The 57,671-nt window shown below is 38.2% G+C and carries 55 protein-coding genes, 4 tRNA genes, 4 pseudogenes and 2 other annotated features (2 of these 65 running past the window's edge); of the genes and pseudogenes, 12 read left to right on the plus strand and 51 right to left on the minus strand.

Annotated elements, in window-relative coordinates:
- Positions 1-235: the 3' end of a DEAD/DEAH box helicase gene (locus tag PDT38_RS11450; protein ID WP_270801576.1), read on the plus strand. The gene continues 1,211 nt to the left of window position 1, outside the view; the window shows 235 of its 1,446 coding nt (coding positions 1,212-1,446); its start codon lies off the left edge, out of view; it ends in the stop codon at positions 233-235.
- Positions 236-542: 307 nt separating this feature from the next.
- Here the strand turns inward: PDT38_RS11450 and PDT38_RS11455 are convergent, their stop codons facing one another.
- Entirely contained in the window at positions 543-686 is a 144-nt protein-coding gene (locus PDT38_RS11455) for a hypothetical protein (protein WP_270801578.1), read from the minus strand.
- Between the two features lie 215 nt (positions 687-901).
- Positions 902-1,132: a binding site (T-box leader), on the plus strand.
- 38 nt (positions 1,133-1,170) lie between these two features.
- Positions 1,171-1,403, plus strand: a binding site (T-box leader).
- A 47-nt stretch (positions 1,404-1,450) separates the two neighbouring features.
- On the opposite strand from PDT38_RS11455, the gene thrS reads away from it, so the two are divergent.
- The gene (gene thrS, locus PDT38_RS11460; protein WP_270801579.1) at positions 1,451-2,662 is read left to right on the plus strand and encodes a threonine--tRNA ligase; all 1,212 of its coding nucleotides are present in this window, start codon (positions 1,451-1,453) and stop codon (positions 2,660-2,662) included.
- A 316-nt stretch (positions 2,663-2,978) separates the two neighbouring features.
- Here thrS and PDT38_RS11465 read toward each other — a convergent pair.
- A pseudogene (locus PDT38_RS11465) lies at positions 2,979-3,266 on the minus strand (23S rRNA (pseudouridine(1915)-N(3))-methyltransferase RlmH); the annotation flags it as partial.
- A 202-nt stretch (positions 3,267-3,468) separates the two neighbouring features.
- On the minus strand, positions 3,469-3,783 hold the full coding sequence (locus PDT38_RS19455) for a YecA family protein (RefSeq protein ID WP_394356254.1): 315 nt from the start codon (positions 3,781-3,783) through the stop codon (positions 3,469-3,471).
- Positions 3,784-3,792: 9 nt separating this feature from the next.
- Between PDT38_RS19455 and PDT38_RS11470 the strand changes: the two are divergent.
- Positions 3,793-3,897: pseudogene (locus PDT38_RS11470) on the plus strand (helix-turn-helix domain-containing protein); the annotation flags it as partial.
- A 78-nt stretch (positions 3,898-3,975) separates the two neighbouring features.
- On the opposite strand, the pseudogene PDT38_RS11475 reads toward PDT38_RS11470, so the two are convergent.
- The 25 genes and pseudogenes from PDT38_RS11475 to dnaB form a co-directional block, all read right to left on the minus strand.
- Positions 3,976-5,312 (minus strand): annotated as a pseudogene (locus PDT38_RS11475) (IS3 family transposase).
- Positions 5,313-5,391: 79 nt separating this feature from the next.
- Complete coding sequence (locus PDT38_RS11480; protein ID WP_270801580.1) at positions 5,392-6,111, minus strand: cupin-like domain-containing protein; 720 nt, start codon at positions 6,109-6,111, stop codon at positions 5,392-5,394.
- A gap of 17 nt (positions 6,112-6,128) precedes the next feature.
- Complete coding sequence (locus PDT38_RS11485) at positions 6,129-7,757, minus strand: ABC-F family ATP-binding cassette domain-containing protein (protein WP_270801582.1); 1,629 nt, start codon at positions 7,755-7,757, stop codon at positions 6,129-6,131.
- 24 nt (positions 7,758-7,781) lie between these two features.
- On the minus strand, positions 7,782-8,975 hold the full coding sequence (locus tag PDT38_RS11490; RefSeq protein ID WP_270801583.1) for an MFS transporter: 1,194 nt from the start codon (positions 8,973-8,975) through the stop codon (positions 7,782-7,784).
- A gap of 15 nt (positions 8,976-8,990) precedes the next feature.
- Positions 8,991-10,310 (minus strand): ABC transporter substrate-binding protein, encoded by a 1,320-nt coding sequence (locus PDT38_RS11495; RefSeq protein WP_270801586.1) that lies wholly within the window; start codon positions 10,308-10,310, stop codon positions 8,991-8,993.
- Positions 10,307-11,308, minus strand: coding sequence for a ThiF family adenylyltransferase (locus tag PDT38_RS11500; protein ID WP_270801589.1), 1,002 nt, complete (start codon positions 11,306-11,308; stop codon positions 10,307-10,309). Before PDT38_RS11500 ends, PDT38_RS11495 begins: the two co-directional genes overlap by 4 nt.
- A gap of 421 nt (positions 11,309-11,729) precedes the next feature.
- Positions 11,730-12,985 (minus strand): annotated as a pseudogene (locus PDT38_RS11505) (IS3 family transposase).
- Positions 12,986-13,037: 52 nt separating this feature from the next.
- A complete protein-coding gene (locus PDT38_RS11510; protein ID WP_270801591.1) occupies positions 13,038-13,277 on the minus strand; it encodes a hypothetical protein in 240 nt (79 codons plus the stop codon).
- 63 nt (positions 13,278-13,340) lie between these two features.
- Positions 13,341-13,820, minus strand: a complete 480-nt coding sequence (gene rlmH, locus PDT38_RS11515; protein ID WP_270801593.1) for a 23S rRNA (pseudouridine(1915)-N(3))-methyltransferase RlmH — start codon at positions 13,818-13,820, stop codon at positions 13,341-13,343.
- Positions 13,821-13,900: 80 nt separating this feature from the next.
- On the minus strand, positions 13,901-14,059 hold the full coding sequence (locus PDT38_RS11520; protein WP_270801594.1) for a CxxH/CxxC protein: 159 nt from the start codon (positions 14,057-14,059) through the stop codon (positions 13,901-13,903).
- 142 nt (positions 14,060-14,201) lie between these two features.
- Entirely contained in the window at positions 14,202-14,708 is a 507-nt protein-coding gene (locus PDT38_RS11525; RefSeq protein ID WP_270801596.1) for a hypothetical protein, read from the minus strand.
- A 316-nt stretch (positions 14,709-15,024) separates the two neighbouring features.
- Positions 15,025-15,528 carry a GNAT family N-acetyltransferase gene (locus tag PDT38_RS11530; RefSeq protein ID WP_270801598.1) on the minus strand — a complete coding sequence of 168 codons (504 nt, stop codon included), beginning with the start codon at positions 15,526-15,528 and terminating at the stop codon, positions 15,025-15,027.
- A gap of 22 nt (positions 15,529-15,550) precedes the next feature.
- Positions 15,551-16,018, minus strand: coding sequence for a hypothetical protein (locus PDT38_RS11535; RefSeq protein ID WP_270801601.1), 468 nt, complete (start codon positions 16,016-16,018; stop codon positions 15,551-15,553).
- 358 nt (positions 16,019-16,376) lie between these two features.
- Complete coding sequence (locus PDT38_RS11540) at positions 16,377-17,594, minus strand: S1C family serine protease (RefSeq protein WP_270801603.1); 1,218 nt, start codon at positions 17,592-17,594, stop codon at positions 16,377-16,379.
- A 78-nt stretch (positions 17,595-17,672) separates the two neighbouring features.
- A complete protein-coding gene (locus tag PDT38_RS11545; protein ID WP_270801604.1) occupies positions 17,673-18,467 on the minus strand; it encodes an MBL fold metallo-hydrolase in 795 nt (264 codons plus the stop codon).
- A gap of 6 nt (positions 18,468-18,473) precedes the next feature.
- A complete protein-coding gene (locus PDT38_RS11550) occupies positions 18,474-19,322 on the minus strand; it encodes a two-component system regulatory protein YycI (protein WP_270801605.1) in 849 nt (282 codons plus the stop codon).
- Positions 19,309-20,685, minus strand: a complete 1,377-nt coding sequence (locus tag PDT38_RS11555; RefSeq protein WP_270801607.1) for a YycH family regulatory protein — start codon at positions 20,683-20,685, stop codon at positions 19,309-19,311. Before PDT38_RS11555 ends, PDT38_RS11550 begins: the two co-directional genes overlap by 14 nt.
- The gene (walK, locus tag PDT38_RS11560; protein ID WP_270801608.1) at positions 20,675-22,519 is read right to left on the minus strand and encodes a cell wall metabolism sensor histidine kinase WalK; all 1,845 of its coding nucleotides are present in this window, start codon (positions 22,517-22,519) and stop codon (positions 20,675-20,677) included. The genes PDT38_RS11555 and walK overlap by 11 nt, the downstream gene beginning before the upstream one ends.
- Positions 22,520-22,526: 7 nt before the next feature.
- Positions 22,527-23,234: a response regulator YycF gene (yycF, locus tag PDT38_RS11565; RefSeq protein ID WP_270801610.1), complete on the minus strand. Its 708-nt coding sequence runs from the start codon at positions 23,232-23,234 to the stop codon at positions 22,527-22,529.
- A 403-nt stretch (positions 23,235-23,637) separates the two neighbouring features.
- A tRNA-Phe gene (locus PDT38_RS11570) sits at positions 23,638-23,710 on the minus strand.
- A gap of 17 nt (positions 23,711-23,727) precedes the next feature.
- A tRNA-Asp gene (locus PDT38_RS11575) sits at positions 23,728-23,804 on the minus strand.
- An 83-nt stretch (positions 23,805-23,887) separates the two neighbouring features.
- Positions 23,888-23,959, minus strand: a tRNA-Glu gene (locus PDT38_RS11580).
- A gap of 6 nt (positions 23,960-23,965) precedes the next feature.
- Positions 23,966-24,041, minus strand: a tRNA-Lys gene (locus tag PDT38_RS11585).
- 211 nt (positions 24,042-24,252) lie between these two features.
- Positions 24,253-25,545 carry an adenylosuccinate synthase gene (locus PDT38_RS11590; protein WP_270801612.1) on the minus strand — a complete coding sequence of 431 codons (1,293 nt, stop codon included), beginning with the start codon at positions 25,543-25,545 and terminating at the stop codon, positions 24,253-24,255.
- A 227-nt stretch (positions 25,546-25,772) separates the two neighbouring features.
- On the minus strand, positions 25,773-27,137 hold the full coding sequence (gene dnaB / locus PDT38_RS11595; RefSeq protein ID WP_270801613.1) for a replicative DNA helicase: 1,365 nt from the start codon (positions 27,135-27,137) through the stop codon (positions 25,773-25,775).
- Positions 27,138-27,489: 352 nt separating this feature from the next.
- Between dnaB and PDT38_RS11600 the strand changes: the two genes are divergently transcribed.
- The 7 genes from PDT38_RS11600 to PDT38_RS11630 all read left to right on the plus strand — a co-directional run bounded on the left by PDT38_RS11600 (position 27,490) and on the right by PDT38_RS11630 (position 34,300).
- A complete protein-coding gene (locus PDT38_RS11600) occupies positions 27,490-27,978 on the plus strand; it encodes a hypothetical protein (RefSeq protein ID WP_270801615.1) in 489 nt (162 codons plus the stop codon).
- Between the two features lie 184 nt (positions 27,979-28,162).
- On the plus strand, positions 28,163-29,353 hold the full coding sequence (locus tag PDT38_RS11605; protein ID WP_394356267.1) for a CynX/NimT family MFS transporter: 1,191 nt from the start codon (positions 28,163-28,165) through the stop codon (positions 29,351-29,353).
- A gap of 126 nt (positions 29,354-29,479) precedes the next feature.
- On the plus strand, positions 29,480-30,679 hold the full coding sequence (gene nagA / locus PDT38_RS11610; RefSeq protein WP_270801619.1) for an N-acetylglucosamine-6-phosphate deacetylase: 1,200 nt from the start codon (positions 29,480-29,482) through the stop codon (positions 30,677-30,679).
- Between the two features lie 2 nt (positions 30,680-30,681).
- On the plus strand, positions 30,682-31,428 hold the full coding sequence (nagB, locus tag PDT38_RS11615) for a glucosamine-6-phosphate deaminase (RefSeq protein ID WP_270801620.1): 747 nt from the start codon (positions 30,682-30,684) through the stop codon (positions 31,426-31,428).
- Positions 31,425-32,156, plus strand: coding sequence for a GntR family transcriptional regulator (locus PDT38_RS11620; RefSeq protein WP_270801621.1), 732 nt, complete (start codon positions 31,425-31,427; stop codon positions 32,154-32,156). Before nagB ends, PDT38_RS11620 begins: the two co-directional genes overlap by 4 nt.
- Before the next feature lie 213 nt (positions 32,157-32,369).
- Positions 32,370-33,746: an N-acetylglucosamine-specific PTS transporter subunit IIBC gene (gene nagE, locus PDT38_RS11625; RefSeq protein WP_270801622.1), complete on the plus strand. Its 1,377-nt coding sequence runs from the start codon at positions 32,370-32,372 to the stop codon at positions 33,744-33,746.
- A gap of 350 nt (positions 33,747-34,096) precedes the next feature.
- Positions 34,097-34,300, plus strand: a complete 204-nt coding sequence (locus PDT38_RS11630) for a hypothetical protein (protein WP_270801623.1) — start codon at positions 34,097-34,099, stop codon at positions 34,298-34,300.
- A gap of 446 nt (positions 34,301-34,746) precedes the next feature.
- Here PDT38_RS11630 and rplI read toward each other — a convergent pair whose 3' ends face one another.
- The 7 genes from rplI to PDT38_RS11665 form a co-directional block, all read right to left on the minus strand.
- A complete protein-coding gene (rplI, locus tag PDT38_RS11635; RefSeq protein ID WP_270801625.1) occupies positions 34,747-35,196 on the minus strand; it encodes a 50S ribosomal protein L9 in 450 nt (149 codons plus the stop codon).
- Positions 35,193-37,175, minus strand: a complete 1,983-nt coding sequence (locus PDT38_RS11640; protein ID WP_270801627.1) for a DHH family phosphoesterase — start codon at positions 37,173-37,175, stop codon at positions 35,193-35,195. Before PDT38_RS11640 ends, rplI begins: the two co-directional genes overlap by 4 nt.
- Positions 37,176-37,216: 41 nt before the next feature.
- Positions 37,217-38,146 (minus strand): YybS family protein, encoded by a 930-nt coding sequence (locus PDT38_RS11645; protein ID WP_270801629.1) that lies wholly within the window; start codon positions 38,144-38,146, stop codon positions 37,217-37,219.
- Positions 38,147-38,674: 528 nt separating this feature from the next.
- Positions 38,675-39,094 carry a universal stress protein gene (locus PDT38_RS11650; protein WP_270801631.1) on the minus strand — a complete coding sequence of 140 codons (420 nt, stop codon included), beginning with the start codon at positions 39,092-39,094 and terminating at the stop codon, positions 38,675-38,677.
- Positions 39,095-39,124: 30 nt separating this feature from the next.
- Positions 39,125-40,552 (minus strand): SulP family inorganic anion transporter, encoded by a 1,428-nt coding sequence (locus PDT38_RS11655; protein ID WP_270801632.1) that lies wholly within the window; start codon positions 40,550-40,552, stop codon positions 39,125-39,127.
- A gap of 453 nt (positions 40,553-41,005) precedes the next feature.
- On the minus strand, positions 41,006-41,425 hold the full coding sequence (locus PDT38_RS11660) for a universal stress protein (RefSeq protein ID WP_270801634.1): 420 nt from the start codon (positions 41,423-41,425) through the stop codon (positions 41,006-41,008).
- Positions 41,426-41,443: 18 nt separating this feature from the next.
- Positions 41,444-42,916: a SulP family inorganic anion transporter gene (locus PDT38_RS11665; RefSeq protein WP_270801635.1), complete on the minus strand. Its 1,473-nt coding sequence runs from the start codon at positions 42,914-42,916 to the stop codon at positions 41,444-41,446.
- Positions 42,917-43,118: 202 nt separating this feature from the next.
- Between PDT38_RS11665 and PDT38_RS11670 the strand changes: the two genes are divergently transcribed.
- On the plus strand, positions 43,119-43,670 hold the full coding sequence (locus PDT38_RS11670) for a recombinase family protein (RefSeq protein ID WP_270801757.1): 552 nt from the start codon (positions 43,119-43,121) through the stop codon (positions 43,668-43,670).
- A gap of 50 nt (positions 43,671-43,720) precedes the next feature.
- On the opposite strand, the gene rpsR is transcribed toward PDT38_RS11670, so the two are convergent.
- The 6 genes from rpsR to PDT38_RS11700 all read right to left on the minus strand — a co-directional run bounded on the left by rpsR (position 43,721) and on the right by PDT38_RS11700 (position 47,549).
- The gene (gene rpsR / locus PDT38_RS11675; RefSeq protein WP_172299102.1) at positions 43,721-43,960 is read right to left on the minus strand and encodes a 30S ribosomal protein S18; all 240 of its coding nucleotides are present in this window, start codon (positions 43,958-43,960) and stop codon (positions 43,721-43,723) included.
- A gap of 44 nt (positions 43,961-44,004) precedes the next feature.
- On the minus strand, positions 44,005-44,517 hold the full coding sequence (gene ssbA, locus PDT38_RS11680) for a single-stranded DNA-binding protein SsbA (protein ID WP_172299104.1): 513 nt from the start codon (positions 44,515-44,517) through the stop codon (positions 44,005-44,007).
- Positions 44,518-44,561: 44 nt separating this feature from the next.
- Positions 44,562-44,849: a 30S ribosomal protein S6 gene (gene rpsF / locus PDT38_RS11685; protein WP_270801637.1), complete on the minus strand. Its 288-nt coding sequence runs from the start codon at positions 44,847-44,849 to the stop codon at positions 44,562-44,564.
- A 110-nt stretch (positions 44,850-44,959) separates the two neighbouring features.
- Entirely contained in the window at positions 44,960-46,060 is a 1,101-nt protein-coding gene (gene ychF / locus PDT38_RS11690; protein WP_270801639.1) for a redox-regulated ATPase YchF, read from the minus strand.
- A 179-nt stretch (positions 46,061-46,239) separates the two neighbouring features.
- Complete coding sequence (locus PDT38_RS11695) at positions 46,240-46,446, minus strand: DUF951 domain-containing protein (protein WP_270801760.1); 207 nt, start codon at positions 46,444-46,446, stop codon at positions 46,240-46,242.
- Between the two features lie 89 nt (positions 46,447-46,535).
- The gene (locus PDT38_RS11700; RefSeq protein WP_270801641.1) at positions 46,536-47,549 is read right to left on the minus strand and encodes a YkvI family membrane protein; all 1,014 of its coding nucleotides are present in this window, start codon (positions 47,547-47,549) and stop codon (positions 46,536-46,538) included.
- A gap of 307 nt (positions 47,550-47,856) precedes the next feature.
- Between PDT38_RS11700 and yyaC the strand changes: the two genes are divergently transcribed.
- Positions 47,857-48,483: a spore protease YyaC gene (gene yyaC, locus PDT38_RS11705; RefSeq protein WP_270801643.1), complete on the plus strand. Its 627-nt coding sequence runs from the start codon at positions 47,857-47,859 to the stop codon at positions 48,481-48,483.
- A 22-nt stretch (positions 48,484-48,505) separates the two neighbouring features.
- Here yyaC and PDT38_RS11710 read toward each other — a convergent pair whose 3' ends face one another.
- The 10 genes from PDT38_RS11710 to spoIIIJ form a co-directional block, all read right to left on the minus strand.
- Positions 48,506-49,354: a ParB/RepB/Spo0J family partition protein gene (locus PDT38_RS11710; protein ID WP_270801644.1), complete on the minus strand. Its 849-nt coding sequence runs from the start codon at positions 49,352-49,354 to the stop codon at positions 48,506-48,508.
- Positions 49,347-50,108, minus strand: a complete 762-nt coding sequence (gene soj / locus PDT38_RS11715; RefSeq protein WP_270801646.1) for a sporulation initiation inhibitor protein Soj — start codon at positions 50,106-50,108, stop codon at positions 49,347-49,349. The genes PDT38_RS11710 and soj overlap by 8 nt, the downstream gene beginning before the upstream one ends.
- Before the next feature lie 211 nt (positions 50,109-50,319).
- Positions 50,320-50,766 carry a carboxymuconolactone decarboxylase family protein gene (locus PDT38_RS11720; RefSeq protein ID WP_270801648.1) on the minus strand — a complete coding sequence of 149 codons (447 nt, stop codon included), beginning with the start codon at positions 50,764-50,766 and terminating at the stop codon, positions 50,320-50,322.
- Between the two features lie 61 nt (positions 50,767-50,827).
- The gene (locus PDT38_RS11725) at positions 50,828-51,685 is read right to left on the minus strand and encodes an RNA polymerase sigma-70 factor (protein WP_270801650.1); all 858 of its coding nucleotides are present in this window, start codon (positions 51,683-51,685) and stop codon (positions 50,828-50,830) included.
- Positions 51,686-51,731: 46 nt separating this feature from the next.
- Positions 51,732-52,583, minus strand: coding sequence for a nucleoid occlusion protein (gene noc, locus PDT38_RS11730; RefSeq protein WP_270801652.1), 852 nt, complete (start codon positions 52,581-52,583; stop codon positions 51,732-51,734).
- A gap of 97 nt (positions 52,584-52,680) precedes the next feature.
- Positions 52,681-53,400, minus strand: a complete 720-nt coding sequence (gene rsmG, locus PDT38_RS11735; protein ID WP_270801653.1) for a 16S rRNA (guanine(527)-N(7))-methyltransferase RsmG — start codon at positions 53,398-53,400, stop codon at positions 52,681-52,683.
- A gap of 13 nt (positions 53,401-53,413) precedes the next feature.
- Positions 53,414-55,300: a tRNA uridine-5-carboxymethylaminomethyl(34) synthesis enzyme MnmG gene (gene mnmG / locus PDT38_RS11740; RefSeq protein ID WP_270801655.1), complete on the minus strand. Its 1,887-nt coding sequence runs from the start codon at positions 55,298-55,300 to the stop codon at positions 53,414-53,416.
- 14 nt (positions 55,301-55,314) lie between these two features.
- A complete protein-coding gene (gene mnmE / locus PDT38_RS11745; protein ID WP_270801656.1) occupies positions 55,315-56,694 on the minus strand; it encodes a tRNA uridine-5-carboxymethylaminomethyl(34) synthesis GTPase MnmE in 1,380 nt (459 codons plus the stop codon).
- A 270-nt stretch (positions 56,695-56,964) separates the two neighbouring features.
- On the minus strand, positions 56,965-57,588 hold the full coding sequence (jag, locus tag PDT38_RS11750) for an RNA-binding cell elongation regulator Jag/EloR (RefSeq protein ID WP_270801658.1): 624 nt from the start codon (positions 57,586-57,588) through the stop codon (positions 56,965-56,967).
- On the minus strand, positions 57,585-57,671 hold the final stretch of the coding sequence (gene spoIIIJ / locus PDT38_RS11755; protein WP_270801764.1) for a YidC family membrane integrase SpoIIIJ. Its footprint extends 711 nt past the window's final position; 87 of the gene's 798 nt are visible here — the last part of the coding sequence; the start codon falls outside the window, past its right edge; its stop codon occupies positions 57,585-57,587. The genes jag and spoIIIJ overlap by 4 nt, the downstream gene beginning before the upstream one ends.

A 57,671-nucleotide genomic window follows, 5' to 3' on the forward strand; every position in this document is an offset into this window, starting at 1 on the left:
TATTATGAAACTCCATTTCAACGGTGGTAAAAAGAAGAAAATTCGTGCTGTAGATTTTGTTGGAACGATTGCAAAAATTCCTGAAGTCACAGCAGAGGATATCGGCATTATAACCATCCATGATCAAATGTCCTATGTCGATATTCTGAATGGCAAGGGCTCACTAGTTTTACAAGCCCTGGAGAATGCGACTATCAAAGGAAAGAAATTAAAAGTGAGCAAAGCCATTAAATAAAAAAGCACAAGCGCCTCGGCCCTGACAGGCAAATGTACCAAAGAAAAAAAGGGTCTTTCCGGAGGGGCCGTTCCTGTTGGTACGGACCCTCGCGCGCTGGAGCCGGATTAGAACCGCCACCTATTTCTGAACCACAGATTTTTATACTTTTTAAAACCTTAAATCTCACTCACTTTAAAATTGAGAGGGAAATGCTTGCTTCCATTAGGATTAAATCTCGTTCTTGATAGGGACATTATTTTGATATTCAGCAATTGGATTTTTCCCTTCTTGAAGTGCTTTCACCACAAGCATTTTGTCTTTTGGGTTAAATCTTATTCCTTTTTTCAATCTCTCTATTATACTTTTCAGGATTGTCTTCCTTTAACTTTGATAATCTTAATTGCTCATTTCGTTTGATTTCTTCAGAACTCATTGCTTTGTAGCCGTTAAACAATTCTTTATATCCCATTTTGTTCCCTCCTTCTTAGTTTGTGTTTTGATTATTACGCAAACGTAATAAAGGAGAAACTCAAAAGATGTTTGACCTTGTTTTAGGTATCCAAGTAATTTAGTTGGGTTTAAACTTATCAATTCCATCTTAAAATAACGCACCCGTTTTAATAAGCTACTTGACCTTTTCCAATATGTACATTAAAATTGGGAGCAATAATAAATTACAAATCTAATTAAGCTGTGAAAAGGATATGAATTATTCTTCGTTTTCTTACCAGAGAACAGGGTCGTTGGCTGTAAGCCCTGAAGAAAACTGAATGGTTTACCACCTTGGAGCTATTATAGGGAAATGTATTTTCAAAGTATCTATAATCGGGAAATCCGTTATCTTTTTGAGCATAAAGATTCATATTGTGTGTTTTATGGAATCAGGGTGGAACCACGACCGCACTCGTCCCTATTGTTGGGAGGAGTGCGGTCTTTTTTATATAAATTTAAATAGTTAGGCGTTGAAAAGGACATGAATCATTCTTCATTTTCTTACCAGAGAACAGGGTCGTTGGCTGAGAGCCCTGAAGAAAACTGAATGGTTTACCACCTTGGAGCTATTGTAGGGAAATGTATTAATCAAAGTATCTATAATCGGGAAATCCGTTATCTTTCTGAGCATAAAGCATTCATATTGTGTGTTTTATGGAATCAGGGTGGAACCACGACCGCATTCGTCCCTATTGTTGGGAGGAGTGCGGTCTTTTTTATATAAAATTAGGAGGAAATAAAATGTCTAATCAATTAGAAGCAGAAAAAAGAAATCATAGAAAGTTAGGTAAAGAATTAGAACTATTCACTTCAATGGAAGAAGCCCCAGGAATGCCCTTTTTCTTACCGAATGGAATGGTGATTCGGAATGAACTTGAGAATCTTTGGAGAAAGAAGCATCAAAAAGCAAACTATCAGGAAATTAAAACACCAATTATGATGAAACAGGAACTTTGGGAACAATCAGGTCATTGGCATCACTATCAAGATAATATGTACTTCTCCAATGTGGATGAACAAAATTATGCTATTAAACCTATGAGCTGTCCTGGAGCTATATTAATTTTTAATAGCAAACGAAGAAGTTATCGGGAATTACCAATTCGTTTCGGAGAACTTGGATTAGTCCACCGTCATGAACTTTCAGGGTCTATTAATGGACTGTTAAGAGTCCGTTCCTTTACACAAGACGATGCACATTTATTTGTTCGGATAGACCAGATTGAATCTGAAATTGATAAGGTATTAACTTTAATTGATGAATTCTATGCTCACTTTGGTTTTGAATATAAGGTAGAGCTTTCTACTCGACCCGAAGATTACATGGGTTCTAAAGAAATCTGGAATAAAGCTGAATTAGCTTTAGAATCTGTTTTGAAAAGTAAAGGGTTTGATTACCAAAGCAACCATGGTGATGGAGCGTTTTATGGTCCCAAAATTGATTTTCATATTTTGGATTCACTCGGACGAAGTTGGCAATGTGGAACTGTTCAACTCGATTTCCAAATGCCTAAAAAGTTTGATTGCACATATGTGGGCGAAGATGGAAAACTTCATCGTCCTGTCATGATTCATAGAGCGATTTATGGTTCAGTTGAGCGTTTTATGGCAATATTAATTGAACATTATGCTGGTGATTTCCCGCTATGGTTATCTCCTGTTCAGGCAAAAATAATACCTATTTCAGATTCTCACGTAGACTATGCGGTAGAGGTTAAATCACAATTGGAATTAGCAGGATTACGGGTAGAAATTGATGGCAGGTCTGAGAAGATGGGCTTTAAGATTAGAGATGCAGAAAAGCAAAAAATACCTTACATGATTGTTATTGGGGATAAAGAGATGGAGAGCCAATCCCTGGCGTTAAGAAAACGGAAAGAGGGAAGCCTTGGTGTGTTGAGCATACAAGAAACAATTGAACGGTTCATTAAAGAAATTAACCATATTAGATAAACTACATTCAAAGCTCGAAAGGATTATATTCCTTTTGGGCTTTCCCATAAAAACATCTCAAATATTGGAATACCTTGTTGAACTAACCTGCTTCATTGAACAAGAATTTTTATACTTTCATATTGTTTTACGGTTACTACATTCCTTGATATGTCCAGCAAAAATGGATTTAAAAAGTTCATTGACCAAATCGCTTGGGAAACAGAATTTGGATGACTGATAATTCAGACGAATCGGCTGCAGCCGATCCGTTTTCTTTTCCTTTTAAGGTTAGACTCCTTAATTATACCAAACGATATTTTTGTTTTGTTTACCATCACTTATGATACGGTTCCCCCCGATTAATCCGAAACGCCCGATAAACCTGCTCCACCAAAATCAGCCTCATCAGTTGATGTGGAAACGTCATTCGTGAAAAGGACAGCTTTTCATCTGCACGCTTCAGGACAGCGTCGCTTAAGCGGAGCGAGCCGCCAATGACAAAGCAGGCCTTGCTCTTTCCATATATGGACAGTCTATCTATATGATCAGCTAATTTCTCTGAGCTTTTCATTTTTCCTTCGATCGCAGGGGGATGACACGGGGAGTAACTGCTCAGCATTCGGTATTATCACTATAACCCAACAGACAAAGATTCCTTTTTTTTACACAAACATCCCCAGATTCACCCTTCTAAGGAACATTTAGCCGAATTCGAATGTGCTCTAGGCATTCATGATTGAAATCAAAACCCCCATACAAATAGTCAGACTGTTTTCTCGATAAGAACTTCATTGGCTATGGTTCACCACACCTCATTTTCCATATCATGATGAATTCAAGTAACACTTCTTATATTTTTTTCCGCTTCCGCATGGACAAGGATCATTACGGCCGATCGCTTTTCGACTTTTGAAATCCATCACATTGGATTGGGGATGAACTGAGGGTGATTCCATCATTGATTCTCTTCTTTGAGAAATTTCCTTTGGTGTGTGACTTTTCAACATCCACTTCCTAGAATGATTCAATAACTCTGTTAGGTAATAGGCGAGATCATGAATGAATTCAATATCGGGAAATTCAAATCGATGTTGAAAATACTTTACCGTGTCATTCAAACTAGCATTATTGAAGATCATGATATTTAACTGTTAAGAAAATACGGGCATAACATCTCGCAGGCCGCTCAGGAGCTTGGTATCAGCAGACAAAGCTTCCAATACCGGCAGAAGAAATTTACTCTTCACCATTAATTTCGCACAGCAATCCTGTCCATAAAAAAAGAGCTGCAATCCTTGAAGTGACCCCATAAAGTTAGACACGTTTTTTTATTAGGCTGCTTGGGCATGAGTACGGTACTGAACCGGGCTCATGCCTTTTAATTTTGCCTTGATTCGCTTGTGATTATAGTAATAAATATAATTCTTTAATTCTTGTTTAAAATGCTCCATACTTTCAAATTCTTTTAAATAAAGTAATTCAGACTTTAATAATCTCCATGACTGCGTTATCCAAGCAGTTCCCCTTACGGGACATACTTTGAATAATTCCATGTTCTTTTAATGCAAATTGATACTGCTTCATCTGATAGTGCCAGCCTTGATCAGAATGGAGGAGGAGGGGGGTCCCCTTCGTTTAAGCGCTTAAAAGCTTTGTCCAACATTTTAGAAACAAGTGGATAAACAGGACGCTTTTCTATGTTGTAGGCTATAATTTCTCCGTTATATAAATCAAGAATTGGGGATAAATATAGTTTCTCTCCAAGTAAATGAAACTCGGTCACATCCGTTACCCATTTCTCATTTGGTTTAGAAGCAGTAAAGTCACGTTCTAAAATATTAGGCGCAACTTTGCCTACTTGCCCTCGATAGGAGCGATACTTTTTCATACGCACCAAACTTTTTAACCCCATATTCTTCATCAAGCGCTGAACTGTTTTATGATTTATCTTTACTCCTCGATTATGTAATTCCATTGTGATGCGACGATATCCATATCGTTCTTGATGTTCCTCAAAAATTTGCTTAATCAATTCTTTTTCTTCCGCATACTTATCTGGACGATTTAGTTGTTTTATCCAGTAATAATAGGTACTGCGTGCAATACCAGCCACCTTCACTAGATCGATGACTTTAAATTCATGCCTTAATTCATATATTACTTGCGCTTTGTCTTGTTCTGTAATTTTTCCTTTTCTTGAATTAAGGGCCTTCAACTTTTTTAAATAAGCATTCTCCATGCGTAAACGCTCAATTTCAGCTCGTAACGCTTCTTCTGATCCTTCTGATGGTTGATTCTTTTTAGGTTCTTTTTTCATGGATGGACGCCCCTTTTTCTTTGGTTTTAGGGCGTCAACCCCTTCTGCTTCAAAGGAACGGCTCCATTGGAGTATCGTAGAGGGAGAAGGTATATTGAAAATAGCAGCAGTCTCATTTATTGACGTCCCATTATCTTGCATATAATGAAGTATGTCTAGTTTATACTCTAAAGAGTGATTTGTGTACCCTTTATTAAAAGCTTCCTCACCATGATTCTTGTATTGATTAACCCAATTCCAGAATAGACCACGACTAAGGCCGAGCCTTTCTGCCATTATATTTCCTCCTTCTATTCCATTTAAATATGCTTTTACAGCTTGAATTTTAAATTCAGATGAATATTTAACCAAAAGAAAAGCACCTCCAAATTTTAGACTGTGTCTAAAATTTGGGGTGCAGTTCATCCTATGCAGCTCTTCTTTAGACCACTCAGCCCTGTTGAACGAGCTGTTCCTGTTTAAACCAAAAATTTTCACTGACCGCCAATGTATATTCTGTATTCACAACCTGATGCCACCAATTTCGAGGTGCATAAATAATTTCTCCCGGTTTTTGCGAAAACGCAATTGGTGTTGCCTGCTTAATAAGCGGTTTGTTTTCCATATCCTTTTGGTCAAACACATTTATATTGCCATCATATAGATATGGCGTATCATCAGGAGGAAAAAACGCCCAATTCTTTCGGCCAAAAATAACAGCATTCCAAGCGTGTGTGCTGTTGAAATCCTGATGAAGCGGCGTCCCGGTTTTTTCTGAACCAAGGAAAAACCATTTAAAGTTTTGGCCCGTTTCATTATCGACTCTTACCGTGTCTCTGGTAAAGTATTCAGGCGATGAATAAACGAGATCCAGGTCCTCTTGATTCAGGGCCGTAAAATTCCAATCGCAATACCATCTGTCCTCATTATCATGAATATGATCGATGTAATTGGATAGTCTGACCTGCTTAAAGTTTTTTACTCCTTCTATATCCGATTTCCGAATGGTGACAACCCGATCTCCATAGGTTTCTTTAATAAAATCCAGCGTCCAGTCTTTACACTCCCAATCGTTCATCGCGCCTAATAAAATGAAAGGTTTTTTGTCAGCATATTCACTTAAAAATCTCTCATATGAAAAATCTTCGATTCTTAATCTGTCAATAACCATTCAAAACTCCCCTTTATTTACCGGCGTAATCCACCGTCTTTTTTCTCCTTCGCATAGCTGTACGGACCAACATATTCGGTGACTTTCCTATCTTCTATCCATAATATCTTATTGAATTTCTCCAATAAGTGACGATCATGGGACACACAGATGATAGTGCCTTTAAACTCCTTTAAACTGTTATCCAAAACATCTTGTGATTCAATATCGAGATGGTTGGTCGGCTCGTCTAAAATGAGGACATTCAACTTTTTTTCCATTAAGATGGAAAGCTTCAGCCTGATCCTCTCTCCACCTGACAATACTGATAATTTTTTAAACACTGACGAGCCGTAAAATCCATACTTAGCAAGCGTATTCCTGGCCGCACCTTCTTCATATTTTAAGCTGTCTTTAAAGAACTGGACGATAGTTTGATCAGAGTCTCCTACATAGCTTTTTTGATCTATATACCCTACTTTTATATTCTCACCGAGTTTGATGCTTCCTTCTTTGAGTTTCTTCTCTCCGATAATGCATTTGATAAGAGTTGTTTTGCCGACTCCGTTTCTCCCGACAATTCCGATTCTATCCTTGTGCTTCACATTCAAATTGATACTCTCATATAATATTGTACTTCCTTGGGCAATCACCCCTTTTTCGATGTTCACAATGTCCTTTGATCCGACACCAGCTTCTTTAAATGTGCTCTTCAGCTTCTGTTCTGTTTTGACCGGCTTTTGAATGATTTCTATCCGTTTTAATGCTTTTTCCATATTATTCGCCCGTCTATGCAGGCCAACAGAAGGCGGATTGGATCGGTTCGCCCAGTCTCTGAGCTGGGCAATGGATTCCTTCATTTTTTGTATCTTCTTTTGCTGCTCCTCGTATTTTTCGAATTGAGCCACTATGAATTCCTCTCTCTTTTTCAGGAATTCATTAAATCCATATGGCCAAACCTTTAATTCACCATCATCTAATTCAAGCACTTTCATAGCTGTCTGGTTGGCGAAGGTTTTATCGTGAGTGGTAAACAAGATGGTTTTATCTGATTTTTTGATAAAGCTTTCCAGCCACTCAATTGCATGTACATCTAAATGGTTCGTTGGTTCATCTAATAAAATGATGTCATCATTTCTGATCAAAATTTCGGCCAGACCAGCTTTTGTTTTTTCACCGCCGCTTAGACTTGAAAACGGCTGATTCTGAAGATGGCTCAAACTTAGTCCGTTACAAATCTCGTCAATTAAGGTATGCATTTGATAGCCATTGTTTCTTTCAAATATTTCGGTGTATTCGCTGTACTTTTCTAAAAGTCTTGTCAATTCCTCATCAATCATAGGCTCAGCCAATTTTGCTTCAATTTCCTTCATTTTCTTTTGAATTTCTATGAGTGATTCTAATGATGCCTCTAGATACTCATAAAGGGTTATATCCTTTTTCGGCTCTGCAATTTGCTTCAGCAAGCCGATTGTTGCGCCTTTATTGACAGCAATCGTGCCTTCTTCAGGCTCCAAAAGTCCAGCAAGGACATGAAACAGGGAGCTCTTGCCTGAACCATTCGGACCGGCAACGAGTACTTTTTCTCCTTCATTTATAAAAAATGAAACGTTCTTAAAAATACTGTTTCCTGCTAGATTTAAAGTGAGATTATGGACATTTAACACAGATTATCCTCCTTTTACGAAGCGCTAAAGCTCAACTTTTTCTTGATGAACCGAGACATCTGCTTTTTGTTTATAGTAGCTGATCAGCATAATGAGAGATAAAACAATAGATAGCAAACCAATAATGGTCAGCAGAACAACATTGTCGAAGTAATCAGATAAAAATCCGATAAAAGGGAATGCAATAAACATAATGAATGATGTCATTAAGCTGATAATCGATAAAATGGTCGCTCTTGTTTTTGACGGAATTTCATCATTAATAACCTTGCTTGAGACCGGATCAATGATGTCATACAGAGCATTAATCAAAATAAATGCCCCCACCGTTATATAAGTGTTGTTTAACGGAATGAAGCAATACAATATGCCAATGATACAAAAAGTCGCTATCAACACCCGTTTCGCAGTGTACTTTTCAGCCGGCTTCGAGGAGATGAATGAGAACATCGCCTGTAGAAGAGACAGTCCTGCAAAGATAATCGAAATATCACGCACAGGGATCCCTTCCTGGTTTAACAGATCCTGTCCGTACATATAAAACACTGAAGTGATAGAGAAGAAAATAGAGACTGATAGAATCAGATACTTAAAAGCGCGGTTCAGCCTGAAGAAATCTTTTATCTCCAGGAAAATACTTCCTACTGACTGCATATGGTTATCATTTTCCTTAAATTGAATTTCCTTTAGTTGGGTAATCACACCTATGGCAATAAGCTGCGTTACGATGCCGGCAATAAAGACGTAAGACCATGAAATATCCTGCAGATAGCCGCCCGCAGCCATAGCAACAGCTAATCCGATAATAACCAGGCCATTATAAGTTCCAATCGATTTTCCATATAAGGATTCCTTGCCTTTTATTTTTAATGAATCATACAAGAATGCATGATCAGTCCCAGAAATAAATGTTAGTCCCACCCCATACAGGACATGGGCCAGCAGCAGAATCCAAAAGTCATGGAACATTAAGAACATGGCCAAATAAACAACAATGAGAGAATGTCCCAATAGAAGCGATTTTTTTCTGCCGATTTTATCACAAATGATTCCAGTCGGGACCTCGGCTAGGAACATAGCCAGATTTAATACTGACTGTAATATCCCAATAAGGAACAATGAATAATGCAAACTGGTCAAATATAAAATCCAAATCCCTCGTTCAAAAAAAAAGTTTCCAAAAAAACCTGAGAAGTATAACAAGTTGCGATTTCTCAATTTAATTCCCCTTTTCTATTGCCTGCACTTCAAATCATGAACAGAAAGCAACCCATCATAATTAACAGCAAAACCCTCTATACACGGATTTTGTAAAAACAGGCTTTTCCCAAAACAAATTGGATAATATTGTTTTGTATTCTCGAATGTAGCATAAAGTTCCTTCTTTTTTCGTTTCTTTATTGACTCTACCACCTTAATTTTTGATTCCTTATCTGGAAGATCATGAATAAAATACTTTGCATAGCTTGTATAATGCAGATACGTCGGCAGAAAGAGGTGAAGTTCGATATCAAACGCACTTTTATCTAAATGATAGTAGTCATAAAAGCTTGAAACTTTGTGAATATCTGTCTTTACCCCGCTGTTATCTAAAAGAGAAATCATCTCCTGAATGATTTCACCGTTAGGATAATAATCCGCATACGTCATCCGGACAGATTCTTCTCTCACCAGTTTTGCTTCTTCATATGAATGATCTGCCTGATATATGCCTAACAGAGAGTCCGTAGGGATAATGATATCTCTCAATTTTTCTGCCATCTTATTTTTATTAAGATTTGATTTTATAAATGTCAACAGCTGATCATCTTTGATTTTTAAAGTGAACAGCATAGGCAGACTGCTTTCTTTAAAGTCCTTATACGATTGATATTCCATATTGTCATGATGGAATTGCGTATGGCATGTAATATCTATGTGGTTCGTTTTGTACAAATCAATGCTTTTAGATAAGTTCTTATTTAAAACAAAATCGATTGAGTGAATTGTATTCTTATCGGCCGGAGTCATCTGGTACCGTGGATTCCGTTCAAAATGAAGACCGGTTTCATGCTGACAGGTAAGCTGATACGGCCCGTTTGCCACTGGCTGTCCATTTTGTTCCGACGGGATAAAAAAACTGCTTTGTAAGATACTCAGAAAGCCTTCAAACGGTTCATCCAGAACAACTTCAAGCTCCCTGTCATCTTTAACCCTTATCCCTATCTCATCAAACGATAATTGCTTTTTCACAAAAGGAATTGCATGTTTCACACTGAGGAAACTCGTGACATGCGGACTCTGATTCTCTCTTTTTAAGTGAAACTGTATTGTGTTTGCTAATTGATATGCATTGCCGAGATAATTAGGGTGAAGCTGTATTGTATAGTCTTGATTGTTCTGGTGATTTATGCGGCTATTGTAACCATTGCGTAACGGCTCATACATCACACTTGAAATATACTTGCTGGTGTAATCGCATGTCGTTAATGGATTCAAATCGATAGGAAGGCTGTCTATCTCTATTCTCAGAGGGTCTGGAAGAGTGCTTACCGCCCGGTTAACTGTTTTCATGATACGGTACCCTTCGCGGTCCATTTTGTTTCTATCATTTTTAAGCTATCAAACTGCAGACTGATGCTGGTATTCAAAGATTTTGGCGTAAGGCCTGCTAGATACAGGATAATGTCACGTGACATAAAGGCAGAAATGATGCTATTTGTTGCACCCAGTGACCCTTTAAGCGGTTCAGACGGAAAAAAACTGATGAGATCTTTGTTTTTCATTTTTTCATAGCATATTTCAGCTTGATATGATTCCTGATTTAAAAGAGGTCCCCACTGTCCGTTTGACATCCCAACACCACCAGTGATAAACGCAATGTTTCGTTCCTTGCTATAACGGTATACCCAGTCCGAAATGTCAACAGGTTTATCAGCCGCATTCACTATGATGTCAATATCGAACTCATCGAAACACCGGAGGTCTTTTAACGATGTGATTTGCTTATGTAAAACTTGCACTTTTGCATTATTGTTCATTCTGCTGATATAGTATTTGCATTCAGCAACTTTCGGTTTGCCGACAGACGAACGGTCATAAATAAATTGTCTGTTTAAATTATGTATAGATACCTCATCATAATCGATGAGCAGATACTGCTGCACACCAGCCGAGACCAAATGCTGAAGGATGACAGAACCGACTCCTCCCATCCCTAAGATCGCAACAGTGCTGTTTTCTAATCTTTTTTGAAAGTCATTGGGATTGCCACCGTATTGTTCAAAGTAATAAAGCTGCCTCTCAGTCATATCGTCCATATATTGATTTTCCCACACCTCAATTAAGGCATCCATTCGATGAAGCACATTCAGAAGATGATTGCCGTCTGTTTGACCTAGCACTTCATATACTTCTCTTGGGTAACAGCCGGTTTTCAATCGCTCGATTGCTTTTTCAATGTGTTCACTGCGTTCAAGTTTGATTGCTTTGTAGTATTGAATTACAACATGAGAGGGGTAAGTTAAAACCAAAATGCCATCTTTAAACTTCATACGCTTGTTTGCCAGCATCTTTTTAACCTCCTAAAAGAGAATAACTCCCCACCAGGGGAGCCTGTATTCACTAGCAACGGTGCACCAAACTTGCTGCTTCAGTATCAAAATCTAGTTCTTCGATTTTCATAGCCCTCACCCCCTTTTCCTAATAATGATAATATCAATTATTCAGAAATTTCAACTAATTTTTATGAATTTTTAAAATATGATATAAAAGACCTCTAAAGGAAATAAATAGTTATTTTTTATGTTTTGGAACTCCATTTTGATATTTTATTATAAAAAATCTGGCATTTTTAATGAATGCCAGATCTCGACTCATCTATTTAATTGCCTAACGGAAGATGGATTGAAGTGACTCCAAAACTTAGACAGTAAAATGTCATGAAGCAGCTCGACTGGCATGATTCCGGTATTGCACCGGGCTCATGCCTTTTCATTTGATCTTAATCCGTTTGTGATAGTAGTAATCAATATACTCTACGAGTTCTTTTTTGAAATGTTCGACGCTCTCATAAAGGAATTCTGATTTTAAAACGCTAAAGAAGCTTTCCATCACCGCATTGTCATAACAGTTGCCTTTACGAGACATACTTTGTGTGATGTTTCGTTTTTTAGGACATGAAGATACGGCTTTATTTGGTAGTGCCAGCCTTGATCTGAATGAATCATGAGCTCATCTTCATCTGTCAGCAGTTCAAATGACTGTTCTAACATCTCGGATACGAGCAAATATGTTGGTCTCGAACCGAGCGTATAGACTATGATCTCTCTATTAAATAAATCGAGCATTGGATATATATACAGTTTTCCCCCCGAATAATTTAAATTCCGTGATATCCGTTACCCATTTCCTTTTCGGTTTTTCCGCCTTGAAATCACGATTTAAAAGATGAGGAGCCGCCTTGTCGATTTCTCCTTTTTTCTTCTTCCGCACAAGGCATTTTAATCCCAATTCATTCATGATCCGATATACTTTTTAATGGTTGATTTGATACCCGCGGTTTTTAAATTCAGCATGTATCCGTCGATATCCGTAACAGCCTTTATGTTCATCATAGATAGTCTGAACTAGCGATTTGATCTCGGCATCTTTGTCTGAACGCCCGAAAGTTTTGACCCAGTAATAATACGTACTGCGCGGTATTCCAGCCAGTTTAAGCAGCGCTTTTTAACCGGAAATTAGTCCTTAGTAAATACTACTTGTGCTTTGTCTTGTTTTGTGATTTTTCCTTGTTTTGAACTAAGGCATTCTCCATCCGCAGACGTTCAATTTCCTCTTGCATCGCTTCAACTGATCCTTCTTGCGTTCCTTGTTTTTCCGTTCTTTTTTGGTTGTGCTTTTCCCTGGATAAACGCCCCTTTTTTTGGTTTTAGGGCCTCTATTCCTCCAGCTTCGAACTGTTTCTTCCACTGAGCGAGTGTAGAAGGCGCTTGAATATTGAAGATAGCGGCAGTTGCACGGATAGACGTCCCTGATCATATAATGAAGTACCTCTAGTTTATCTTCTGCGGAATAGGTTGTATAGGATTTATGAAACACAACTTCTCCATAATGTTGATAGTTGCGGATCCATACATGAAAAACACTATGCGAAACGCCAATCTCCCTGGCAATCGTTTTTACCCTTTAGTCCCCGTAAGATACTTTTTAACCGCTTGTATTTTTTCCTCAGCTGTAAATTTAACCATAAGAAAACTGCACCTCCGATTGTTAGATGGTGTCTAACAATTGGGGGGCAGTTCAATAAGGTGGAGCTTTGTATAATTTTAACCCGACGATTTTGTATATAACGTCTTTGACAATATGGAAAAGTTTTCGCTTGTTAAATTGAGCGTTTTTTAGACCAACATTCGAAAAGGTAGATTTAAATATTCTAACTTTCTGCAAATCGTGCTTATCTTTTTCTTCATATTTGATACATATTTTCTCACTTTCCACTTCTAAATGTAATTCTTCAATACTTACTATAGCAAGGTCCATTAAGTATCCCCTAAAAACAATCATCTTAAAATTTTTCTGTCTCTATTGCCTCTTTAAACCTACTCACTTATGATACGGTTCCCCCCGATTAATCCGAAATGCCCGATAAACCTGCTCTACCAAAATCAACCGCATCAATTGATGCGGAAATGTCATCCGTGAAAACGACAGCTTCTCATCCGCGCGCTGCAGGACAGCGTCGCTTAAGCCCAGTGAGCCACCGATGACAAAGCAGACTTTGCTTTTTCCATATGTAGCAAGCCTATCGATATGATCGGCTAATTCCTCCGAACTTTTCATTTTTCCCTCAATCGCCAGAGCGATGACGTGGGCATCTTGGCTGATTTTGGCGAGAAGGCGTTCGCCTTCTTTGGCTTTGACGATTTTCATATCCTGTTCGCTTAAATTTTCTGGTGCTTTTTCATCAGGCAGTTCGATTATCTCAACTTTTGCATAGGATGAAAGTCGTTTTATATATTCATCTATTCCTTGTTTTAAATATTTTTCTTTTAACTTTCCAATGGCTACAATCGATATATTCACAGGTCATCCCCACCTTAAGAACAAGATATTCAGAGTATTTATCCACAGCTGTGGATATTTTGTGTATATATTGTGCCCGATCATTTGTTCCCTACTATATATACTGCAGGGTTATCACATAATTCACAGGTTGTGGATAAGTTGTGTATATGTTCGATTTTTCTAATTTCCGGTGCTTGTTCTTCTTCATCAACGTACATATCAATCACAGTTTCTATATGTTCCTCACAAGATTTCATGAGTGTACCTCCAAACTTATCATTAGGCTCTTTTTTTAAAGAAGTTCCTTATTCCAATATACCCTATTTATTCACATGTTAATAGAATTTTTCGTATGTTTATCCACAGATGAAAAAGCATTGACCACTAAGCCAATGCTTTTTAAACTGATGGGGTATTTGATTTACTATTGTAATGGTTTGCTAAGCATTCATACTTATTCACAATATACTGTAAATAAGCAACTTGAAATAAACAAGTCAACAATCTATTCACAGATTGGCTTCTAAACCGTTGTTTAAAAGCTTGTCGAACCTGCAAACTGCTATAAATATTAACAATGATAAATAATAGCAGAGAAAAATGCTTTAATAAGCTATCTTCTGGTTGTAATGGGAGCAAAAAGGCATAATCGTTCGGTAAAAGATGATCACCTAACACGTACTGAACAGGTGTTAGTATCCATAAAAATTCTAAGACTGAAAAAATGAAGAGCACCACCGTTACTTTAATAGCAACATACGGGATCTTAATTTGAAACTTTTCAAGAGCTTGTCTTCTTGACAAAAACCAATATGGGATATACATTCCGAGTGTGATAATCGTTAATAAAATTGCATACTTGACGCTAATTTTTTGAAATTCCTTTACATCTTGATCTTCATTCATGTTATTTCCTCAAACTCACTTTCTTGCGCCCCCACCTATCTATAGACCTTCTAAAAAGAAAACTATAAACCAATAGAGAATTCAACATCTTAATATAAGCATTTTCGATGATATTTATTTCAGGAAAACAATTAAATCTATAAAAAACAGTTCTTAAATCACATTTCTCCCTTAAAAACTAACGGGTCAATGAGTGTAAATAACTATTTTTAGACGTTCTATAGTTAACTTTTTTTATTACTTTGTGAAATATAGATCGATAATATCATTCGTATTAATTTACATTTAAAAAATAGTCTTAAAGACCCTCGTGAAATTACAGCCGTTTGCTCATATGCAAATCTGTAACCTCATAGTTCATTTTCTCATACAAACGTATCGCAGTCTTGTTGTGGGCAAATACATGGAGAGACAGCTTTTTGACACCTAACTCCTCAGCCTCTTCCTCTAACGTCTTCAGCACCCATCTCCCAATACCTTGTCCTTGGTAAGCTTCATACAGTCCAATATCGTAAATAAATGCATCCTTCAGAGGATGCTCGCGATCAATATATACCCAAAGCCAGCCCATAACATCTTTCTCTTCGTTTACGATTGACCATAGATAATGGTTTGTACTATCTAATCCGTTTGGCAAAAGTCGTTGAAACTGTTCTTCTGCTTTTTCCATTGCTTCTGCCACTGTCCATAGACCCGCTTTTACTTTTTCCATAGCGTAATGATTGATCGTATATGATTTATACTCCTCAAAATCTTGTCCAGACATCGGTTTCAGAAGAGGTGATGTCTTTTTTTTCTGTAAATTGAGTCCTTTTAACATAAACTTGCATTCACATCCTTCTTTATGATGATGAGACGATTGTTAAATATTCGCGTTTTTGTTGAGAAAGCTTATTGATTCTATGCTGAATGTATAAAATGTTCAATAGAAAAGCAAGGACAGATCCTTTTTCTAGATGATATCCAGACAGCTTATTCAAAGAGACTGTCACGATAAGAGCACAATAAATCAGTACACCAACAGATAAAATCATGATCACCCTATGCAGTAGAATGTAAATACTATAGTGTGTATCTGAGAGTATAAAAGTAGCTGTTAAACCCATAGGAAAAGAAAATAAATAATAACCAATGATAGCTTTAAGTATGGCGTAGGGAATATCATGATAGGGAAGCATATCAAGACTTTTTTTCCTGGAAATAAACCAGTATGGAATGTAGGCTCCTAAGGTAACAAGACACAATAAAAAAACGTTCTGCACACTTTTAATTGACAACGATTTCATTGTCATTGTTGAATCATTACTCATCTCATTCCTCCGTATACATGAATTGAATGAATATTTTCATTATAGATGGACACCCCATCAATATATGCGTTTTGTGTTTGTTAGACAATAAGTCTAAAGAACCATGATGACATTTGACTCATTTTTGTTGTCTTATTATTCCAAATAAAGCCGCTGTAGGAACGCCACTATTTTCAAAAAATCATTTCTTTATCCACTAAAATGAAAAAACCTCCAAATGAATCATGATTTTTGCAATTCACAGGTCTTTATTCCTTTATCCAAAAAACATTTTTCAATTTTTGACGAACATCAATTACTTGGCCATAATTAAGGCATAAAGAAAAACAGCCCGGCTTGATCGCCAGACTGTTTATGGTTAGCTGTCCAATTTGGAACGTGATAGTTTTACTTCGGTCGTTTTCTCTTTTCCACCGCGCATGTATTTAATTTTCACTGTATCACCAACATTTTTAGTGTAAAGCTCTTTACGAAGATCAACGATATCGTAAACTTGTTCTCCGTCAAATTCGATGATGACATCAAGCTTTTTCAGACCTGCTTTTCCAGCCGGTGAGATAGGCTGCACACCCATAATTGCGACACCAGAAGTAATGTCTTTCGGCAATTTGAGTGTTTCTTGCCAATGGTAACTTGCGATGTCAGCAAGTGATTTCATTTCAATTCCAAGGTATGGACGTCTGACTTCTCCATATGACTCTAGATCATGAATAACTGGAATTGCAAGATTAGCTGGGATACTAAGACCAATCCCTTCAACAGCAGACTCTGCAATTTTCATCGAATTAATCCCAATCACTTTTCCATCAATATTAAACAGCCCACCGCCACTGTTTCCGGGGTTAATCGCCGCATCTGTTTGTAGTACTTCGGCATTCCAGTCAGGCTGTCCGTCCCCGTCTGAATCAACCGGAACAGCACGCTCTGTACCAGATATAATACCTTGTGTAACAGAACCGGAAAACTGAAGGCCGAGAGGATTTCCAATCGCAATGACAGGCTCACCTGTTTTTACCTGATCGGAGTTTCCAAAATCAGCAACTGCTTTAATTTTATTGCTATTGACTTGAAGTACGGCAAGATCCATTAGTTTATCGCTGCCAATTAGCTTTGCCTGAATTCTTGTTCCATCATTTAAGCTGACTTCAATTTGTGACGCGCCTGCAATAACATGATGGTTCGTTACAATGTAGGCTGTCTCGCCATTCTTTTTATAAATGACACCTGAACCGGTGCCGGCCTCACCTGTTCCATCCCAGACACCACCTGTTTTTTGAAGATTGATGACGCCAACGACTGAATCAGACACTTTTGAGACGACATTTGTAACCTCATTACTTACATTGACTGAAACATTTCGAAGTGCTGCTCCTTGCTGTCTTGTCCCATTTCCATTGCGCAATTTGATCACTTGAAGTTTGTATGGCAAAAGGCCTTGTTCAGAGAGGTATGGCAGAGCAAGTACGGTTAATAAAGCACCAATCACGGCTCCAGCTAGACTTGATATCAAAAAGCTTTTCCAACTTCTTTTTCTCTTTTCCTGATCGTACTTTTCCTCATCATGATTAAACTCCACTATATTCAAATCCTTTCAAAGATCTTCATATATAGTGTGGATCATCAGCTTTCAGATTAATCATTGATTGTAGGAAAATTACACCGCTGCAAGAGGTGTTGGTTTTTTTGGATCTGTATCATATAATTCAAACGTTTCTCCAGATATCAAACCTTTTGCGGCAAGGGTTTGTTGTACTGACATTCTCGCCAGTTCTTTCATATTATTATCTTGACTTAAGTGTGCTAGGTAAATACGGGATGTTTCATCACTAATTACATCTGTCATCGCAAGTGCCGCATCTTCGTTTGACACATGGCCAATATCGCTTAAAATTCGTCGTTTAATATTCCAAGGATATCGCCCCATTTGCAACATTCCGACATCATGGTTGCTTTCAAACACAAAAACATTGGCTGATCTAATAATTCCTTTCATGCGGTCACTAACATATCCTGTATCCGTGATCAGTGCAAGTTTCCGACCATTATAATGAAAAACATAAAACATTGGTTCTGCTGCATCATGGGAAACACCAAAAGATTCAACATCAAGGGGACCGAACGATTTTATCGTTTCCATTGGAAAGACAAACTTTTGAGCATTGTCTATTTTGCCAATGTTTCCTTCCATCGCCTTCCATGTCTTTTCATTAGCATAAACAGGTAACTCGTATTTTCTTGCCAAAACACCGAGACCTTTAATGTGGTCACTATGCTCATGAGTAACAAAAATGCCATCAAGTTGGTCTAAGCTTCTGTCAATTTGAGTCATCAATCCTTCAATTGCTTTTCCACTAAGACCTGCATCCACTAAAAAGGCGTGATCTTCGGTTTCCAAATAAAATGCATTGCCCGTACTCCCGCTTGCAAGAACGCTAAATTGCAAACTCATGAACTCTCACTCCGATTTTTCCTTTTTGTCCTTTGATTGGAGCACCGCTCCATCCCTTGCATCAACGATAAACTCTTCATACATCAGGTTATCTTTTTCCTTTGTTCCTCGCTGAACCTCGATCCGCCAAACGGGTACAAAAATTTGGGCACTAGCCAATGGATACTGTGTATAATACCCTAGTTCTGCATGTTTGATCTTGCTGTTAGGTTTTAAATAATCAGGATGATAATATAGAGCTTCAACAGCTCCGACAGCAGAAATGAGGTTTTCCGTTTTAACCTCTTTGATTTTTTGTAACATGGACTGTTTATAAGAAACGAACTCATTGTTTTTATTTAAAAACAATACGACTTCTCCCATATCATTGTTGGCACTTTCTTTTTGATCCTGGAAGATAAATTTTCCTTTATAAGCCTGGAAGAAAATAATTCGGTTCTTTAATTGATCTACCTTCCAAAGCTTATATTTACTGCCGTCAATTACTTGATTGTTGAGGATTTCCTTTGCCGTGGTCTCTAAATCGGTTTTAATAGGAATAGGTTTTTCAAATTTCATCTCTATTTCAGTTAACGGTTCTTTTTTTGGTAGATCTAACGGCTTTTGTCCTTTTAACGCATTGATTTCACTTTGTTTAAAAATTCTCTTTTGTGCGGATATCGAAGAACCTGTTTGTGATTCCTTTGATAAGCCTCCGTAAGATATATGGTCGGTTTTCATATCTTCCTCAAATGTCGACTTTTCTAAAACGGTAAATTGATTGTTTTCATGTTTTAGAAAGTATTGAATTGCCAAAAATATATCGAGAACAAGGAAGACGACAATGAATATTGTTTGTGTTCTATTCCAATCCACTAGCTACGCCCTCCTTGATCATTGTATCTTCATTCGGTATAGGTTTTAATGTACCGTTTATTTTTACGCACCAAGTCGGTATTAGCTTGACAAGTGGATCTTGTCCATCAGACACCGCAACCATTTCATAAGCAGGGAAAATTTGTTCTATTTGATCACGGTTATATTCCTTACGATGTTTGTTCAAATAATCCATTAATTTTTGGCCGTTCATAATCTCTTTATTTTTTTTACTGAGAGGGCTTGCATTTGCTCCTAAAACATAGGTTGGATGTTTGTAATCCAATATATCATTATTTGCCCAACGTATATCAATTGATGTGGTTCCAAACGGCTGAGTTGGACTATCCACTACAGGTAGCTGATCCATGAACATGTTAAAGCTAATTTGTTGATTTTCACTTAAACTGAAAAACTGATAGTCATCCGTCCAACTTCCAGTATCATTTAAATATTTAAAGCTTTTATTAATCAGTTCTCCATTTTGATAAGTTAAGCTAGGTTCCAAATTACGGTGTTGAAACTTGATTTGTTTTTTATTCTCATACACTTCTAAAAGGCTTGCTCCATCCGAATATACTGGCCTGTTTAAATTCGATTCCTGTCGTACTATTTGCGGATCATCGAATAAAGCCTTTTTAAAACGGTTAGGACTGATCGGTTCTGTGAAGTACTCTTTTTCAGTCAACTTTAATCTGTTAACTGGAAGCAATACATCTCTCCTAGAGCTTAGTGGAAAAGCCTTATACGCAGGCATTTTTGACTTTCCCTTATAGATATCTGAAAGGATGTTTCGATAATTGGCTGATTCAATTTGCGCTTCAACAACCGTTTCTTTACTAAAAGAAACAAAATATATTTTTTTATTTCGACTTGGTTCTTTGAAGGGAAGAACGATTCTGTCAAAAGCATTGTATTCATAAGAAGCGGCCGACCATTTAAAAAGTGGCTGCAATACACTGATTGGAATGTTGTCATTAAAAACAAGGTCCAATTTCGGATCATCCGTATTTTTTTTATTATCATAAAGCCAATCTTTGAAATCCTGTTTGTCAATATCATCTGAGATATCTTTAAGAGCTTTTACTTCCCAGCGGCTCATGTCATTCCAGAGCTGTTGATAAGAGGTCATATCATTCAGCAAGTAGTGATTCCCGTTATCATGAACAAACATTTGCTGCGGTTTGACGACTTCATTTAAAAGTTTTGTTTGATTTGTAATCGGATCCTTGTCACTTACCTGTACCCCAGAATCTTCAACTTTCTCAAATCTTCCTTGAAATCCCCAAAGGTTATAGGTAAACAAAAGACTGATCAGAACTAAAACGGACAGTATTATTGTTTTTATTGTTTCACGCTTCATCCCAATCATCCTCTTGTTCTTCTTTATATGGCAAGGTAAATGTAATCTTTGTTCCTTTTCCTTCAATACTATCAGCCCAGATATCCCCTCCATGAGCCTGTACCATTTCTCTCGCGATCGCTAGGCCGAGCCCTGTTCCGCCCAGTTTTCTTGTTCTGGCTTTATCCACACGATAAAAGCGTTCGAAGATTCGTTCTAAATCCTTTCTCGGAATTCCGACTCCTTCATCTTTCACACTGATATACAGCAGTTCTTCTTTTTCATTTACATGAACAGAAAATGTAATATGCCCTCCTTCTGGAGAGTATTTTAAAGCGTTAGAAATAATGTTATCCAAGACTTGGGTAATTTTATCTGGATCCATTTCAACATATAAATCCCTGTTCGGAAGTTGACTAATAAAATCAACATGCTGTTGTTTCGTCATTTCAAAGCGTTCAATAATAAGGGAGAAGAAACGAATAAAGTGGATCCATTCTTTGTTAAATTTATAATCCTTACTATCAAATTTTGAAAGCTGTAATAGATCATTAACAAGTCTGATCATCCGTTCCGTTTCATTCTGAGCCACATTTAAAAACCTTGGTGCGATATTTTGATCTTGCCAAGCACCTTCTGCTAATGCTTCAAGGTAGCTTCGCATCGTTGTCAGCGGTGTTCTGAGCTCATGAGAAACGTTTGCCACAAATTCTCTTCGTTCCTGATCAATTTGTTCTTGTTCAGTGACATCATAAATGACGGCAATTAATCCATCAATTTTCCCGTGTTCTTTTTGTATGATCGAAAAATTAACGCGAAGCACAGACGTGCGCTCTTCCTGATCGATCTCTATAATGAGCGAATCCTGCTGTTCAACTAAATCTTCGAACTTATATTCATTCTCAAGGCCAAGCAATGACGTAATTGGCATTTCTAGCGCAGTTTCACGTGAAACATTAAGCAGTTCTAAAGCAGGTGTATTTAACAAAATAATAGCGCCATTGCGGTTTGTAGCAATGACTCCGTCCGTCATATAAGCGATAACAGAGGAAAGTTTTTTTCGTTCTCCTTCTGTCATCGACTGAGCCTCTTTTAGTTCTTTCGTCAAATAATTAAACGTCGTCCCTAACTGACCGATTTCATCATTTCCATATTTCCTGACCTTTCGGGAAAAGTTCCCTTTTGCCAACTCAATCGCCTGTTTGCGCATATCTGATAGTGGATGAGTAATCGTCCGTGCGACAAACACCCCTAAAAAAGCAGTAATGACAAGAGCTATAATCGTGCCTGAAGCTAAGATTGCGTTAATTTTTTGAATTTGATTGTAAACACTATCCATCGAAGCCACTACATAGATGGCACCTATTGTTTCTTGATTTGCCTTTTTAATAGGTGACACTGAAATTCGAACTCTACTATCCAGTTCAGGATCAAAGAACTTATTTTCAAATGGTCGCCCGATAAGTAGTGTTCTTTTGATAATACCTTCTGTTGTTTTTTTCCCTGCTACTTCCCGGTTATATGGATTAGAGGTTGCAATGACTTCATAGCTTTTATCAATGAGGCTGACTTCTAGAACTTCGCCTTCTTTACTAAAATCACTCAGTATCTTTTCTGCATCATCTTTTAATGTTGTTGATGAAGGATCACTTCTGTCTTTCGTAATTTCTTGTTCCAAATAATACGCCAGATTGTTCACCCTCTGATCTAGAGCATCATTAAAAGATTTCAGGAGAGAATTCTCCGTCTGCTGGACAAAATATACGCCAATAATCTGCATAGCCACGATAATTAACAGTACGTATATTAACGTAAACTTAAAATGAATAGAGCGAAAAAATCCAACTTTATTCATTTTTGCATTAGTCCTGTTCCGGATTTCTTAAATAGTAGCCGACACCTCGTCTTGTGACGATCCAGTTTGGATGACTCGGGTTGTCTTCAATTTTTTCTCGAAGTCGGCGAACCGTGACATCAACCGTCCGGACATCACCAAAATAGTCATACCCCCATACTGTTTGTAGCAAATGCTCACGAGTCATAACTTGTCCAATATGTTTTGCAAGGTAATGCAGAAGTTCAAATTCACGATGCGTTAGTTCGATTGTTTCATCCCGTTTTGAAACGACATAAGCATCAGGGAAAATGACAAGTGATCCGATTTGGATTTCATTTGAAGCCGGTTCTTCTTCAGCTGTCGCAACTGTATTCTGTCTCCGTAAATTCGCTTTTACACGCGCTAACAGCTCACGGGTACTAAACGGTTTTGTGACATAGTCGTCTGCACCTAGTTCAAGACCAATGACTTTGTCAATTTCAGAGTCTTTGGCAGTCAGCATAATAATTGGCATATCATATTTTTTTCTTACTTCACGGCATACTTCGATACCGTCTTTATTAGGAAGCATGATATCAAGGAGAATTAAATCGGGGTTTAACTCTTCAACCTTTTGCAATGCTTCATTACCATCATAAGCACAATGAACATCATAACCTTCTTTTTTAAGATTAAACTCTAAAATGTCAGCAATCGGGTTTTCATCATCTACAACAAGAATCTTTTTTTCCATTGTCTATTCCTCCTGGTCTCTAATCAAAATACAAAGCAGCATCTGAAAAATCACTGTATATGCTTTTATATTCAAGTTCATTTATTCTTTATTAAAAGAGATTTCTTATATATTATAACGTTTATGCAATAAAAATTGAAAAAATAGTTTAATCGAAAAGACCTTGAAACATCATCAGCCTAGGTCCCTTCTGCATTCAATTATATCCATTAAATTTCTGTTACTTTTTTTACTAAAAAAATGAAACATCTCACGTTTTCAACCGTCTATATCATAACGTCTTCTTCTTTGACCGGTTGATACCGGTCTCCCTTTTTTTGTCTTCCATTAAAATTCCTCAAGTTTTGCTTTTCTAATCTATAAGAAAACGCATCTGCTAAATAACAGACGCGCCTTTTTAAAGTGGCTCGGGACGGAATCGAACCGCCGACACACGGATTTTCAGTCCGTTGCTCTACCAACTGAGCTACCGAGCCGTATATTTAAATTTATATGGCGGTCCGGACGGGACTCGAACCCGCGACCTCCTGCGTGACAGGCAGGCATTCTAACCAACTGAACTACCGGACCGTTTTTTAACAGTACATGCTTTGAAAAGGAATCGTGGTCCTTTCCAAAGCAAAGGGGATAGCAATAACGCTAAAGTAAATCAATGACCCGTACGGGATTCGAACCCGTGTTACCGCCGTGAAAGGGCGGTGTCTTAACCGCTTGACCAACGGGCCTAGAAATGGTGAGCCATGAAGGACTCGAACCTTCGACCCTCTGATTAAAAGTCAGATGCTCTACCAACTGAGCTAATGGCTCTTCATTTAGTTTATTTTCGCAACAACGAGATTTATATTATCATAGAACGAATAGATATGGCAATATTTTTTTGTTTTTTTTATAATTTTTTCTTTTTGAAAGGTTTTTTAGAAATTTAACCGCTGTCACACGCCCTAGAAAATAACAATACTTGTAAAATGAAAAAGGCGTCCAATCGTCAAAAATCGACTCACTGGACAGCCCTTTTCATTTAGTTTGGACGGTACACACTTCTAATGACATTCGTCTGAGAGCGATCTGGACCGACAGAAAAAATAGAAATCGGTATTCCTGTCAGTTGAGAAACACGCTCAAGGTAATGACGAGCATTCTCAGGTAAGTCACTAAGATTTTTAGCTCCTGTGATGTCTTCTGTCCAACCCGGCATTTCTTCATACACTGGTTTACATTCTGCAAGGGATGTTAAGCTTGCTGGAAATTCCTCAATGATTTCACCACGATATTTGTAAGCCACACATATTTTTAATGTTTCAATTCCAGTTAAGACATCAATAGAATTTAATGAAAGATCTGTTATTCCACTGACACGACGGGCATGACGGACAACTACGCTATCAAACCAGCCGACTCGGCGAGGGCGTCCTGTTGTAGTCCCGTACTCCCGGCCTATTTCACGAATTTGATCTCCAGTCTCGTCATGAAGTTCGGTTGGAAAAGGACCGTCACCGACTCGAGTCGTATAGGCTTTAGATACGCCGACTACATGGCGGATTTTTGTTGGTCCCACTCCAGAACCGATCGTTACTCCACCGGCCACTGGGTTGGAAGATGTAACAAATGGATACGTTCCTTGGTCAATATCAAGCATGACACCTTGTGCGCCTTCAAACAAAACGCGGCGTCCTTCATCAAGTGCATCGTTTAAGACAACAGATGTGTCACAAACATATTGTTTGATTTGTTGACCATATTCATAATATTCATCGAGAATATCTTCAATTTTAAATCCTGTTGTATCATACATTTTTTCAAGCAAACGGTTTTTTTCTTTTAAATTGTTAGCAAGTTTTTCTTCAAAAGCGGTGCGATCTAAAAGGTCAGCAATACGAATTCCAATACGAGCTGCTTTATCCATATAGGCAGGACCGATTCCTTTTTTAGTCGTGCCGATTTTGTTTGCTCCTTTTCGTTCTTCCTCAACTGCATCAAGTCTCAAATGATAAGGCAAAATGACATGAGCTCTATTTGAAATTCTTAAGTTGTCTGTCTCTACTTTGCGTTCATGAAGATATGAAAGTTCTTCCACCAATGCTTTTGGATCAACGACCATTCCGTTTCCGATCACACATATTTTATCTTTATAAAAAATACCTGATGGAATTAAATGAAGCTTATACGTTGTCCCGTTAAATTTAATCGTATGTCCTGCGTTATTTCCACCCTGGTACCGTGCTATCACTTCTGCATTTTCTGAGAGGAAATCGGTTATTTTCCCTTTCCCTTCGTCTCCCCACTGCGTGCCAACAACAACTACTGAAGACATATCCGTGCACCTCCGTTAACCTTTTCAAACGATATCTATACCAAACACATCCAGTTTATCAGTGTCAACAATGAAAGTCAATTATAAACACGAACATTTTTTTATCGATAAACGTTTTTGTTCGTTATTTTGTTGTGGAATCTATTACTTTTCTATTTTTTAAGTTTTATTTTAAGCCAAATCTCAGAAAACTACAAAAAAACCCCTAAGACACTTGTCCTAGGAATCTATGCGCCGGCTGGAACATCTGAATCATCAAAACGTCGTTCCAAGTTGACGAACTTATTATATTCTTTTACAAATGCGAGTGAAACAGTGCCTACAGGACCATTCCGTTGTTTCGCAATAATGATTTCAATAATATTTTTATTCTCTGATTCTTTATCATAATAATCATCACGGTATAAGAAAGCAACGATATCAGCGTCCTGTTCAATACTACCTGATTCACGAATGTCTGACATCATCGGTCGCTTGTCCTGACGTTGTTCAACACCCCGGGAAAGCTGAGAAAGTGCGATAACCGGGACTTCTAGTTCTCTTGCCAGCGCTTTAAGTGATCGTGATATTTCTGAGACTTCCTGCTGACGATTGTCCTTTGAACGGCCGCTTCCTTGAATCAGTTGTAAATAGTCAATTAAGATCATACCAAGTCCATTTTCCTGTTTAAGACGTCTACATTTTGAACGGATTTCACTGACTCGGATTCCTGGTGTATCATCGATAAAGATGCCGCTGTTTGACAGGCTACCCATGGCCATTGTCAGCTTGCCCCAGTCCTCTTCTGTCAAGTTTCCGGTTCGGAGATTTTGGGCGTTGATGTTACCCTCTGCACAAAGCATCCGCATCACAAGCTGTTCCGCTCCCATTTCAAGACTAAAGATCGCGACACTTTCATCTGTTTTTGTCGCAACATTTTGGGCAATATTCAATGCAAAAGCTGTTTTACCAACAGATGGTCTTGCAGCTACAATAATGAGATCGTTTCGCTGAAATCCGGCCGTCATTCTATCCAGTTCTGCGAAACCAGTCGGGATTCCCGTGATATCCCCTTTCCGGTTATGAAGCTGTTCAATATTATCGTAGGTTTGAACAAGAACATCTTTAATATTTTGAAAGGCCCCCGTATTTTTACGCTGAGCAACCTCCATAATTGTTTTTTCTGCCTCGCTTAGGAGGTCTTCAACCTCATCTTCCCTTGTAAAGCCGTCTTGAGCAATTGTTGTTGCCGTACGAATCAAGCGACGGAGAATCGATTTTTCTTCAACAATTTTTGCATAGTATTCTATATTGGCAGCAGTAGGTACAGAATTTGCTATATCTGTTAAGTAAGAGATGCCACCAATTTCTTCCAAAAGATCGGTGTTTGCAAGTTCAGATGTAACAGTCACCAAATCAACTGGCTCACCACGGTCCCCTAGAACAAGCATGGCATTAAAGATTTTTTGGTGCGACATTCTATAAAAATCATCTGGTATCAAGACTTCTGACGCCAATGTTAATGCGGATGGTTCTAAAAAAACAGCACCTAATACGGCCTGTTCGGCTTCAATATTTTGTGGCGGCAGTCTGTCATTCAGAAGATCTGTCATGTTAAGCACCGTCCCTCCCTAAAAAATAACCTAACTTCTATTTTACCATGTCTAAAGAAAAAAAATAGATGTTAATCTATCGTATATTTTTGGAAATCAATTTATTTGACAAAACATGAGACCGTATAGAAAAGGAAAATTTCGGGACAAGACCTTCATTCTTTTGCCAATCTGAGATACTGGCATAACCGATTATCTATTTGGTTTTTTTGGAATAAAAGTAGATCGTATGTCTTATTATTTTTTGACAAAAAATCCATTAATAGATATTTAGACTGATGCTCATTTTTAATTTATAGATTAATATTTATAAATGAGATTAAGTCTAATGACTGATAGGAGGAAATTAATTTTGAAAAACAGATTCATAAAATTTTTATTAGTTTTAACAGTTGCAATTGGAAGTTTTGCTTCACTTGGATTTGTAGGTTCTACTACTGTTCAGGCTAAGGATAATTGGACATCAAACAGTTCGATCACCTATTATCAATGCGGTATCTTCAAGAAATACAGTTATACACCAACTTTTACCTTTTCAACGGTTTTCAAACACTATGATAAAAGTATTTCCGCATATACTACAACAGGGATACGTACATATGGTTCAGGAAAAGGGAAAATAAAAGCCATTTTACAATATAAAACAAAAAAGGGCTGGAAAAATTATAAAACTCAATATGTGAAAAAGAATGGTTATACAAACCTATCCATTAAAAGTAAGCTTAACGTAAAAACTAAATTCAGATACAAGTTTATTAGTAATGCTAAAGATTTAAAAAAGAGTAAAACTAAGCTACGTTTCGTTTTCTATTCAACTTCACTAGCTAAATATTTACGTTAAAAAGTGAGGATCCTAATTTCTAGGAGCCTTATTTTTTTCTTTAAAAAGCATGTTGCTTCCCGTTTCCACTCGAGTACAATAGAGATTGGAGGCAAAATTAGACCTTTATCAACAAAACTTGTTCTTTTTTTAATATGTACAACATGTTTTTATAAATATTAAAGGAGAGTACAGCATGAATTTCATGACCGCTCAACGATATCGAATGAATAATACCATTCTAATTGTGGGAATCATATTTATTGCTTTTAATTTAAGACCTGCTATTACATCTGTTGGGCCTTTGATCAGCTCAATTCGTACTGATCTGGGTATGACAAATGGAATGGCTGGTTTCTTAACAACTCTTCCCCTCCTGTCTTTTGCTTTGCTTTCCCCGATTGCTCCTAAGCTTGGGCTAAGAATGGGCAATGAAAGAGCCCTTTGGGTTGGATTGATTGTTCTTGTGATCGGAATTTTACTTCGTTCATATGGAGAAACGTCCACACTATTTGCGGGGACCGCATTGATCGGTGTTGGGATTGCAATTAGCAATGTGTTGCTACCTAGCCTGATTAAACAAAAATTTCCCGATAAAGCGGGAATCATGACAAGTATTTATACAACATCAATGTCGATATTCGCTGCTCTTGCATCCGGTTTGAGCATTCCTCTTTCTAACGGTTTACAATGGGGATGGAGCGCTTCGCTTTTATTTTGGGCCGGACTTGCCTTTTTAACAATATTAATCTGGGTACCTCAACTTCACTATCAGCATCAGCGTACAGTTCAGGTAAAGAGGACAGAACAAACGGTATGGCGTTCTAGAACCGCTTGGCAAGTCACTCTTTTTATGGGCATTCAATCTTTTTTGTTTTATTGTACGATCGCCTGGCTTCCTGAAATTCTTCGTTCTTATGGGATGAGCATGTCCCTCGCTGGCTGGATGCTATCACTTATGCAGTTTTCCAGCCTTCCATCAACATTTTTAACACCTGTTCTCGCCAGCCGTTTTAGCAACCAAAAAAGCATTGTTTTAGGGCTTGGCATCGTGTATTTAGTAGGTATGCTAGGCCTTCTACATGGAGGGAATACAGCCATACTGACGATATCAGTCATCATGATTGGCATCGGACAAGGTTCTAGCATCAGCTTAGCTTTGACTTTAATTGGACTACGAAGTGAAAATGCAAATCAAGCGGCAGCTTTATCAGGAATGTCACAATCTGCAGGTTATTTGCTAGCAGCAATTGGTCCTAGTTTTGTTGGTTTTATATATGATCACACCCATTCCTGGAATGTGCCGATATTATTGTTTATCGTTGCACTCATCACTTTAATTACCACAGGGATTGGTGCAGGAAAAAATCAGTCTATTCATGAAAAGGTTGCTTAACATGATGTTGGCTTGTGATCAAGTCGACGTCATGTTAATAAAAATCATTTTTCATTAAATGGTATAGACAACTAGTGTTATACTGTTCTATACTTATTGTAACACTTTGAGAAAGGGATTTTGACGATGGATGCTAATCACTCTTCGTGTCTTGTTTTTAAACATCTCAATATTTACAGTGAAAATGGGCAGATAGAAGACGGATTCGTCGTAACAAATGGAGAAAAAATTGAAGCTTTTGGCGAAATGACAGATTTTCCAGAGTCTATTTATGCAGCAGAACCGTTTGAATTTCCGGAAAACTACAAAATGCTGCCCGGTATGATTGATATTCATATTCACGGGGCAAATGGTGCAGATGTCATGGATGGAACAACAGAAGCCCTAACAACAATAGCTAAAGCCCTTCCAGCAGAAGGCACAACAAGCTTTCTTGCCACAACGATGACTCAAGATGCGGCAGATATTGAACTTGCATTAGCAAACGCACAACATTATCAAACATCTGTCCATCAAACCGGCACCGCAGATATGTTAGGCATTCATTTAGAAGGTCCTTTTATTTCTGAGAAACGTTGTGGAGCTCAGCCACCAAATGCCATTATTCCTCCCGACCTTTCTTTATTTAAAAAATGGCAGACGCTTTCGGGGAGAAACATCAAATTAGTGACAATTGCCCCTGAACTCAAAGGATCTATAGAACTGATCAATTATTTGAAAAAAACAGGGGTCACGGCCTCGGTCGGTCATTCAGATGCAGGGCTTAAAGATATGAAAGCTGCGATGAAGGCTGGAGTTTCACACATCACACATTTGTTTAATGGTATGCGGGGACTGCATCACCGAGAACCTGGTGTAGCAGGAAGTGCCCTTTTATACAAAGAGCTGACAACAGAACTAATAGCCGATGGTATCCATGTTCATCCTGCTGTTATCAAACTGACATTTCAGCAAAAACAAAAAGAAGGCATCATCTTAATTACAGATGCTATGCGGGCCAAGTGTTTGAAAAACGGAACGTATACATTGGGAGGTCAGGAGGTGTTTGTTAAAGACAAACAGGCAGTGTTAGCAGATGGAACACTAGCCGGTAGCATCCTAAAAATGGATCAAGCAATCCTAAACATGATGAAATTCTCGGAGTGTTCACTTGAAGATATTGTTTATATGACTGCAGTAAATCCAGCTAATCAACTTGGTGTTTATGATCACAAAGGCAGTATTCAAATTGGAAAGGATGCCGACTTGATTATTTTAAATGAAAAAAACGAGCTTATCTTCACCCTTTGCAAAGGCGTTATTGCATTCAACAAAAGGGAGGTTTGACTATGAAAATCATTGAAGCAAAAAATTATCATGATATGAGCCAAAAAGCCGCCCAATTCATTATCGAAAAAGTGAACCTTTTAGCTTCTCCCGTACTAGGATTAGCTACTGGAGGTACTCCTATAGGCACTTACAAATACTTAAGAGAGGATCATCTGAATCATCATACCTCTTACAGTCATGTTTATACTGTAAACTTAGATGAGTATGTCGGTATTCCACCTGACAATGAGAACAGCTATTTCTCTTATATGAAAAAACAGCTTTTTGATTATATTGACATTCCCCGAAGTCATACACATTTACCTGATGGGATGGCAAGCGATTTATCTGCTGAATGTCACCGCTATGAAGATTTAATTAAGCGTCTAGGAGGTATTGACCTTCAATTGCTTGGCATTGGCATGAATGGTCATATCGGATTTAATGAACCCGGTACACCATTCTCTTCGAAAACTCATCTAGTTGAACTGACTAGCTCAACAAGAAAGGCCAATGCCCGTTACTTTGACTCTCTCGCAACAGTTCCTTCTCAGGCAGTTACAATGGGTATCTCAACAATCATGGAAAGCAAACAGATTCTATTGCTTGTATCAGGTGCTAAAAAGGCAGAGATCATGGCAAAGTTACTAAATGATGAGCCAAACAAAGACACCCCGGCTTCCGTATTAAAAAGGCATCAAGATGTGATCATTATCGCAGATAGTGACGCACTTGCTTTAGTAAAAGAAAGGAGCAGAAGCTATTGATCAAAAAAGATTCTCACATCCCAATATACTATCAAATCGAAACTGAAATAAAAAAGCTTGTCGAGTCAGCGAATTTAAAGCCTGGGGATCTTATTCCTTCGGAAAGGGAATTTGCCGAGACATATGGAGTGAGCAGAATGACGGTACGGCAAGCCGTTAATAATCTCGTCAATGAAGGTATTCTCGTAAGACAGCGAGGAAAAGGTACATTTATCGCTAAACCAAAAATTGAGCAAACCCTTGAGGGATTAACAAGCTTTTCTGAAGATATGAAATCACGAGGAATGTCACCGAGTACAAAGATGCTTGGATTCCAAATCATGGATTGTGATCAAAGAATGGCTCTTAAACTGAAAATCAATGAAGGTACTTCCGTCTATGAGGTGAAAAGGATTCGTCTTGCTGACGGTATACCAATGGCATACGAAATCTCATATTTACCTGTTGGTTTACTCAAAGGCCTTACAGAGGAAATCATGTATGCTTCACTGTATGACTATATTGAAAACACACTTTCACTAAAAATTGCTCGGGCTACGCAAACATTGGAACCCTCTATTGCCTACAAAGCAGAAAGCGAATCATTAGACATTGATGAAGGTACACCCGTTCTTTTGATTGAACGTTACAGCTATTTAGAGGACGGCAGACCATTTGAATATGTAAAATCTATCTATAGAGGTGACCGCTATACATTCATCATTGATATGAAGAGGAAAGAACAATGAAACACCCGAAAACTTATTGAATGAACTTAAACCTTATCTTCCCTCTGCTGCTGTTCAGTGAAGAGGGAGAGGTTGACCTTATGGGAAATGATCATAATCGCGGGTTAACTCCATTGACATATCTAAAGACGTGTTTCATAAGCTCAAAAGAAAGCGATTTCATTTTTAAATGATAATTTTAAAATAATGCGATCTTCGAAAGGAGTTTTCATGATGTTGGGATTTCTCCAAAATATCGGGCGTGCTTTAATGTTACCGATTGCTGTTCTTCCCGCTGCAGGACTGCTGCTTGCCTTAGGAAGAGAAGATTTATTCAATATTCCGTTTATCGCTGCTTCTGGGCAGTCCATTCTTGATCAATTGCCTATTATTTTTGCAATCGGTGTTGCCATTGGCTTATCAAAAGATAGTCATGGAGCTGCAGCTCTATCTGGAGCTATCGGATATTTTGTATTAACCAGCGGACTTGCTGCAATCAATACAGACCTCAATATGGGCGTTCTCGGCGGGATCTTTGCAGGAGTTACCGCTGCAGTGATGTACAATCGATTCAAAGACGCAAAGGTACCTGAGTGGCTTGGATTTTTTGGTGGAAAGCGCTCTGTACCGATTATGACTGCTTTTTCTTGTATGATTCTCGCAGGTATTTTTGGGTTTGTGTGGATCTATGTACAGCAAGCGATTGATGCTATCGGTAGTTGGATAATTGGAGCAGGTGTATTAGGTGTTGGCCTATTTGGTCTACTAAACAGACTATTGCTTCCACTTGGACTTCATCATATTATCAACAACATGGTTTGGATGGTGTTTGGTGAATACGGTGGTAAGACAGGTGACATGAGCCGTTTCTTTGCTGGAGACCCTAATGCCGGAGCTTTTATGACCGGGTTTTTCCCAATCATGATGTTCGGCCTGCCTGCAGCATGTTTGGCGATTATCGCTGCCTCAAAAAAACATCGACGCAAAGCAGTAACCGGATTTTTGATCGGATTAGCATTCACATCTTTTTTAACTGGGGTTACTGAACCGATTGAATTCACATTCATGTTTCTTTCACCACTTCTTTATGGTATTCATGCAGTCTTAACAGCAAGTGCGATGGCGATCACTAATTTGCTAGATATCCATCACGGGTTTACTTTCTCGGCTGGTGTTATTGACTATCTCTTAAACTTCGGGATCGCTACAAAACCATTGCTATTAATTCCAATCGGTCTGGTGTATGGTCTTATTTATTTCATCATTTTCTATTTTTTAATTACGAAACTGAATTTGAAAACACCGGGGCGTGAAGATGAAGACGAACCTAAAACAAACCAGTTTAGTCAGTCAACTGGTGCTTCTAAATATGAAACATTGGCTGTACAGTATCTTGAAGCGCTAGGTGGAGAACATAATATCGAAACATTAAATTATTGTGTCACTCGCTTGCGTTTGAAAATCCGCGATGCTACCAAAGTAAACGAAACCATGTTGAAAACATTGGGAGCTAAAGGGATTGTGAAATTAAATCAACATGAGCTCCAAGTCATTGTTGGTACAGATGTCGAATTTTTAGTAACTGAAATGAAAAAACATACCCCTTCTTAAAAGCACTGGGGGCTGTCCAAAAGTCATTGTTTGGACAGCCTTTCTATGTTTGACCTTTTCTGAGCAGTATATGGTAGCCTCCTTTCTCCAGAAAGAAGCTCTTTGAATTGGAGTACAAGCGCCCAAAAGGCTGGTAACGCTTGTGAAAAGTGAGGGCACAAAGTGGCTAACGTTATTGATGATATGACATCATTTACAGAATCCGGTGTTACGATCGCTATAGTTAAACGGGGATTCCATAGCTAATTGCAAAGGTTATAGTTCTTTTTATTATAACTCTAGTATTAATTAAAAGAGTGAAGCTTAATAAGCTTCACTCTTTTTGATTTCAATGAAAGGAGAGATACACAATGAATCTACTTGTTATGACATTATCAATTTATCTTTTGTTTCTTATTGTCTTTTTTATTTTTATATACAGAGGAGAAAAGAAAGAAGCGGAAGAAAAAAATACAAATGAAAAGTTTTTATTATCTATAATAATAGCAGCTTTGGCTTTATCACTAATTCCAACCACAATCTTAATGCAACAGGGTCAGCAAATGTACTTGTAAGTTTCTTTGACTTAGAAATAGGATTAAACGAAATTGTTATGATGAGTGTATGCATGGTTATCTATTCTTTTACTCTTGATAACATTTTTGTGGCTGTTGGGAGACACTTCATAGATGTAAAACTTTTTAAATTTATATTTGCTTCTGTATTTAGATTTTTATTTATATATATAGTTGGCATCATGTGTTCTATTGGGAGTAGTGACAATTTTAAATTATCATTAGGGTTAACTTTGTGTTTTCTCTTAATTAGAATGCATTTTCCCTAAAAAATCTGATCCAAACCAGAAGTTCTAATCTTAAGGACGGACATCACTAAAAAACTGTTCTCTTTAATACTCTTTTGTAATTAGAAGTTGAAGCGGAAAGTTGTCAGTTACCACTTAAATATAAAAAGACATGGGCCGGTTCAATACCGACTCATGCCTATGGAAACTGTTATCAATTTATGACTGTTCTTTCACATGGACTTTTAATGTCGCTTGTACTTCTGGATGCAGTTTCACAGGTACATTTGTGTATCCTAAAGAACGAATGGCATCATTCAGTTCTATTTTACGTTTGTCTACTTTCAGCTGATGTTTTTTTTGTAATTCTTCTGCAATTTGCTTACTTGTGATAGATCCAAACAAACGACCGCCTTCTCCAGACTTGGCTGATAGCTCAACGGTCATGTCCTCAAGCTTTTGTTTGAGCTCTTTTGCCTGTTTCAGTTCCTCAGCAGCTGCTTTTTTCTCTTTTTTCTTTTGCCCTTCAAGTGTACTTATATTAGCGGATGTTGCTTCAACAGCCAACCCTTTTTTAATCAGAAAGTTTTGAGCATATCCATCTGCTACATTTTTCACTTCACCTTTTTTCCCTTTACCTTTAACATCCTGTAAGAAAATAACCTTCATCTTTGAATGCCTCCTTCAAAATACTCATCAATTGCTGTCTTCAAACGGTGGAGTGTCTCTTTAACCGATATGTCAGTTAACTGCGTAGCGGCGTTTGTTAAGTGTCCTCCACCTTCTAGAGCCTCCATAATCATTTGTACATTCACCTCACCGAGTGACCTTGCACTGATGCATACCGTATGATCATCTCTTCTTGCGACTGCAAAAGATGCTTCGACTTCACTCATGGAAAGAAGAGAATCAGCAGCTTGGGCAATGATCACTTGATCAAAGTGTTCATCAACCTCATCGCCCGGCATTACTGCAATCGCAATACCATGTTTATAAAATGCGGTATGCTGAATAAGTTTTGCCCGTTTAATATAATGATCAGCAGTTTCTTTTAGAAACTTTTGCACCAATACGGTGTCAGCACCTTTTGCTCTTAAATACGATGCAGCATCAAACGTGCGTGAGCCGGTACGAAGTGAAAAACTTTTTGTATCAACAGTAATTCCTGCTAACAAAGCGGTAGCTTCAATCATATTGATTTTCAAACGCTTCGGTTGATACTCTAGTAGTTCAGTCACAAGTTCTGCCGTAGATGATGCATATGGCTCCATATAGACTAGCAGCGGATCTTTAATGAACTCTTCCCCTCTTCTATGATGATCGATCACAACGATATTTTCAATTTTATTGACTAACTTTTCTTCAATCACCATTGATGGTTTATGAGTATCGACAACCACAAGCAGTGTGTCATCTTGAACAATTTCTAGCGCTTCTTCTGGTGTAATAAATCGAGACCACAATTCTTCATACTTTTTAATTTCAGCGATAAGTCGTTTCACACTAGAGCCGATTTGATTTGAATCAATGACAACAAAACCATCTTTTTGATTTGCCTGTGTCACTTTTAAAATTCCAATCGCCGCCCCTATCGAATCCATATCTGGAAACTGATGACCCATAATCATCACATTGCTACTTTCAGTAATGATTTCCTTAAGGGCATGGGAAATGACTCTCGCTCTGACACGCGTTCGTTTTTCTATCGGGTTTGTCTTTCCACCGTAAAATTTGACTTTACCGTTTGGCTGTTTGATTGCCACCTGATCTCCACCGCGGCCGAGTGCCAAATCAAGACTGGATTGGGCAAGGTCACCCAGTTCTTTTAAAGACGAAACAGCTGCACCAATACCAATACTTAAAGTCAAGGAAATCGAATGAACAGCCGTTTTTTCTCGAATGACATCCAATATAGAAAACTTAGACGCTTCCAGATCGCTTAAAATATGCTCATTTAAAACACCGATAAATCGTTCAGAAGAAATTCTTTTTAAGAAAATTCCATATTGTTGTGCCCACCTGTTAAGAAGTGATGTCACTTCACTGTTCATTGTACTTTTTGTTTGATCGTCTAGACCTTGTGTGAGATCATCATAATTATCTAAAAATATGTAAGCAAGAACCGTTCTCTCGTTTTCATATTGCTTCTCAATCTGTATCTGTTCTGTAACATCAAAGAAGTATAAGAGTTTGTCTTCCCTTTTAATCACAACATTAAATTTCCGCTCATGTAGTGTCACTGTTTCAGTATCGACTTCTTGTTTAACTAAAGGAACAACCGCTTCGCATATATCATAAAGCGATCTTCCAACAAGAGTGCTTTCATTAAAACATGAAGCCATAAACGGATTTGCCCATTCAATATAATACTGATCATTAAAAAGCAAAATCCCAATCGGCATTTCCAATAGTGCCTCTTCACCAACTTTTTTTAGTCGGTAAGATAAGGTCGAGATATACTCATCTAATTCTTTTCTAATTTTGGAATCTGCACGCTTTAAAAAGTATAAAATGACGCTAAGGAGAAGCACACCGACCATGCCTGTCACCCAGTTAAAATAGATGTTGATGAGGACAGATACGATTGTGATGATAATTAAAGAATAAATCGGATATCGAAACAACGGTTTTTCATAAAAGCTTGGCACTTCCAATCAACTCCTCACCATTGGAAAGAACGTCATCTTGTCTATTTTTTCAATCTTTCTCGCAAGTTAAATCCTATATCGATTATACCTAAGATACGAACTAGGTACAGTAGGGGTGACAGCAGTCCAATAATGAAAAAGAGAACAGGCACTACTTTTGATATCTTTTTAACATGACAATAGTAAAATATAAATGAAAACCCTTGCATTGCCACGATCAGTCCCATTAGGATACTTGCATTTAAAACAATTGAGTTAAAAACACTGCCTTGTTCAGCAGGGGCAAGAGAAACTAAAATTGTCAACAAGTAAAGCCAAAAAACGCTTTGGGGAAGCTTCAGTTCCCTAAAAGGTTTTAAAGCCGGTACTTGCGGTGTAAAACGCTGTAGTAGCGGTCTAGCCATAAGATGATTGATGAAAGCAATGATGGCTGATGATAAAATAACGGTTATTGGATATAAATACTGTGTCATCTTCATTTGTTCTCTCAGTTGTGTCATTAGTTTCTCAGTTTCTTGTTTATTTCCAAACTGCTGAGACATAGACTCCCATGTTTTAAGTAAATCATGAGATGTTTGATTAGCCATATCTATTAAGTTTAACCTAAAAAACTGAATACTAATAATAAACATCAGCACTAATGAAATCATATACATAACAGCCCCGGATGCAATGGCACGCCCAGGCTCTTTTTGTCTGTAGTGATAGCCCATGACAACCCCCACACTAACGGTAGGAATTGCAATGCCAAGACCGCTTAACGAACTAATCATAAAAGTAATCGGCAAACTAGCCAAACCCATTAACAACCCAGATCTTATGCCATGCCTTATTGTTTGTATGATGACAGGCAAAGGTAATAAAAATAAGGTAACCATCCCGATCAAAGGGGCATATTGGGTTATGAACATTAAAACGGTAAAAAGACTAACAAGAATGGCGCCTTCTATTAAAGCTCTTGTTTGTTTCACTTGTTCACCTCGTTATTTTATTTTTCTCAATCAAAAAAAGCAGTATAGCCGACTGCTCTTTTTAACGTCGATTTCATTTTCAAACAGACGGTCACATGAGCAGATGTCTGCTTTCCCTCGTTATTTCTTCATTTTAACATAAGGGTAAATCTCAAGTAAAATCATGCATGGTAGCCAGAAAGGGATCGTTGTTTCACATGAAACATGTTCAAACATTAAAACCTTGTGTTGTACCATTTAAATGGTAATTAAGGTATCCATGAATAGATATTTATTATGAGCGTACACTGGTTTTAAGTTTTAAAAAAAGAGCGGTAAACAGCTCGAGTCAGCTTCAAACTAAGCCTAATTCTTAACAAGTAAGATCGCCTTGTTTCCTAGTCAAAAACAATCAGAATACCCAATGTAAGCATGCACTTTTAACAAATGAAGGTGCGCAGACTGCCCTTTAGAAGCTAAAACTATCAAGCATTGTGTAGAAACACAAAAAACGATTTTCTTTGTTTTATAAAGAAAATCGGTTCATCTTTATTTCACAATCAATACAGGACAATTTGCTCTTTTGGCAACTTTGTGACTGACACTTCCCAAGACCATTTCCTGTAAAGTATTGAGTCCCCTACTTCCAATAATCACAATATCGAAGTCATGATCATTAGCATACGAGACGATCGTTGGACCTGGTTCTCCGTGTTTCATTGTGATCTGATAAGAAACCGATGACTGTTTTAATTTACTTTCAATAGCAGACAGTCTTTTACGCCTTTCCATTTCCAGTTTCGTATGGCTTTCACTATGTAATACTTCGTTTTTCGCTTTATCAAAGTCTAATACATAGATGATTTCTACAACAGACTGATCAACTAAAGAAGCCAAACGAATCGCTTGGTCTGCCGCTCTTTCGGCATGTAGTGAACCATCTGCAGCTAACAGTATGTTTTGATACACTTCATCACCTGCTTCCTCGTTATAGGTTTGTCATAAATTTCCCAACCTTTTAACTAACCGATGACTTGATTCATTTAATCCTGTTAATTCAACCTCAATGTTTCGATCCTTTAACTTCAAAATGATTTTATCTATGGCAGCTACAGCAGAATCATCCCAAATGTGGGCTTCTGAAAAATCAAGAATGACCTTTTTAGGACTGTCATCCAATTGAAAAAATTTCACAAAATCACTGACAGATGCAAAAAATATTTGCCCTTTTATAGCATATTTTTTTATGTTTCCAGTTGACTCTATAGCCACTTCCACATTTGAAATCTTTGCGACAAAGAAGATCGCACTTAAAATGATACCTGCAAATACCCCTTTAGACAAGTCGTGTGTGACAACAACTGTCATAACTGTAACCAGCATCACAATTGAATCCGTAAGCGGTACTTTTCTTAATAACCTAATCGATGACCAATCAAATGTACCGATCGATACCATCATCATCACACCAACAAGTGTTGCCATTGGGATTTGAACAACCCAATCTCCTAACACTATAATCAAAAACATTAAGAACACGCCCGCCACAAAAGTAGATAAGCGTCCTCTCCCTCCTGATTTGACATTGATTACCGATTGACCGATCATTGCACAGCCTGCCATTCCACCGAAAAAACCAGTGACAATGTTGGCAATCCCCTGTCCACGACTTTCCTTATTTTTATCACTTTCACTATCTGTCATATCATCGACAATTGAAGCTGTTAGCAAAGATTCTAACAGGCCGACAATTGATAATGCTAGCGCTATTGGAAAAATGATCGACAAGGTTTCAAAACTGAATGGAATATTAGGGATGATAAATGCAGGCAATGATTGTTTAATCTCTCCCAAGTCACCAACTGTACGAAGGTCAAAATCGCCAATCATCGCAAGTACAGTCATGACGACAATTGCAACAAGTGCTGATGGAATAGCTTTTGTTAACAACGGAAGTATATAAATAATCATTAATGTTAGCGCTACTACAATATATGTCATATTAGAAACTCCAATAAGATGAGGCATCTGGGCCATAAAAATTAAAATCGCCAGTGCATTAACAAAACCGACCATCACCGATCTGGGAATAAATTTCATAAAACGAGCGATTTTTAGCATTCCAAAGATAAATTGAATAACCCCTGTTAAAATCGTTGCTGCAAATAAATATTCTAGTCCATGTTCATTCACCAATGTAATCATTAAAAGAGCCATTGCTCCAGTCGCCGCCGAGATCATAGCTGGGCGACCTCCCATAAATGAAATGACAACTGCAATACAAAATGAGGCATATAGACCGACCATTGGATCAACCCCTGCAATGATAGAGAATGCAATCGCTTCAGGAATGAGCGCCAGCGCTACAACTGTTCCAGAAAGGAGATCGCCCCTTACATTTGAAAACCATTCGCTCTTCAATTTCAATGATGCTACACCTCTTTTAGCTGTTTCTTATACAAGGAACAAAAAGAATTCAAGCTATTACCACACAACTAGCATCCGCTCTCTAGTTGCATTCTATTCTTTTTACCATTATGAATTGATGGAACCTGGACTGATTCATCAAACATGTGAAGTCGAAGATTGGTAATATCATCAGCATCATTAAACATCGACTCCAAATCCAATCGCCAATGGCTCAAATGCAGACCCGGCAACAGGAACAGCCATCGCCACTCCATTAATAATCCAATGCAATGTCGCCCAAAATCATTCGGCCCTCCCCAAACAATAGCGAAAAGAATTGCTTGTTATGCTTTTTGTTCATCACTAGGAGATTCGTTTTGACTTTACTTTGAAATCGGAAAACCGATAGTTTCTCTTTCAACAAAAGCAAAAAACCGACTTTCTCTAAAAAGAGAAAATCGGTTCACTCCTTTATTTCACAATCATGACCGGACAATTCACCCGTTTTGCCACTTTATGACTAACACTTCCAAGCACCATTTCTTGAAGGGAATTTAACCCCCTGCTACCAACAATCACAATATCAAAGCCATGATCATTCGCAAAAGAAACAATCATCGGGCCTGGATCTCCATGTTTCATCGTCACTTTATAAGGGATATCTGCTGTTTTAAATTTTTCTTCGATATTTTTCAGTTTTTTTCGTCTATCACTTTCTAATTGTGCTGAACTGGCACTATGCAAAACTTCACTTTTCGCTTTTGAATAATCTAATACATAGATACATTCAACAGTTGATTCAGGGACGAGTGAAGCTATCATGATCGCGTGATCTGCTGATCTTTCTGAGTGAGTTGATCCATCAACAGCCAGCAAGATTTTTTTATACATACACTTCTTCCTCTCCTGTTAGTGAACTGTTACTTTTGCATTTGGTTGATCAAAAGTTGCTAACCTTTGCACCAACCGATGGCTGGATTCATCTAAGCCATCCAGTTTCACATCGACGTGATGTTCTTTGAACTTCAATACAACTTTATCAATTGCTGCTACTGCTGAATCATCCCAAATATGCGCATCTGAAAAGTTGAGTACGACTCTTTCTTTAGCTTCTTGAAAAGAGAAAGATTGAACAAAGTCTTGCACTGAGGCAAAGAAAATCTGACCCTTTATATGATAAACAATCTGATTTTCTGATGGTGATATTGAGGACTCGACATGCACTTTTGAAATTTTTGCGACAAAGAAAATAGCACTTAAAATAATACCGGCAAAAACTCCCTTTGATAAATCATGTGTGGCAACCACAGTGATAACGGTCGTCACCATAACGATCGAATCTGTTACTGGTACTTTTGTTAAGCCGCGAAGAGAGGACCAATCAAACGTACCAATCGATACCATGATCATCACACCAACTAAGGCAGCCATTGGAATTTGAACGACCCAATCCCCTAATACCATAATCAAGAACATTAAGAACATCCCAGCCACAAAAGTAGATAAGCGTCCTCTTCCTCCTGACTTGACATTGATTACCGATTGACCGATCATCGCGCATCCTGCCATTCCACCGAAAAAACCAGCGACAATATTAGCAATCCCCTGTCCACGACTTTCTTTATTTTTATCACTTTCACTATCTGTCATATCATCAACAATCGAAGCTGTTAGCAAAGATTCTAACAGGCCGACAATTGACAATGCTAGCGCTGTTGGAAAAATGATCGACAAAGTTTCAAAGTTAAACGGAATATCCGGAATCATAAAGGATGGTAAAGAACTTGAGATCTCTCCTAAGTCTCCGACTGTCCGAAGATCAAAATGTCCATAAATAGCTAAAACAGTCATTGACACTATTGCGACTAGTGGAGCGGGAACAGCTTTTGTAAAACGCGGCAATACATAGACAATCACTAATGTAATACCTACTATGATATAGGTTATAGTGGAAATTCCAACAAAATGAGGAACCTGGGCCATAAAAATTAAGATGGCCAGCGCATTTACGAAACCTACCATCACCGAGCGCGGAATAAACTTCATAAAGCGCGCAATTTTCAGTACCCCAAATATGAATTGGATCATTCCCGTTAAGATCGTTGCTGCAAACAAGTACTGTAAGCCGTGATCTTTCACCAATGTAACCATCACTAGTGCCATTGCGCCAGTCGCAGCGGAAATCATTGCAGGACGGCCGCCTATAAACGAAATTACAACTGCAATACAAAATGACGCATATAGACCGACCATTGGATCTACACCTGCGATGATCGAAAAAGCAATCGCTTCAGGTATCAATGCAAGAGCAACAACAATTCCTGACAGAATATCCCCTCTCACATTTGAAAACCATTCTTTATTCAATTTTTCTATTAACAATAAAAAACACCTCTCTCTTTGTATTGACTTCTAACTCTCATAGAAGTCGGGGCCGTTTGCAACATATTTAAATTTAACAGATAGGAATTGAAATGTCTATCACTTTTTGTTCCAATAACGATCTTTTTTGGAACGATAGATATCATTAATACCGTGATGATTCATACTTTGGTATAATCATTCTAAAGTGATTCTCTTGGAGATGATACAAGTGATTTTCGGATATGTACGTCCCTTTAGTCAAGATCCAGATTTGCGCCTACAGTTAAACGACCTTAAGAAGTATGGGTGTGAGAAAATTTTCAGAGAGCACACGAATTCTCCGAAAAATAGACCGGCATTAGATAACATGTTTCGTGCCCTTAAAAGTGGTGATTCAGTAATCGTGTACAAATTGTACAGTATTGCCGATTCAACCAGGCATTTGATTGACATTGTCCAATTCTTCGAAAAAGAAAACATTTTCTTTTTATCGATATTAGATCAAATCGATACCTCTACTAGTGACGGGAAAATCTTCTTTAAAATGATGGAAAAGGTCAACGTATTTCAGCACGACATTTTAAGTGAAAGTACAAAAGCAGGAATTTATGAAGCAAAGCTGAAGGGGAAAACTGGGGGGCGTCCGAGAAAACCGGATGAAAATGTGAGGCGCGCATTGGCCATGTATCAAAGCAAAGAATATAGCATTGCACAAATCACGAAAGCCACCGGAATTAGTAAAACAACGTTATATCGATATTTAGATCATTAAACAAAAAGAACAAGATCCCTGAAACGGTTCTTGTTCTTTGTTATTTAAGCTTATTCTCCAGATACGTATGGAAGTAAAGCCATTTGACGAGAGCGTTTAATTGCAACAGTCAATTTACGTTGGTATTTTGCACTTGTGCCTGTGACACGACGTGGCAAAATTTTACCGCGCTCTGAGATAAATTTTCTAAGAAGATCTACATCTTTATAGTCGATATGCGTAATTCCGTTAGAAGTGAAATAACACACCTTACGGCGTTTCGCACGACCGCCTCTGCGTCCTCCTGCCATTGTTATCTCCCTCCTTTCCTTTTCAATTTTTACTCCGTTATCCTTTAAAATGGCAGATCATCATCTGAAATGTCAATCGGTTTTCCATCATTTGCAAATGGATCATCATTAAAGCTATTGCCTTGATTGCGATTCTGATTGTTTTGATTGCCACCATATGGATTTGGATCATTTTGTCCGCCGCCAAAGTATTGGCCTCTCTGGTCTCCGCTGTAACCGCCGGAACCGGAGCCGCCGCCTTTTGGCTCAAGGAATTGAACACTTTCAGCTTGAACTTCCGTTACAAATACACGCTGTCCTTGCTGGTTTTCATAGTTCCTCGTTTGCAAACGTCCATCAACACCCGCAAGGCTACCTTTTTTAAGGAAATTGGCTACATTTTCAGCTTGTCTTCTCCATGTGACACAGTTGATAAAATCTGCTTCACGTTCCCCCTGCTGATTCGTAAATGTACGATTGACAGCAAGCGTAAAGGTGGCTACAGCTGCGCCATTGGGAGTATAACGAAGCTCTGGGTCCTTTGTCAGTCTGCCGACTAAAACAACTCGGTTAAGCATAATGAGAGACCATCCTTTTGCTTAGAATATATATTTCAATCTGTTTATTCTTCTTCTTTAACCACAATGTGGCGAATGATGTCATCACTGATTTTAGCCAAACGGTCAAATTCTTGAACAGCTTCAGAACCTGACTGAATGTTTACGATTTGGTAAAATCCGTCACGGAAATCGTTGATTTCATAAGCAAGACGGCGTTTTCCCCAATCTTTTGTTCCAGTGATCTCCGCACCGTTTGTTGTTAAAATGTTGTTAAAACGTTCAACAACAGCCTTTTTAGACTCTTCATCAACATCTGGACGGATGATGTACATAACTTCATACTTTCTCATTTCGATTCGCACCTCCTTTTGGACTAACGGCCCATTCAAGGGCAAGGAGCAATAATTCTATTACTCACAATTTTATATTATATCAAAGCTCTTTTTCGTTTTCAACTATGTTATACATTGAAACGGAAATGAATGACATCTCCATCTTTCACAATATATTCTTTTCCTTCAAGGCGGACTTTTCCTGCTTCTTTTGCGGCTGACATACTTCCCGCTTCAAGTAAATCGGCATATGCAACTGTCTCCGCTCTGATAAATCCACGTTCAAAGTCCGTATGAATGATTCCAGCACATTCCGGGGCCTTCATTCCTTTTTTGAACGTCCAAGCTCTAACTTCCTGTTCACCTGCTGTAAAATAAGTGGCCAGTCCTAGCAATGAATATGAAGCTTTAATTAATTGATCAAGCCCTGATTCTTCAATTCCCAGTTCTTCAAGAAACATCGCTTTTTCTTCACCATCAAGTTCGGCTATTTCTGATTCAATCTTCGCGCAAACGACGATCACCTCAGCATTTTCACGATTAGCAAATTCTCTAACGTTCTGAACGTATTCGTTACCTGAAGCATCAGCAACTTCATCTTCACTGACATTTGCCACATATAATACAGGTTTAGTGGTTAACAGATGGAGCTGTTTTAGTACTTTGTGCTGCTCTTCTGTAAATTCAACAGAGCGTGCTGGTTTTTCTTGTTCGAATGCTTCCTTTAGCTTTGTTAAAATTTCAAATTCAAAGACAGCCTCTTTATCTTTTTGCTTGGCCATCTTGCCAACACGACCAATCCGTTTTTCAACAGTTTCCAAATCCGCGAGGATCAGCTCAAGATTAATCGTCTCTATATCAGAGATAGGATCAACTTTTCCGGAGACATGTGTTATGTTATCATCCGCAAAACAGCGGACAACATGACAAATCGCATCTACTTGACGGATATGGGACAAGAATTTATTCCCTAGCCCTTCCCCTTTAGAGGCTCCTTTTACGATACCAGCAATATCGGTAAATTCGAAAGCTGTAGGAACTGTTTTCTTTGGGTTCACAAGTTCTGTTAATTTTTGAAGCCGTTGATCAGGCACCTCCACAATTCCGACGTTTGGATCTATCGTACAAAACGGGTAGTTAGCCGATTCCGCTCCAGCCTGTGTAATCGCATTAAATAAGGTTGATTTTCCGACATTAGGTAAACCAACAATCCCAGCAGTTAAAGCCATTCTTTCATCTCCTAATCATTAAACATCCTTGTATGTTCATCTTTTATTCAGCCTGCAACAATTATAAGAATGATTACTGTAAAAGACAAGCTGACAAAACTTGTTTTTCAATCACTAATCCTCTGTGAAAATCCTTTTTGTGATTCTATTATCAAAAAAAGCACGATCATCCGTAAACATTAAGAATCGGATTCCTCATGCTTGACTAAAATCTTTTTCAATTTTCTTTGAAATTCTTTACGGGGAATCATAACACTATGTGAACAACCTTCACACTTAATCCGAATATCCATCCCCAGCCGAATTACTTTCCAGCGATTTGTACCACATGGATGCGGCTTTTTCATTTCAACCACATCATTCAGATCAAATTCTTTATTCGCCAACATTGTTCACCTCTTTTGTTTATTCATTTTTTTCTTATTGTACAAAAAACGACAGGAAAAGAACAATTTCTATTTAAATAATAGTGGCTCTATGATTTCCATTTAATCAGTATTGGGTAAAGCAAAATATTAACTAATAAATACAGATTGAGCAAACCATAAATCGGATATAAAAAAGCAATTAAATTTGAAAAACCAAATGATGTAAACGGCAACATTATAGAAAGGAGAAGGATTACAGTGATCCATCTCGGCCATTTCACTAATGTCAGGAAACGACTTGAAAGTCCAAGTATATTTGAAATTGTTGTTGTATAAATAGCTGTACAAAGCAATGCTGACATTAATATAAATATAGGAAAAGATGTTCCTTCTAAAACTGCAAATAATGGTATTTCATACTTTGACAGTTTATCCGCTAACTCCACAAGTGTTTCATTGTATATGAATGAAATGATGCCAAAAACCAACCCGCTTAAAACACTGGCAATCCTGACCTCACCGATTCCTTTAAGTTCTTTACCGACCGCAGATAAAACGGCTACAACAGACAGAATGTTAAGGGATGCAAATGTGATGCCTGCTGGCCAATTATCTAACTGATCTCTGTTTAAAGGCCATGACTGATGGGTTTGTTGAAAAGAAATCAATGCATACAGCAACCCTATTACTAAGATTGGAATTAAGCAGCTATTGACAGATAATATGCTATTAAGTCCGCGAAAAAAAAGGAGGACTATACATAAAGATAATAAAAGAACTCCTGTCCAAAATGGGATATTAAAGATTTGTAATGTCACTCCACCCCCGGCAATCATCACGATTGTCGTGGTAAACAAATAGAGGATAATTAATAAATCATATACTTTCGCTAGCCTTGGGCCAACCAACTTTTCTAGTACAGGTAGAAAATGTTCTGTTTTTTCTTCAAAACTAATTTTCATCACTATATAAGTTGATAAGCTAAATATAATCGTGAATAAAAGGATAGCCAGTCCGCTTCCCGCGCCAAAAAACTGTCTAATCTCTTGACCGGATGCATATCCTGCACCTATTAAGCTTCCTAAAATGAGAAGCAACCACTTCATCCCGGCTCTCCACACGATCTCTCACCCCTGCTCATCATTTTTAAGCTTGTTTCTATCTCTACTGCTACTATATTAATCTTCCTTAACTAACATTCATAAAATCCTTCTTTCCCTTTAAAAGTATATTAATATAATTTATTCGATATTTAAAAAGCATTTTCATGTGAAGAAATTAAAACTTTGCGACAAATGAATCTTGCACTATCCAAGTGATGAAGCATAAAAAAAGTGGCTGATGGATATAATGTAAACAACCATTCATATTCAAAAAATATGACGCTAGACATTGCTGTTACTATGATGATAAGGATGTGGGAACCCTATGAATCGAAAAGGTCGGCTGTTTTCTCAAGAACCAATGAGTGAGTATGTCTCTCATTCAGATCCACTAGCTGTCAAACAGATCGGGAGAGCCATTTCCGTCTATTTAAAAGAGGCTGCAGATCGCCCAATTGTTGTTGTTTGTATTGGAACTGACCGTTCCACAGGTGATTCACTAGGTCCTCTCGTTGGAATGAAACTTGCCGCCAAACGACTGAAAGGCTTTGATATATATGGAACGCTCGCCGATCCGGTTCATGCTGTCAACTTGAGTGAGAAGCTTGAAAACATTCATATGAGACATCAGCATCCTTTTATCATTGCAATCGATGCCTGTCTTGGGCGGACAAAAAGTGTTGGGTCTTTTCAAATCGGAAAGGGACCATTAAAGCCTGGAGCAGGAGTTCGGAAGGACTTACCGGAAGTTGGTCATGTACACATTAATGGAATTGTAAATGTAAGTGGATTTATGGAGTATTTTGTATTGCAAAACACTCGGTTAAACCTTGTCATGAGCATGGCAAATGTACTTTCTGAAGGTTTAGCTTATCTTGAAAAAACAGCAGGGAAGGTATCAATATCCGATTCAAAACACAATGGGAAGACTGCAACAAAAAAACCATCTTAAATTGGATGGTTTTCGAGAATAATTATGATTTTTCTTCAGACAAAAGATCAAGAATGCGGTTCAAATCTTCATTAGAATAGAATTCTATTTCAATCCGTCCCTTTTTCTTTTGCTTTTTTATGGTTACTGATGTTCCAAAATAGTTTCTTAAATAGGACTCTCGTTCTTTCATCAGCGCATCTTTTATTTGTTGGGGTTTCTTTGTTTCACGTGAAACATTGTTGTTCATTTCTTGAATCAACTTTTCTAATTGGCGGACATTTAATTGCTCAGTCACGACTTTTTGAACTAATGGTTCAAGTTTCTTTTTGTTTTTCAGTCCCAATAATGTTCGTCCATGCCCCATTGATAAAGTGCCATTATCTATTAAATCCTGAACTTTTGTTGGGAGTGTCAACAGTCTTAAATGATTAGCAATATGGGGTCTGCTTTTCCCAAGTCTTTTAGCTAATTGTTCTTGCGTCAGATCAAGATGTTTTAATAAGGATTCATACGCTTTTGCTTCTTCAAGTGGTGACAAGTCTTCTCTTTGAAGGTTTTCTAATAAAGCAATCTCCATCATCAAGGATTCTGACAGCTCTCGCACGATTGCAGGGATGGTTTTTAAACCAGCTTGTTCTGCAGCTCGATAACGTCGTTCTCCAGCTACAATTTCATACCCTTTGATTGACTTTCTGACAATAATCGGCTGCAATACCCCATGCTGTAAAATGGATTCCTTTAAATCTTGCAATGATTGATCATCAAAAACCTTTCTCGGTTGATAAGGATTGGGCCGTAATTGTTGCAGCTTAATTTCTTCAACCGTTTCTTCTGACAAATCAACGTTTGCGAACAAAGCATTAATCCCTTTTCCCAGACCTTTAGGCATGCGCAGCCACTTCCTTTGCTAAATCTAAATATACTTCCGCACCTCGGGAACGTGGATCGTATAAAATAATTGGCTTTCCATGGCTTGGTGCTTCACTTAACCTGATATTTCTTGGAATGACTGTTTGATATACTTTATCACGGAAGTATTTTTTCACTTCTTCAATGACCTGAATACCTAAGTTCGTTCTTGCATCAAGCATGGTTAGTAACACACCGTCAATCGTAAGATCAGTATTTAAATGTTTTTGGACAAGACGGACTGAATTCAACAGCTGGCTTAATCCTTCCAAAGCGTAATACTCACATTGAACGGGTATGACCACAGAATCTGCAGCCGTCAGTGCATTAATGGTTAGCAACCCGAGTGAAGGAGGACAGTCAATGATCATATAATCATAATTTTGTTTTACAGATTCCAATGCCCGTTTCAATCTGACTTCACGGGAAATCGTTGGAACCAGCTCGATTTCAGCTCCCGCAAGCTGAATTGTGGCTGGGATGACATCTAAGTTTTCAACTGAAGTTGGTTTGATCACATCTTTCACATCTGCGTCATCTACTAATATATCGTACACACATTGATCGACATCAGCTTTTTCTATACCAATTCCGCTTGTTGCATTTCCTTGAGGGTCTATATCGACTAGTAAAACCCTTTTCCCAATATAAGCTAAACAAGCGCCCAGGTTTACAGAGGTTGTTGTTTTGCCAACACCCCCCTTTTGGTTTGTGATTGCAATAATTTTTCCCATAATGTCACCTACTTTCACATTGAACAAGTTTCTCTCATTTCTCTATTTTATCAAAAAAAGAATCAATCGTTTGCTTTTTTTGAATTTTTGTTTTTGTAAACCGAACATAATAAGAAGTATCATATGATTTTTGTTAATCAAGAAAAACTTTTATATTATATTATAATAATAAAAACCCTGGAACTTTATTTTCGTTCCAGGGAATCTGTGATTATGATTCAATTGGCGGCATTTTTAATGTAGTGATTGCAATTCGGTTCCATGCATTAATTGTAATGGCTGCCATAATAAGTTCAGCTGTTTCAGTTTCGCTAAAACATTCTCGCACCTTTTGATAAACATCATCTGGCAGTCCATTATCAGCTACACATGTAATGGCTTCAGTCATGGCCAAAACGGCTCGTTCTTCCTCTGTGTAAAAAGGGGCTTCTCGCCATGCATTCAAAGCGTATAATCGCTGCTCTGTCTCACCATTTTTTCGCGCATCCTTTGTATGCATATCGAGGCAGAATGCACAACCATTTAATTGTGAAGCACGTACTTTAATCAGTTCTTTTAAAATCGGATCAATACTTGAAGTTCTTTGCGCTTTTTCTAGCTCCAACATCCCTGCGTAGCCTTGTGGGTTTACTTTTTCCATTAAAAATCTAGTTTTCAAATGGATTCCTCCTTTTTTTCAATTCATTTATATAACAAAGGAGGGCCATGATTTGTGACATTTAAATTTTAATTTGTTTTAATTTATCTGGGTTAGAAATCATGTAAATATGTTTGATGAAAGCAAGTTTTTGATCCCACGCAAAGCAAATGACATAATTCGGTTGGTTGGTTCGTTTGATGAGCACGCCCCTTGCTCCATTGATATTCACAAACTGATAATGACCGGAAAGGCTTCCTTTTGAGGTGATTCCTTTAAAGAAGGCATAAATACGGTTTCGTCCATAGATCGGTTTTATCGCACTACGTACTTTTCCACCTCCATCAGCGTATAATACCGCTTCTTTAGCTATCCTGTCGGCAAATTCAGCAAAATCACCGGTTTTTGTTGAGTGGATAAACAACTCTGCCAATCGTTGTTCGTCGCTGCGATCAGCTGTTAGGGAAATTTCTCCTTTTAGTTTATTTTTAATTCGGCTGTACATTTTTCGGCAATTGACATCAGATTTCTGCAATATAAATGAAATTTCTTTATAGCTGTAGTTAAACACTTCTCTGAACATGAAGATTGCTCTTTCAATAGGATTCAATCGGCTCATAAGAACCATAAAAGCGTAAGAAATCATTTCATCTTTTATCATTGAATCTGCCGGGTTCTGTTCGATCTGCTTACATTCAGGTTCTGGCAGCCACTCTCCAACATAAATCTCGCGTTTTTTCCTAGCTGATTGCAAAAAGTTTATACAGCGGTTTGTCACAGATTTCGTCAAGTAGGAATGAATATGGTCAATTTGTTCGATATTTTTCCCCTGAAGGTCTGCAAATAACTCCTGAACAATATCTTCTGCGTCCTGCAAAGAGCCGACCATTTGATAGGCAATTGAATAAAGCAGTGACCAATACTTTTGATACTCTTCCATAACATTTCCTCTCTTCAAAAAAATAAAAGCTCTGCTGAGAGCTTTTTTATTTTTTGGGGATTCGGATCGTCAACTGAATGTATTCTTCAAATTCTGCTTCTTCTGTTTTCAGTTCAACTCCGCTGTCTTCCACCATTGATAAGGACTGGCGTATAGTATTCATCGCAATTCTTGTGTCCCTGCTGTATGCTTTTCGCTTTGGTTTAGGCTTTCGTTTATCTTGTTCGAGCAGTTTGACTACACGGTCTTCGGTTTGTTTGACATTTAAGTTTTTTTCTATCACTTCATTTAACAGTTGAACCTGCAGTTCAGGTTGTTTTAATGGAATAAGTGCTCTTGCATGACGCTCGGATATATCTTTTTTCAAGATCGCTTCCTGTACCGCTTCCGGTAGCTTAAGCAATCTGAGTTTATTGGCAATTGTTGATTGGCCTTTACCAAGCCTTTGTGCCAGAGCTTCTTGGGTTAAATCGTGGAGCTCTAGCAGTCTTGCATATGCATATGCTTCCTCGATCGAAGATAATTCCTCCCTTTGGAGGTTTTCGATTAAAGCGACAGAAGCGGTCTCTGTATCTGAAAAATCCTTAATGATAGCGGGTATTTTCTCCCAATTCAATGTTTGGACTGCCCGCCAACGCCGCTCTCCTGCAATCAGTTCAAATTGACCTTCTTGATCGGTTTTTCTGACAACAATCGGTTGAATGATGCCATGTGTATGAATGGTTGCGGCTAATTCTTGAATTTTTTCTTCAGAGAAAATGGTGCGCGGCTGAAAACGGTTCGGAATAATATCGCCTACTGCAATGTCTTGAATTTTTTCTTTATCAGTATCATGTTCAGCAACCTCTGCTTCTTCTTTTTCACCGATTCCAAAGAGACGAGAGAATGAATGCTTCATGTACCTACACCACCTTTACACACTGCCATTTTTATAATTCTATTTTCTCATGATTTTTCCTTCTTTAACATCACGAATTTACAAGAAACCGAATGATTTAATCTTCAATAGGAGATTTATTCGGTGTCCCTGGTTTTCTTGGATATTTCCTTGGTGTTTCTGTTTGTTTTTTGACAATAATGATACTTCTTTCACTTTCTTCTATTGGCAGTTGAAAAGAATGTACATTTTCGATTCGACCACCTAGCGCTTTAATCGCTTTCTTTCCTACATCAATCTCTTGATCGGCTGAAGCTGCTTTTAACGCAACAAACAAACCATTTTTCTTGACTAGTGGCAGACATAGTTCACTTAACACAGAAAGTCGGGCTACCGCACGAGCTGTGACGATATCGAAACTCTCCCGCTTGTCCTTCAATCTCCCAAATGTTTCAGCACGGTCATGATAAAAATGTGTATTTTCTAATTTTAAAGCTTGAGAAAGCTGATTTAGAAAGTGAATTCTTTTATTTAATGAATCGACAATTGTCACATGTAAATGAGGAAAACAAATTTTAATTGGCAGGCTTGGAAAACCAGCACCTGCCCCAACATCACAAAGACTGTTGAATGTTTTAAAATCAACATAAAAAGACGTCGTAATCGAATCGTAAAAATGCTTTAAATAGACCTCTTTTTTCTCAGTAATTGAGGTTAGATTGATTTTTTCATTCCATTCTGACAGCCATTCATAATAGGTTTCAAATTGCTCCAGTTGAAAGTCAGAAAGGGCGATCCCTTTCTCCTCCAAACCGGATCTAAATTGCTCTATGTTCATGCCGTCATCCTTTCTATTCTGCTATCTTGGCAATTCGGCCCTGCTCCAAATAAACAAGAAGAATGGAAATATCAGCAGGATTTACACCTGAGATCCGTGAGGCTTGTGCGACGGAAAGCGGTCTGACTTCTTTCAGTTTTTGCCGCGCTTCTGTTGCAATACCCTTAATCGCATCATAATCTATCCTGTCAGGAATCTTTTTATTTTCCATTTTCTTAAGTTTTTCAACCTGTTGCAATGATTTCTCAATATATCCTTCATACTTGATTTGAATTTCAACTTGTTCAGCTACATCGCTGGCAACTTTTTCGTCTGTCGGAGCAAGTGCTGTCACAGTTTCATAATTCATTTCCGGCCGTTTTATGAGATCGGTGGCACGGATGCCATCCTTCAACTCACTGCCGCCCAATGAACGAATATATGCTTGGTTTTCTTTTGAAGGTTTAATGATCACTGAATATAGACGTTTTTTCTCTGCTTCAATCGCTGTTTTTTTCTCTTTGAACTTTTGATAACGTTCTTCAGAAATCAAGCCAACCTCATAACCGATTTCCGTAAGTCGCAAGTCGGCATTATCATGACGCAAAAGCAGTCGATATTCTGCTCTTGATGTTAACAAACGGTACGGTTCATTTGTTCCCTTAGTAACTAAATCATCAATTAAAACACCGATATATGCGTCTGAACGCCCGAGAATCATTTCTTTTTTATTAAGCGCTTTTCGGCCTGCATTGATCCCAGCCATAATGCCCTGGCCAGCGGCCTCTTCATACCCTGATGTTCCATTGATTTGTCCAGCTGTGAACAGTCCAGGTATTTTTTTTGTTTCCAATGTCGGCCAAAGCTGTGTCGGTACGATGGCATCATATTCGATCGCATATCCTGCTCTCATCATTTCTACATTTTCCAAACCAGGAATGGTTGAAAGCATTTTTTTCTGGACATCTTCCGGTAAGCTCGTTGATAGTCCTTGGACATAGACTTCTTGCGTATTCCGTCCTTCAGGTTCAAGAAAAATCTGATGCCTTGACTTATCATGAAAGCGGACGACCTTATCTTCAATGGATGGACAATATCTTGGTCCTGTTCCTTTAATCATACCGGAATACATTGGTGAACGATGAAGATTGCCATCGATGATCTCATGTGTTTCAGGACTTGTATAAGTGAGCCAGCATGGCAATTGATCTGTGATATATTCTACTGTTTCATATGAAAAGGCCCGAGGCGCTTCATCACCCGGCTGAATTTCCGTTTTACTGTAATCTATCGAGTGGCTGTTGACCCGCGGCGGTGTTCCTGTTTTAAAACGGACAAGGTCAAATCCTAGCTCTTCAAGATGCTCAGAAAGCTTTATAGAAGGCTGTTGATTGTTTGGTCCACTAGAGTAGGAAAGATCACCAATAATCACTCGCCCTCTTAAAAAAGTTCCTGTCGTCAGGACAACCGTTTTTGAATGGTAAACAGCCCCTGTTTGTGTCATAATACCGCAGCATTTGCCATCTTCAATAATTAGACGCTCGACCATTCCCTGTTGTAATGTTAAATTCGGTTCATTTTCAAGCGTCTTTTTCATCTCATGCTGATATTGAAATTTATCAGCCTGTGCCCGCAAAGCTCGGACGGCCGGACCTTTACCTGTATTTAAAAGTCTCATTTGGATATGGGTTTTATCAATATTTTTTGCCATTTGTCCACCTAGTGCATCTATTTCGCGAACGACAATCCCTTTGGCGGGGCCGCCGACAGATGGGTTACACGGCATAAAAGCGACCATATCAAGGTTAATGGTTAAGACAAGTGTTTTTGCCCCTTGTCTAGCTGATGCCAATGCAGCTTCCACCCCAGCATGACCGGCGCCAACGACAATGACATCATATTGGCCTGCTTCATAGACCATATGCTTTTCCTCCTTTACTTTCCTAGACAAAATTGTGAAAAGAGCTGGTCGATCAAGCTTTCATGTACAGCGTCACCAATGATCTCACCTAGAACTTCCCAACATCTTGTTAAATCAATTTGAACGATATCAATCGGTACATCATTCTCAATTCCTTCAAGCGCATCACCTATCATGCGCTTCGCCTCATGCAATAATGAAATGTGTCTTGTATTACTGACATATGTGAGATCACCGCTTTCAATCGCTCCTGTAAAAAATAGTGATTGAATAGCTTCCTCTAATTCATCTATTCCTTCTTCTTTCAAAAGAGACGTTGTCACGACAGGACTTCTACCAGCCAAGGTCCGAACACTTTCAAGATCTAGCTTTTGCTCAAGATCGGTCTTATTGACAATGACAATTAAATCCATACCACTAACCGCTTCAAAAAGCTTCATGTCTTCATCTGAAAGTGGCTCACTATAATTAAGGACGAGTAAAATCAAATCCGCTTTTTTTAAAACCTCTCTGGAGCGCTCAACTCCAATCCGTTCAACGATATCTTCTGTCTCACGAATACCAGCTGTGTCGACAAGGCGCAACGGCACACCCCTAATATTAACGTATTCTTCAATAACGTCCCGCGTTGTACCTGGAATGTCAGTTACAATCGCTTTCGTTTCATGAACAAGACTATTTAACAGAGATGATTTACCGACGTTTGGACGTCCAATGATCACTGTAGAAATTCCTTCTCTTAATATTTTACCCTGTTCTGATGTTGCAAGAAGTGCCTCAATTTCTTTTTTGACATGAGTGGCTTTTTCAACCAAAACTTTGTGCGTCATTTCTTCGACATCATCATACTCCGGATAATCAATATTCACTTCTACATGAGCCAGTGTTTCAAGTAATTCACTTCTCAATCGTTTGATCAGCTTAGAAAGTCTGCCCTCCATCTGATTTATAGCTACATCCATAGCGCGGTCTGTCTTGGCTCTAATGAGATCCATGACAGCCTCTGCTTGAGAGAGATCAATTCTCCCATTTAAAAAGGCCCTTTTCGTAAATTCGCCGGGCTCAGCCAGTCGGGCTCCTTCTCTTAACACTAACTGAAGTACTTGATTGACTGTAACAATACCACCATGACAGTTGATCTCGACTACATCTTCTCTCGTAAACGTTTTTGGCGCTTTTAAAACCGAAACCATGACTTCTTCTATTACCTTTTTTGTTTCAGGATCCACAACGTGACCGTAGTGAATGGTGTGTGTAGCAACAGTGCTTAATTCTTTCCCTCGAGGTCCTTTGTATACTTTATCGGCAATGGAAAGAGCTTCAGGACCGCTTAGCCTGACGATGGCGATGGCTCCTTCCCCCATTGGCGTTGAAATGGCTGCGATCGTATCCATGCTGTTCACCTCTCTTTTTCGTTCTTTTTATGTATTATCCCCATCTTTTAAGACAGTCTTCAAATGGGGTAAAAAATTTTATTGTAATCAAAATTTAAAGATACCATAGTTTCAAGTGAAGTGGAAGTAGTTGAGTTGTTATCCACAACCTTAACAAGTCGTTATTATTTACTTTAACTTATCCACATGTGAATAACAATGGGCCTCTTTTTTTGTTCCAGAGAAAAAAGCCAGTGGAGGATTTAAGCCCCCACTGGCTTTTACTATAAATTATTGTTTATAGGAGATGACAAGATGCCGGTTGTGGCCTTCTCCAGTAGAATATGTTTCGATCTCTTTAGCATAACTTGAAAGAGTGTCGTGAATCACTTTACGTTCACTAGAAGGCATCGGCTCAAGATGAATATCTTTTTTCTGTCTCTTCGCCTGATCTGCTAGTTTTAAGGCCAAATGAGTAAGGGCTTCTTTCCGCTTGGCACGATAGCCTTCAGCATCAACAACAACTTGCATATAGTGATCAGAATAGCGGTTGAGAACAAGTTGTGTTAACGTTTCAAGAGCATTTAACGTTTGTCCTCTTTTTCCAATCAAAAGCGCCATTTTGTCACTTTCCAAATGGAAAATGATCTTTTTTGTTTCTACTTCTTTTGTTACTTTTGCTTCGATCCCCATCTGAGCAATCACATTTTCTAAATATTGTGTCGCTTCTTTTATAGGATCCATTTTTTCTTGTAATTTAACAACTGCGGGTTGTGAGCCGAATATGCCGAAAAAACCTTTTTTTCCTTCATCAATGACATGAATTTCGACATCAGCTTCTTGAAGCCCCAGTTGTTTAAGCCCGGATTGTACTGCTTCGTCGACGGTTCGTCCAGTAGCAGTCAGTTCCTTCACTTTTTCTTACCTCCAGATTTTTTTCCTCCAGCCGAAGCTTGTTTCTCAGTTTTTATTTCTGGACTTTTAATTAAGAACGTTTG

The sequence above is a fragment of the Bacillus changyiensis genome, from assembly GCF_027706145.1.
Taxonomy (GTDB): Bacteria; Bacillota; Bacilli; order Bacillales; family Bacillaceae; genus Bacillus; species Bacillus changyiensis.

What these genes read in the sequence shown, in the direction of transcription:
- PDT38_RS11725 (WP_270801650.1), bottom strand. Translation starts at nt 51,685, where the DNA reads ATGGAAGAGTATCAAAAGTATTGGTCACTGCTTTATTCAATTGCCTAT.
- walK (WP_270801608.1), bottom strand. Translation starts at nt 22,519, where the DNA reads ATGAATAAAGTTGGATTTTTTCGCTCTATTCATTTTAAGTTTACGTTA.
- thrS (WP_270801579.1), top strand. Translation starts at nt 1,451, where the DNA reads ATGTCTAATCAATTAGAAGCAGAAAAAAGAAATCATAGAAAGTTAGGT.
- rsmG (WP_270801653.1), bottom strand. Translation starts at nt 53,400, where the DNA reads ATGAACATAGAGCAATTTAGATCCGGTTTGGAGGAGAAAGGGATCGCC.
- PDT38_RS19455 (WP_394356254.1), bottom strand. Translation starts at nt 3,783, where the DNA reads ATGATCTTCAATAATGCTAGTTTGAATGACACGGTAAAGTATTTTCAA.
- nagA (WP_270801619.1), top strand. Translation starts at nt 29,480, where the DNA reads ATGGATGCTAATCACTCTTCGTGTCTTGTTTTTAAACATCTCAATATT.
- yycF (WP_270801610.1), bottom strand. Translation starts at nt 23,234, where the DNA reads ATGGAAAAAAAGATTCTTGTTGTAGATGATGAAAACCCGATTGCTGAC.
- rpsF (WP_270801637.1), bottom strand. Translation starts at nt 44,849, where the DNA reads ATGAGAAAGTATGAAGTTATGTACATCATCCGTCCAGATGTTGATGAA.
- PDT38_RS11630 (WP_270801623.1), top strand. Translation starts at nt 34,097, where the DNA reads ATGAATCTACTTGTTATGACATTATCAATTTATCTTTTGTTTCTTATT.
- ychF (WP_270801639.1), bottom strand. Translation starts at nt 46,060, where the DNA reads ATGGCTTTAACTGCTGGGATTGTTGGTTTACCTAATGTCGGAAAATCA.
- ssbA (WP_172299104.1), bottom strand. Translation starts at nt 44,517, where the DNA reads ATGCTTAACCGAGTTGTTTTAGTCGGCAGACTGACAAAGGACCCAGAG.
- mnmG (WP_270801655.1), bottom strand. Translation starts at nt 55,300, where the DNA reads ATGGTCTATGAAGCAGGCCAATATGATGTCATTGTCGTTGGCGCCGGT.
- PDT38_RS11670 (WP_270801757.1), top strand. Translation starts at nt 43,119, where the DNA reads ATGATACAAGTGATTTTCGGATATGTACGTCCCTTTAGTCAAGATCCA.
- PDT38_RS11510 (WP_270801591.1), bottom strand. Translation starts at nt 13,277, where the DNA reads ATGGACCTTGCTATAGTAAGTATTGAAGAATTACATTTAGAAGTGGAA.
- PDT38_RS11660 (WP_270801634.1), bottom strand. Translation starts at nt 41,425, where the DNA reads ATGTATAAAAAAATCTTGCTGGCTGTTGATGGATCAACTCACTCAGAA.
- PDT38_RS11590 (WP_270801612.1), bottom strand. Translation starts at nt 25,545, where the DNA reads ATGTCTTCAGTAGTTGTTGTTGGCACGCAGTGGGGAGACGAAGGGAAA.
- soj (WP_270801646.1), bottom strand. Translation starts at nt 50,108, where the DNA reads ATGGGAAAAATTATTGCAATCACAAACCAAAAGGGGGGTGTTGGCAAA.
- PDT38_RS11520 (WP_270801594.1), bottom strand. Translation starts at nt 14,059, where the DNA reads ATGAAATCTTGTGAGGAACATATAGAAACTGTGATTGATATGTACGTT.
- PDT38_RS11530 (WP_270801598.1), bottom strand. Translation starts at nt 15,528, where the DNA reads ATGTTAAAAGGACTCAATTTACAGAAAAAAAAGACATCACCTCTTCTG.
- PDT38_RS11480 (WP_270801580.1), bottom strand. Translation starts at nt 6,111, where the DNA reads ATGGTTATTGACAGATTAAGAATCGAAGATTTTTCATATGAGAGATTT.
- dnaB (WP_270801613.1), bottom strand. Translation starts at nt 27,137, where the DNA reads ATGACAGATCTTCTGAATGACAGACTGCCGCCACAAAATATTGAAGCC.
- rplI (WP_270801625.1), bottom strand. Translation starts at nt 35,196, where the DNA reads ATGAAGGTTATTTTCTTACAGGATGTTAAAGGTAAAGGGAAAAAAGGT.
- PDT38_RS11525 (WP_270801596.1), bottom strand. Translation starts at nt 14,708, where the DNA reads ATGAATGAAGATCAAGATGTAAAGGAATTTCAAAAAATTAGCGTCAAG.
- PDT38_RS11500 (WP_270801589.1), bottom strand. Translation starts at nt 11,308, where the DNA reads ATGCTGGCAAACAAGCGTATGAAGTTTAAAGATGGCATTTTGGTTTTA.
- nagB (WP_270801620.1), top strand. Translation starts at nt 30,682, where the DNA reads ATGAAAATCATTGAAGCAAAAAATTATCATGATATGAGCCAAAAAGCC.
- PDT38_RS11495 (WP_270801586.1), bottom strand. Translation starts at nt 10,310, where the DNA reads ATGAAAACAGTTAACCGGGCGGTAAGCACTCTTCCAGACCCTCTGAGA.
- PDT38_RS11555 (WP_270801607.1), bottom strand. Translation starts at nt 20,685, where the DNA reads ATGAAGCGTGAAACAATAAAAACAATAATACTGTCCGTTTTAGTTCTG.
- PDT38_RS11455 (WP_270801578.1), bottom strand. Translation starts at nt 686, where the DNA reads ATGGGATATAAAGAATTGTTTAACGGCTACAAAGCAATGAGTTCTGAA.
- mnmE (WP_270801656.1), bottom strand. Translation starts at nt 56,694, where the DNA reads ATGGATACGATCGCAGCCATTTCAACGCCAATGGGGGAAGGAGCCATC.
- noc (WP_270801652.1), bottom strand. Translation starts at nt 52,583, where the DNA reads ATGAAGCATTCATTCTCTCGTCTCTTTGGAATCGGTGAAAAAGAAGAA.
- PDT38_RS11545 (WP_270801604.1), bottom strand. Translation starts at nt 18,467, where the DNA reads ATGAGTTTGCAATTTAGCGTTCTTGCAAGCGGGAGTACGGGCAATGCA.
- PDT38_RS11710 (WP_270801644.1), bottom strand. Translation starts at nt 49,354, where the DNA reads ATGCCTAAAGGTCTGGGAAAAGGGATTAATGCTTTGTTCGCAAACGTT.
- yyaC (WP_270801643.1), top strand. Translation starts at nt 47,857, where the DNA reads ATGAATCGAAAAGGTCGGCTGTTTTCTCAAGAACCAATGAGTGAGTAT.
- rpsR (WP_172299102.1), bottom strand. Translation starts at nt 43,960, where the DNA reads ATGGCAGGAGGACGCAGAGGCGGTCGTGCGAAACGCCGTAAGGTGTGT.
- PDT38_RS11605 (WP_394356267.1), top strand. Translation starts at nt 28,163, where the DNA reads ATGACCGCTCAACGATATCGAATGAATAATACCATTCTAATTGTGGGA.
- nagE (WP_270801622.1), top strand. Translation starts at nt 32,370, where the DNA reads ATGTTGGGATTTCTCCAAAATATCGGGCGTGCTTTAATGTTACCGATT.
- PDT38_RS11535 (WP_270801601.1), bottom strand. Translation starts at nt 16,018, where the DNA reads ATGAGTAATGATTCAACAATGACAATGAAATCGTTGTCAATTAAAAGT.